The organism is Exiguobacterium sp. s161, assembly GCF_018619045.1.
Lineage (GTDB): Bacteria > Bacillota > Bacilli > Exiguobacteriales > Exiguobacteriaceae > Exiguobacterium_A > Exiguobacterium_A indicum.
On sequence record NZ_JACSNH010000006.1, the window covers coordinates 1 to 57671 of the forward strand.

At 47.0% G+C, this 57671-nt stretch carries 55 protein-coding genes, 1 pseudogene and 5 riboswitches (1 of these 61 running past the window's edge); of the genes and pseudogenes, 20 read left to right on the forward strand and 36 right to left on the reverse strand.

The features are described 5' to 3' along the window. Window positions 1–290: 290 nt before the first annotated feature. The 16 genes and pseudogenes from KNQ14_RS13645 to mtnK form a co-directional block, all read right to left on the reverse strand. Window positions 291–1202, reverse strand: coding sequence for a proline dehydrogenase family protein (locus KNQ14_RS13645; RefSeq protein WP_214861341.1), 912 nt, complete (start codon window positions 1200–1202; stop codon window positions 291–293). Between the two features lie 84 nt (window positions 1203–1286). Beyond that, window positions 1287–2591 carry an NCS2 family permease gene (locus KNQ14_RS13650; protein WP_214861478.1) on the reverse strand — a complete coding sequence of 435 codons (1305 nt, stop codon included), beginning with the start codon at window positions 2589–2591 and terminating at the stop codon, window positions 1287–1289. A gap of 135 nt (window positions 2592–2726) precedes the next feature. Further along, window positions 2727–2828: riboswitch (purine riboswitch) on the reverse strand. A gap of 149 nt (window positions 2829–2977) precedes the next feature. Continuing rightward, the gene (locus KNQ14_RS16815) at window positions 2978–3262 is read right to left on the reverse strand and encodes a hypothetical protein (protein WP_251138410.1); all 285 of its coding nucleotides are present in this window, start codon (window positions 3260–3262) and stop codon (window positions 2978–2980) included. Between the two features lie 558 nt (window positions 3263–3820). After that, window positions 3821–4757, reverse strand: a pseudogene (locus KNQ14_RS13660) (tyrosine-type recombinase/integrase); the annotation flags it as partial. 183 nt (window positions 4758–4940) lie between these two features. Then, complete coding sequence (locus KNQ14_RS13665; RefSeq protein WP_214861343.1) at window positions 4941–6095, reverse strand: GIY-YIG nuclease family protein; 1155 nt, start codon at window positions 6093–6095, stop codon at window positions 4941–4943. Then, the gene (locus KNQ14_RS13670; RefSeq protein ID WP_214861345.1) at window positions 6076–8013 is read right to left on the reverse strand and encodes a DEAD/DEAH box helicase; all 1938 of its coding nucleotides are present in this window, start codon (window positions 8011–8013) and stop codon (window positions 6076–6078) included. The genes KNQ14_RS13665 and KNQ14_RS13670 overlap by 20 nt, the downstream gene beginning before the upstream one ends. Then, complete coding sequence (locus KNQ14_RS13675; RefSeq protein ID WP_214861347.1) at window positions 8010–10769, reverse strand: DNA methyltransferase; 2760 nt, start codon at window positions 10767–10769, stop codon at window positions 8010–8012. Before KNQ14_RS13675 ends, KNQ14_RS13670 begins: the two co-directional genes overlap by 4 nt. A 266-nt stretch (window positions 10770–11035) precedes the next feature. Continuing rightward, window positions 11036–12556: a glutamine-hydrolyzing GMP synthase gene (gene guaA, locus KNQ14_RS13680; protein ID WP_214861480.1), complete on the reverse strand. Its 1521-nt coding sequence runs from the start codon at window positions 12554–12556 to the stop codon at window positions 11036–11038. A 129-nt stretch (window positions 12557–12685) separates the two neighbouring features. Further along, window positions 12686–12787: riboswitch (purine riboswitch) on the reverse strand. Window positions 12788–12827: 40 nt separating this feature from the next. Then, window positions 12828–14900 carry a transglutaminase TgpA family protein gene (locus KNQ14_RS13685; RefSeq protein ID WP_149426791.1) on the reverse strand — a complete coding sequence of 691 codons (2073 nt, stop codon included), beginning with the start codon at window positions 14898–14900 and terminating at the stop codon, window positions 12828–12830. Continuing rightward, complete coding sequence (locus tag KNQ14_RS13690; protein WP_214861349.1) at window positions 14897–15979, reverse strand: DUF58 domain-containing protein; 1083 nt, start codon at window positions 15977–15979, stop codon at window positions 14897–14899. The genes KNQ14_RS13685 and KNQ14_RS13690 overlap by 4 nt, the downstream gene beginning before the upstream one ends. Continuing rightward, a complete protein-coding gene (locus KNQ14_RS13695; RefSeq protein WP_023467045.1) occupies window positions 15976–16932 on the reverse strand; it encodes an AAA family ATPase in 957 nt (318 codons plus the stop codon). Before KNQ14_RS13695 ends, KNQ14_RS13690 begins: the two co-directional genes overlap by 4 nt. Window positions 16933–17297: 365 nt before the next feature. Then, entirely contained in the window at window positions 17298–18302 is a 1005-nt protein-coding gene (locus tag KNQ14_RS13700; protein WP_029340729.1) for an ABC transporter permease, read from the reverse strand. Continuing rightward, window positions 18299–19807 (reverse strand): sugar ABC transporter ATP-binding protein, encoded by a 1509-nt coding sequence (locus KNQ14_RS13705; RefSeq protein WP_214861351.1) that lies wholly within the window; start codon window positions 19805–19807, stop codon window positions 18299–18301. The genes KNQ14_RS13700 and KNQ14_RS13705 overlap by 4 nt, the downstream gene beginning before the upstream one ends. Further along, the gene (locus KNQ14_RS13710) at window positions 19804–20886 is read right to left on the reverse strand and encodes a sugar ABC transporter substrate-binding protein (RefSeq protein WP_214861353.1); all 1083 of its coding nucleotides are present in this window, start codon (window positions 20884–20886) and stop codon (window positions 19804–19806) included. Before KNQ14_RS13710 ends, KNQ14_RS13705 begins: the two co-directional genes overlap by 4 nt. Window positions 20887–20897: 11 nt before the next feature. Then, the gene (mtnA, locus tag KNQ14_RS13715; protein WP_214861355.1) at window positions 20898–21947 is read right to left on the reverse strand and encodes an S-methyl-5-thioribose-1-phosphate isomerase; all 1050 of its coding nucleotides are present in this window, start codon (window positions 21945–21947) and stop codon (window positions 20898–20900) included. After that, window positions 21944–23110 carry an S-methyl-5-thioribose kinase gene (gene mtnK, locus KNQ14_RS13720; RefSeq protein ID WP_214861357.1) on the reverse strand — a complete coding sequence of 389 codons (1167 nt, stop codon included), beginning with the start codon at window positions 23108–23110 and terminating at the stop codon, window positions 21944–21946. The genes mtnA and mtnK overlap by 4 nt, the downstream gene beginning before the upstream one ends. Before the next feature lie 78 nt (window positions 23111–23188). Continuing rightward, a riboswitch (SAM riboswitch) is annotated at window positions 23189–23292 on the reverse strand. A gap of 205 nt (window positions 23293–23497) precedes the next feature. Then, window positions 23498–23599: riboswitch (SAM riboswitch) on the forward strand. Between the two features lie 70 nt (window positions 23600–23669). Here mtnK and KNQ14_RS13725 point away from each other — a divergent pair. The 6 genes from KNQ14_RS13725 (at window position 23670) to KNQ14_RS13750 (ending at window position 28115) form a co-directional block, all read left to right on the forward strand. Next, entirely contained in the window at window positions 23670–24860 is a 1191-nt protein-coding gene (locus tag KNQ14_RS13725; protein WP_029340724.1) for a 2,3-diketo-5-methylthiopentyl-1-phosphate enolase, read from the forward strand. Further along, window positions 24857–25516: a 2-hydroxy-3-keto-5-methylthiopentenyl-1-phosphate phosphatase gene (locus KNQ14_RS13730; RefSeq protein WP_214861359.1), complete on the forward strand. Its 660-nt coding sequence runs from the start codon at window positions 24857–24859 to the stop codon at window positions 25514–25516. Before KNQ14_RS13725 ends, KNQ14_RS13730 begins: the two co-directional genes overlap by 4 nt. Further along, window positions 25513–26133, forward strand: coding sequence for a methylthioribulose 1-phosphate dehydratase (locus tag KNQ14_RS13735; RefSeq protein ID WP_214861361.1), 621 nt, complete (start codon window positions 25513–25515; stop codon window positions 26131–26133). Before KNQ14_RS13730 ends, KNQ14_RS13735 begins: the two co-directional genes overlap by 4 nt. Window positions 26134–26149: 16 nt before the next feature. Next, window positions 26150–26686 carry a 1,2-dihydroxy-3-keto-5-methylthiopentene dioxygenase gene (locus KNQ14_RS13740; protein WP_023467032.1) on the forward strand — a complete coding sequence of 179 codons (537 nt, stop codon included), beginning with the start codon at window positions 26150–26152 and terminating at the stop codon, window positions 26684–26686. A gap of 124 nt (window positions 26687–26810) precedes the next feature. Then, a complete protein-coding gene (locus KNQ14_RS13745; protein ID WP_064300625.1) occupies window positions 26811–27299 on the forward strand; it encodes an arsinothricin resistance N-acetyltransferase ArsN1 family A in 489 nt (162 codons plus the stop codon). Between the two features lie 60 nt (window positions 27300–27359). Then, a complete protein-coding gene (locus KNQ14_RS13750; RefSeq protein WP_058703768.1) occupies window positions 27360–28115 on the forward strand; it encodes an MBL fold metallo-hydrolase in 756 nt (251 codons plus the stop codon). A 67-nt stretch (window positions 28116–28182) separates the two neighbouring features. On the opposite strand, the gene KNQ14_RS13755 is transcribed toward KNQ14_RS13750, so the two are convergent. Further along, a complete protein-coding gene (locus KNQ14_RS13755) occupies window positions 28183–28821 on the reverse strand; it encodes a pentapeptide repeat-containing protein (protein WP_214861364.1) in 639 nt (212 codons plus the stop codon). A gap of 175 nt (window positions 28822–28996) precedes the next feature. Between KNQ14_RS13755 and KNQ14_RS13760 the strand changes: the two genes are divergently transcribed. From KNQ14_RS13760 to KNQ14_RS13770, 3 genes are read left to right on the forward strand one after another with little or no spacing between them, the layout of a single operon-like run. After that, entirely contained in the window at window positions 28997–30319 is a 1323-nt protein-coding gene (locus tag KNQ14_RS13760; protein ID WP_214861366.1) for a Y-family DNA polymerase, read from the forward strand. Beyond that, window positions 30303–30632: a YolD-like family protein gene (locus KNQ14_RS13765; protein ID WP_023467027.1), complete on the forward strand. Its 330-nt coding sequence runs from the start codon at window positions 30303–30305 to the stop codon at window positions 30630–30632. The genes KNQ14_RS13760 and KNQ14_RS13765 overlap by 17 nt, the downstream gene beginning before the upstream one ends. Before the next feature lie 51 nt (window positions 30633–30683). Then, entirely contained in the window at window positions 30684–31496 is an 813-nt protein-coding gene (locus KNQ14_RS13770; RefSeq protein ID WP_023467025.1) for a ZIP family metal transporter, read from the forward strand. A 51-nt stretch (window positions 31497–31547) separates the two neighbouring features. Here the strand turns inward: KNQ14_RS13770 and KNQ14_RS13775 are convergent, their stop codons facing one another. Then, window positions 31548–33629 carry a heavy metal translocating P-type ATPase gene (locus tag KNQ14_RS13775; RefSeq protein WP_214858785.1) on the reverse strand — a complete coding sequence of 694 codons (2082 nt, stop codon included), beginning with the start codon at window positions 33627–33629 and terminating at the stop codon, window positions 31548–31550. A 174-nt stretch (window positions 33630–33803) separates the two neighbouring features. Here KNQ14_RS13775 and KNQ14_RS13780 point away from each other — a divergent pair, with 174 nt between their 5' ends. The 5 genes from KNQ14_RS13780 (at window position 33804) to KNQ14_RS13800 (ending at window position 37499) form a co-directional block, all read left to right on the forward strand. Next, the gene (locus KNQ14_RS13780) at window positions 33804–34640 is read left to right on the forward strand and encodes an undecaprenyl-diphosphate phosphatase (RefSeq protein ID WP_214861367.1); all 837 of its coding nucleotides are present in this window, start codon (window positions 33804–33806) and stop codon (window positions 34638–34640) included. A 107-nt stretch (window positions 34641–34747) separates the two neighbouring features. Then, on the forward strand, window positions 34748–35341 hold the full coding sequence (locus tag KNQ14_RS13785) for a LemA family protein (RefSeq protein WP_214861368.1): 594 nt from the start codon (window positions 34748–34750) through the stop codon (window positions 35339–35341). Further along, window positions 35338–36075, forward strand: coding sequence for a TPM domain-containing protein (locus KNQ14_RS13790; protein ID WP_214861369.1), 738 nt, complete (start codon window positions 35338–35340; stop codon window positions 36073–36075). The genes KNQ14_RS13785 and KNQ14_RS13790 overlap by 4 nt, the downstream gene beginning before the upstream one ends. 18 nt (window positions 36076–36093) lie before the next feature. After that, a complete protein-coding gene (locus KNQ14_RS13795) occupies window positions 36094–36357 on the forward strand; it encodes a DUF1294 domain-containing protein (protein ID WP_055970203.1) in 264 nt (87 codons plus the stop codon). A 179-nt stretch (window positions 36358–36536) separates the two neighbouring features. After that, complete coding sequence (locus KNQ14_RS13800; RefSeq protein WP_214861370.1) at window positions 36537–37499, forward strand: EAL domain-containing protein; 963 nt, start codon at window positions 36537–36539, stop codon at window positions 37497–37499. Between the two features lie 51 nt (window positions 37500–37550). On the opposite strand, the gene KNQ14_RS13805 is transcribed toward KNQ14_RS13800, so the two are convergent. Further along, entirely contained in the window at window positions 37551–38576 is a 1026-nt protein-coding gene (locus tag KNQ14_RS13805) for an iron-containing alcohol dehydrogenase family protein (protein WP_214861371.1), read from the reverse strand. 132 nt (window positions 38577–38708) lie between these two features. Here KNQ14_RS13805 and KNQ14_RS13810 point away from each other — a divergent pair, with 132 nt between their 5' ends. Then, window positions 38709–39524, forward strand: coding sequence for an aldo/keto reductase (locus tag KNQ14_RS13810; RefSeq protein ID WP_214861372.1), 816 nt, complete (start codon window positions 38709–38711; stop codon window positions 39522–39524). A 111-nt stretch (window positions 39525–39635) separates the two neighbouring features. Here the strand turns inward: KNQ14_RS13810 and KNQ14_RS13815 are convergent, their stop codons facing one another. From KNQ14_RS13815 to KNQ14_RS13825, 3 genes are all read right to left on the reverse strand, one after another. Beyond that, on the reverse strand, window positions 39636–40379 hold the full coding sequence (locus KNQ14_RS13815) for a general stress protein (protein WP_214861375.1): 744 nt from the start codon (window positions 40377–40379) through the stop codon (window positions 39636–39638). A 128-nt stretch (window positions 40380–40507) separates the two neighbouring features. Next, window positions 40508–40825: a DMT family transporter gene (locus KNQ14_RS13820; RefSeq protein WP_023467016.1), complete on the reverse strand. Its 318-nt coding sequence runs from the start codon at window positions 40823–40825 to the stop codon at window positions 40508–40510. Continuing rightward, window positions 40822–41151 (reverse strand): DMT family transporter, encoded by a 330-nt coding sequence (locus KNQ14_RS13825; RefSeq protein ID WP_214861376.1) that lies wholly within the window; start codon window positions 41149–41151, stop codon window positions 40822–40824. Before KNQ14_RS13825 ends, KNQ14_RS13820 begins: the two co-directional genes overlap by 4 nt. A gap of 269 nt (window positions 41152–41420) precedes the next feature. On the opposite strand from KNQ14_RS13825, the gene KNQ14_RS13830 reads away from it, so the two are divergent. After that, window positions 41421–41975: a GNAT family N-acetyltransferase gene (locus tag KNQ14_RS13830; protein WP_023467014.1), complete on the forward strand. Its 555-nt coding sequence runs from the start codon at window positions 41421–41423 to the stop codon at window positions 41973–41975. 141 nt (window positions 41976–42116) lie between these two features. Continuing rightward, window positions 42117–44471, forward strand: a complete 2355-nt coding sequence (locus tag KNQ14_RS13835) for an NlpC/P60 family protein (protein WP_251138411.1) — start codon at window positions 42117–42119, stop codon at window positions 44469–44471. 58 nt (window positions 44472–44529) lie between these two features. On the opposite strand, the gene KNQ14_RS13840 is transcribed toward KNQ14_RS13835, so the two are convergent. Then, complete coding sequence (locus KNQ14_RS13840; protein WP_035399006.1) at window positions 44530–44823, reverse strand: putative quinol monooxygenase; 294 nt, start codon at window positions 44821–44823, stop codon at window positions 44530–44532. A 77-nt stretch (window positions 44824–44900) separates the two neighbouring features. Here KNQ14_RS13840 and KNQ14_RS13845 point away from each other — a divergent pair, with 77 nt between their 5' ends. Together KNQ14_RS13845 and msrA are read left to right on the forward strand one after the other, a co-directional pair. Continuing rightward, entirely contained in the window at window positions 44901–46079 is a 1179-nt protein-coding gene (locus tag KNQ14_RS13845) for a M20 metallopeptidase family protein (protein WP_214861378.1), read from the forward strand. A 62-nt stretch (window positions 46080–46141) separates the two neighbouring features. Beyond that, a riboswitch (SAM riboswitch) is annotated at window positions 46142–46245 on the forward strand. Window positions 46246–46340: 95 nt separating this feature from the next. Next, window positions 46341–46871 carry a peptide-methionine (S)-S-oxide reductase MsrA gene (gene msrA, locus KNQ14_RS13850; protein ID WP_023467010.1) on the forward strand — a complete coding sequence of 177 codons (531 nt, stop codon included), beginning with the start codon at window positions 46341–46343 and terminating at the stop codon, window positions 46869–46871. 76 nt (window positions 46872–46947) lie between these two features. Here msrA and KNQ14_RS13855 read toward each other — a convergent pair whose 3' ends face one another. The 4 genes from KNQ14_RS13855 to KNQ14_RS13870 all read right to left on the reverse strand — a co-directional run bounded on the left by KNQ14_RS13855 (window position 46948) and on the right by KNQ14_RS13870 (window position 49631). After that, window positions 46948–47430: a DMT family transporter gene (locus KNQ14_RS13855; RefSeq protein WP_214861379.1), complete on the reverse strand. Its 483-nt coding sequence runs from the start codon at window positions 47428–47430 to the stop codon at window positions 46948–46950. Window positions 47431–47442: 12 nt separating this feature from the next. After that, complete coding sequence (locus tag KNQ14_RS13860) at window positions 47443–48111, reverse strand: Crp/Fnr family transcriptional regulator (protein ID WP_214861381.1); 669 nt, start codon at window positions 48109–48111, stop codon at window positions 47443–47445. A gap of 15 nt (window positions 48112–48126) precedes the next feature. Further along, window positions 48127–48555: a DMT family transporter gene (locus KNQ14_RS13865; RefSeq protein WP_214861383.1), complete on the reverse strand. Its 429-nt coding sequence runs from the start codon at window positions 48553–48555 to the stop codon at window positions 48127–48129. A 137-nt stretch (window positions 48556–48692) separates the two neighbouring features. Then, on the reverse strand, window positions 48693–49631 hold the full coding sequence (locus tag KNQ14_RS13870; RefSeq protein WP_214861385.1) for an NAD(P)H-dependent flavin oxidoreductase: 939 nt from the start codon (window positions 49629–49631) through the stop codon (window positions 48693–48695). 91 nt (window positions 49632–49722) lie between these two features. Between KNQ14_RS13870 and KNQ14_RS13875 the strand changes: the two genes are divergently transcribed. Continuing rightward, window positions 49723–50262 (forward strand): gamma carbonic anhydrase family protein, encoded by a 540-nt coding sequence (locus KNQ14_RS13875; RefSeq protein WP_214861387.1) that lies wholly within the window; start codon window positions 49723–49725, stop codon window positions 50260–50262. A 56-nt stretch (window positions 50263–50318) separates the two neighbouring features. On the opposite strand, the gene paaX is transcribed toward KNQ14_RS13875, so the two are convergent. The 9 genes from paaX to paaC form a co-directional block, all read right to left on the reverse strand. Then, window positions 50319–51203 carry a phenylacetic acid degradation operon negative regulatory protein PaaX gene (gene paaX / locus KNQ14_RS13880; RefSeq protein ID WP_023467002.1) on the reverse strand — a complete coding sequence of 295 codons (885 nt, stop codon included), beginning with the start codon at window positions 51201–51203 and terminating at the stop codon, window positions 50319–50321. A gap of 73 nt (window positions 51204–51276) precedes the next feature. Then, complete coding sequence (locus KNQ14_RS13885; protein ID WP_214861389.1) at window positions 51277–52044, reverse strand: enoyl-CoA hydratase-related protein; 768 nt, start codon at window positions 52042–52044, stop codon at window positions 51277–51279. Continuing rightward, window positions 52041–53249, reverse strand: coding sequence for an acetyl-CoA C-acyltransferase (locus tag KNQ14_RS13890; protein ID WP_214748552.1), 1209 nt, complete (start codon window positions 53247–53249; stop codon window positions 52041–52043). Before KNQ14_RS13890 ends, KNQ14_RS13885 begins: the two co-directional genes overlap by 4 nt. Then, window positions 53246–54112 carry a 3-hydroxyacyl-CoA dehydrogenase gene (locus tag KNQ14_RS13895; protein ID WP_214861390.1) on the reverse strand — a complete coding sequence of 289 codons (867 nt, stop codon included), beginning with the start codon at window positions 54110–54112 and terminating at the stop codon, window positions 53246–53248. Before KNQ14_RS13895 ends, KNQ14_RS13890 begins: the two co-directional genes overlap by 4 nt. Before the next feature lie 74 nt (window positions 54113–54186). After that, entirely contained in the window at window positions 54187–55695 is a 1509-nt protein-coding gene (locus KNQ14_RS13900) for an aldehyde dehydrogenase family protein (protein ID WP_214861391.1), read from the reverse strand. A gap of 5 nt (window positions 55696–55700) precedes the next feature. Beyond that, entirely contained in the window at window positions 55701–56480 is a 780-nt protein-coding gene (locus KNQ14_RS13905; protein ID WP_023466997.1) for an enoyl-CoA hydratase/isomerase family protein, read from the reverse strand. Beyond that, window positions 56458–56781, reverse strand: coding sequence for an EthD family reductase (locus KNQ14_RS13910; RefSeq protein ID WP_023466996.1), 324 nt, complete (start codon window positions 56779–56781; stop codon window positions 56458–56460). Before KNQ14_RS13910 ends, KNQ14_RS13905 begins: the two co-directional genes overlap by 23 nt. A gap of 15 nt (window positions 56782–56796) precedes the next feature. Then, a complete protein-coding gene (paaD, locus tag KNQ14_RS13915) occupies window positions 56797–57291 on the reverse strand; it encodes a 1,2-phenylacetyl-CoA epoxidase subunit PaaD (RefSeq protein WP_214861392.1) in 495 nt (164 codons plus the stop codon). 14 nt (window positions 57292–57305) lie between these two features. Beyond that, window positions 57306–57671, reverse strand: the 3' end of a protein-coding gene (gene paaC / locus KNQ14_RS13920; RefSeq protein WP_214861393.1) for a 1,2-phenylacetyl-CoA epoxidase subunit PaaC. 420 nt of this gene lie beyond the right edge of the window; only the last 366 of its 786 coding nucleotides appear in the window; its start codon lies off the right edge, out of view; its stop codon occupies window positions 57306–57308.

Below are 57671 nucleotides of genomic sequence, written 5' to 3' on the forward strand. Positions count from 1 at the left end.
AGTCACGATTGACGAAGCTTGCGCTTCATTCGTTTTTGTATTCCGTAGAATACGATTTTTGCCTCATCGTTCAGTTTTCAAAGTTCGTCTGCCGCCTTAGCGACTTTAATAGATTAACAGGTTGTTTTGATTATGTCAACCATGCTTTTTAAAAAACTTTTCAGCCCCAACGAACCGTTTATAAAAGGCGTCTCGCTGGAACATTTATTAATATAACAACAAAATTCGACAAACACAAGCATTATTTCAAAAAAACTTTGCAAAGAGTTTAAATCCTCTTCGCAAAGTCTTTACCTTCTTAACATGGCTCCTACTGTAAACGCGATATTCGCTGGGCGTTCTGCTAACCGTCTCATCAAATACGTATACCAGTCCACACCATGCGGAACGTAAATAACGACACGATAACCTTGTCGAACTAACTCTTGTTGTCGTTTCGGTCGCATGCCTTGAAGCATTTGAAATTCAAACCGTGATGGATCAATCTGTTTCATTTGAGTAAAGTCAATGATTTGCTGAATGATCTGTTCATCATGTGTCGCGATTTGCGTGTAGTTCCCATTTAACAAATTGACTTTTACTAATTGAAGGTATGTCTCATCGACTGTCTTCTTCGGTTGAATATAGAGTTCATCGTCTCCATCGTATGCCCCTTTGACGATACGTACTGTTGCCTGAAGACGTTCTAGATCAAAACGACTACGGAATACATTTGCCTGTAGCGCAATTCCGACGTTTGGATAATGTTCATGTACGCGTTCGAAGACTCGGACGATCGACTCGACCATCATCGCTTCTTCCATATTGACTGTTACGCGCATGTTTTGTTGATCTGCAACTTCTGCAATACGTCTCAACTGTTGATAGGCGATATCCGGATCAATTCTTAATCCAACCGATGTCAGCTTTAGCGATACTTGTGCATCTAGATCATGTTCTTTGATTTGCCCGATGACTTTAATACATTCATTTGCGATGTCTATCGCGTCCTGCTCCATCTCGATGAACTCTCCTAGACAATCCACCGTAGCGGCTCGTCCATCTTGATTAAATTGTTTCACGGTATCGAGTGTCTCTTCTGCGCCCTGTCCTCCGACGAATAATGTTCCACCAAGCGGCAATCCGACTTTTCTCGCTAATTGAATCAGTAACCTATTCTCAGCCAAGTACTCAAATACAGGTCCAGTAATCTGCTGTAACATCTGAATCACCCTCTCTCTTCTTCCTTACCCTCTCCCAATAAAAAAAACGTCTTTCTTCTATATAGAAGAAAGACGCAGTTTGGATTAATGCAACCAGATGAAGTAACCGAGGAAACCGAGTGATAATACATACATAATCGGATGCACTTCTTTTGCTCGTCCTTTCGCGATCATCGTGACCGGATAGAAGAGGAAACCGAATGCAATCCCTGTTGCGATTGAATACGTTAACGGCATCATGATGACGGTCAAGAACGCGGGAACCGCATACTCGAATTTTTTCCAATCGATCTGGAGCAATGAAGCTGCCATCAACACACCGACGATGATTAATGCAGGTGCCGTGACCGGCGCTGTGATGATTGCGAGCAATGGCGAGAAGAATAAAGCAAGACCGAAGAACAATGCTGTGACGATTGCCGTCATACCTGAACGACCACCTGCTGCGACCCCTGCACTGGATTCAACGTAAGAAACCGTTGTTGATGTTCCAAGAATCGAACCTGCTACCGTCGCTGTTGAGTCAGCGATTAATGCGCGACCAGCACGCGGTACTTTATTTTCTTTAATCAGACCAGCTTGGTTTGCTACTGCAACCAACGTACCTGCTGTATCGAAAAAATCAACGAAGAAGAAAGTCAGGATGACGATCATCATTTGAACCGTGAAGATTTCATCAAAGTGGAGGAATGCCTGTCCAAATGTTGGCGCGATACTCGGTGGTGCTGAAACAATCTCACCAAGACTTGTTGGGACTGGAATCAAACCGAAGATCATTCCAGCAATCGCCGTCACGATCATCCCGAAGAAGATTGCACCTTTGACACCACGTGTCATCAAGATCGCTGATACGAAAAGACCAAATACCGCGAGAAGTGTTGTTCCTTTACTTAAATCACCGAGTGAAACGAGTGTCGCTTCATTCGCAACGACGAGACCACCTGTTTTTAAACCGATGAATGCAATGAACAATCCGATACCTGCTGCAACAGCCATTTTCAACGGTTCTGGGATTGCGTTGATGATGACCTCACGAATACCTGAAGCCGTCAATACCATGAAGACAAGACCTGAGACGAGAACGCCTGAGAGTGCAGTTTGCCACGGAATACCCATTCCGATGACGACACTATAGGCGAAGAAAGCATTTAGTCCCATACCTGGTGCAAGCGCGATTGGATAGTTCGCCAGTAACCCCATCGTGATGGAACCAACCATTGCGACGAGCGCCGTCGCTCCGAAGACCGCTCCTGCATCCATTCCCGCGTCCGCTAATGTGTTTGGATTGACGAACAGGATGTACGCCATCGCAAAGAATGTCGTCATGCCGGCGATGAACTCTGTACGCATGTTCGTACCAAGCCCATTGAAATCAAAGAAACGCGCAATCGCATTTTCTTTTGCTTTCGGTTGGTGTGGCTGTTTCAATTGTGTGCTCATGATTGCCTTCCTTCCAAATAAGCCGTCTCCTTGAAAACAAAAAACGGCTCTTACCTAAGCGGTAAAAGCCGTTTCAATAAGCGCACGATGCTGCGTGTGCGCCGTAGTAGGAACCTTTACGGTGTTCCTGTAGAGACTTCCGGGCCCTATCCCCAGAATTATACGGCATTATTTATGTTTTTTAGTGGTATGAAAAATAAGAACAGACACATCGTAGCACGGTCAAATTCACGGGTCAACCATAAAAGCGAAATTTAACCACTTAATTTATCCGAACGTTCGGTTTTGAAAACGTTTTTTGAAGGCTATTTTACGATTGTTAGAAATTCGCCCTGTCACTGAGCGTATATATTTTTAAAGTAGTCGGATAATAGTCCCTCTCCTTTAAAGCGATCCTCTAAAACGTTTTGGATCTGCTGTAATTCATTTTCACGTGTTCCGTAAGTATTTGAGAGTGACTCGAGATAAGAATACGCATAAATTGGTTCATCTGGACATAGTTCATGAGCACGTCGTAACATGGATGCGCCTTTTTCTTCCCACTCGTTGTACTCTCCAAAATAATAAGGAGTCATCGAAATCATATAACCAAAACACCATAGAAAGTCCTCATGGTTCATAAAATAACGTAAACCATCGTATGTAACTTCCTTTAGTAAAGATACTAATTCCTCAATATCTATATCATTCTCTGTAATTCCTAATGGTCCGTGTTCAAAGATGACGTACCAACAAAAAAAAGCCCAGTCGAATGACTGTTTTGAGATCTTCGGGATGTTGTCTCCAAGAATTCAAAAGATAGCGTTTAGCTTCATTCCATTTTTCTAGTTTTTCTAATTGATCAACTTCAGTCCATGTCTAGTCTATCATAAGGCAGTATCCTTCTTTTCCATTAGATGATGTATTCCATAATACAGGAAGAGTCCACGCATCTCAGCAAACTAAAGCTAAAGTATCTAAATTCGTTGGTTCAGTGTAAAATCGTCCAACAGTTACATGAATTTGATCACAAAAAAACCCCCTTCCATTCACAAATCATGCGAACAAAAGAGAGCTTCATTTTAAAATCAAGTTGTTGAAGGTGAAACAGACTTCCTTTCACCTGTCCCATTTAAAACATTCGTACGAAAAGCTTCATGAGACGAATTCTATCAGCAAGTCTAGTACTTATTCCCACTCTACTGCCAGTTAGACTGTCTAACCTTTGATATAGCGGCTTTTTTAGAGTCAACATACCATTTTGGCGGGGATTTTGGCGGGGTATCTTTTTTTAATGCTTGATTGCCATTAAAAGATATTTTCGTTTTTTCCGCTGTATTAATTTTGATATTACCAGCCATAAGCTCAGCAACATTTTCATCAGCACCACTCCACAAGTAAGCGTAATGCTTTAGTGTAATTTCGGGGCTAGAGTGTCCCAACCTCCGTGATAGAAGTAAAACTGAAACATTAAATTCATTAATCAGATAAGAAGCATTACTATGCCTTAATCCTTTACCTTGAATTTTCTTTACACCTGCAAGAGTAGAATATTCTACCTATCGTTGATTTAATCATTGGTAGACTATCATAAGTGAAGATGAAATCAGTTTCTTTTCCTAATCCAATAGATTCTTGGCGTTTTCGCCAATCTTTTAAAATTTTTATTGTATCAGCATCTATTGAAATTATTCTTTTTCCATCTGCCGTTTTTGTATAAGCATTCCTAACCCAATCTTTACGACTTTTCAACACAAGCATATGATGAACTCTTATACGCTTATTTTTGAAATCTATATCATTCCACCAAAGAGCTGTCCCCTCATTTACTCGAACACCTGTCATATAGTAAAGCCACAACATGACAAAATTCAAATGTTCATAAAAATCGGAGATACAGATTTGAGAAATGATAGATTCAAATTCATTTTTTGTCCAGTAAGGTATAATCGCTTTTCCTTTTGGTATAGGTTTTGCCTTTTTAAAAATATTAAATTCTAAATAGCCCATTTCAACAGCATAATCTAGACTCTTGCGAAACATACCAAATACCAAACTAGCATAGGACTGTGCATATCCCGATCCATTACTTTTTTTATCAGTAAGTAACCAAATACAAAAATTTTGAATATCTTCCATTGTGAAATTTCTTTAAACATTGATAGTTTATAATAATCTCACCCAAAAGTAATCGTTACAATATTAACATTATACTAGAATTTTCTGATTTTTTTATACTAGAAAAAGCTAAATAAATACATATAAAAAGCATCCTCACCATTATGGCAAAGATGCTTTGACAACTATCATCAACCTTAATTAACTATTCAATTTCACAATAATATCATTTATAATCTCTTCAATTTCATCCAAAGAAACTAAATACCATTCTTTAGGATTCTCATTTTTTCCGTTTGCTGTTGGGACAGCAATTTGTATTTGCTTATCTTCAAATCTATGATGAATGACTGTTTCTAGCTGCCGACCACTGAAATTCTGAACTTCCCATGTTGCAACAATTTTCACTGGAGCATATAGGTAAGTAGATTCATTTTCAGCATTAGCAATCCGCTTTTCAACACTTCCACTAGCAAAACCAATCTTATAAAGATTTTTATACTTTGATATTTCAGGATTTGAACTAAGAGATTTGACTACATAAATATATCCAGTAGTTATATATTCAGCAGCTCTTTCTTCAACAGTAGTTTCTCCCATTACATCACTCATTACTTCAGTTACCATTCGACCATGACGAGTTTTATCAAAGAGATTCGATGCAAATGACCTCAACAAAATAGCTTTATTTTCGGTTCCATTTTCATAAATAAGATGAAGCTTTGCGTTACGATAACCATTTTTATCTGTATAATAATCACCTATTGATAGAACATAAAGTAGAATTCCATTATCAATATAAAATTTACCTGGCATAATATTTTTTTCAGTATCTACAGGTATTATTTTTCGAGTGCCATTTGCAACCTCTTTTTGAACAAGTTTAAATAGCGCCTCATATCGTTCAAAATGGCTAGCTCGTTTCCGAACACTGTATTTATCAGCCGCATTGATTGTTCTTTTATATCTCGACAAATCGAGTAGTGAATCAACTTTATCTTTTTTCTCAAAAAGTGTGTCATCATTAAGAATATCGTCAAGAGATTCAGGTGGTTTTATCGAATTTTCTAAAACTGAATTTTTGCTATCAAGCAAATTTAGTTCATCAATCTCAGCTAGCTTCTTTATCATTTCTGGCTTATCACGATAGCCTTTAAGTCTGGAAAATAATTTTCTTTCGGTCATATCCCGAGATTTTTCTGGTTCTTTTCCATCATGATTTTTTATCCATTCGATAATCTCTTGAAATTTTTCAAATTCCGGGTCAATTCGCTTAACCTGTTTCTTAGGAGTTTCAGCTATTAGTTCATCAAAAATTGGATCCGAAAAGATATCATCAAGATTGAGTTTGTCCATCTTGTCTCTCTCTCCTTAATTGCTCCAAACGTAATAAAGCATATGCTAATCTTTGCTCATATTGGTCTGAGCTAGACTTATCAGGAATTCTTCCATTTTCATTTTTAAATTGAACAATTTGAGGATACAACAAAACTAATTCATCTTCAGAAAAAGTAAATTTTATACCATCCATATAATCTTGAATAAATCGTAACGTTGGTGCATCTATCTCTTTTGAAATCACCTCATAAGCACGTTGGAAAGGATTCACTTCATCAATTAAATCAATGGCAATTTCATCAATATTGATAAATTTATTTGCCATTTTGAGGAATTGTTTTCCGCTAGTTCCTTCTTCACGCTCAGCAGATTGAATAACAGATTGTGCAACCAAGTGCTGACGTACCTCCTCAGTCTCTTCATTTGATAAATCAGGGTAGGTATTCATTATTACACGGGGGATAAGTTGTTTGTTAATTACTTTCGCTTCTACACCAGCAGCAATAGCTTGCTGAATTTGGCCGTCTTGTAAAACAGTCGCTTTCAGATCATTCAAATCGTTTTGAATAATACCTTTTGAACGATTAGTACTTGGCTCCTTTAAACCTTTGATAAAAATATCAGCTCCATTTGATTTTTGATTATCATTATCCTTACGCTTAAATTTAAAGGTAGGAGCCAATACAGATTCCATCAAAAGACTTGCAGTGATTGCCTTCATGACATTATTAACTGCAAACATGACCTCATCATCTTGAGCATCTGGTTGAGCAATTAAATTGATAAATTGGGCATGAGTTTTATTTGAACTATCTCGAGTCACGCGACCAATAATTTGCACAATTTCCATTAATGAATTACGATATCCGATTGTTAAAGCATATTCTGCAAAGGGCCAATCAAATCCCTCTTTTGCCATACCAAGTGCAATAATAATATCCAAGTCATCAATTTTAGACATATTTCGAATATATTCTTGAACCTTTTCACGACCACCCTCATTAACTAAATCTGCAATTTTTAATACTCTTCCAGATTCTTCAGTTACTAGCCAAAGTCCTAAATTTCCATCGAATTTTGCATCACCTAATTCTTCAAGAATACGGTCAACTTCATCATATTTATCTTTGGTAGATTCCCCAGAATTTACATTTGGAATATGAATAATTGTTTTCTTTGAAGTATCTAAAACCTCTGAAAGTGCATCCGTATAGCGTCCTCTATAGAAGCTGTAGCCCATGGCAAAGCTCTTTAGATATTTATAACCTTCAAGTTGTTCATAATAAGTATATGTTACTTTATCAAATTTTTGCTCGTCAGCAGGTTTCAAAATCGGGACAGAATCTCCTCGAAAATAGGAGCCAGTCATCGCAACGATATGAGCAGAAGAATTCCCCATAATATTACGCAACGCATTGCCGAGAACAGAATTATCATCTTGTGATATATGGTGAAACTCATCAATGGCAAGTAATACATTATCAAAGTCCGAATCATTTAATTTTTCAAAAGCAAAACGTAAAGTCGCGTGGGTACAAACTATGATATTATCTTCTAAGTTTGTTGAACGTATAAAATCAATGAACCGTGACACTTTACTTTGACTTGTTCCACGGTCTGTGAGATTATTTTTTGGATTAATAACCCAATCAGAAAAAAATCCTAATTTTTCCAATTCTGTAGATTGAAAGGATTTTCCTATAGAACGTTCTGGAACTGCAATAATTGCTTTTTTTATACCTTGATTTGTAAGCTTATCCAAAGCCACAAACATCAAAGCACGTGATTTCCCTGATGCAGGGGGAGCTTTAACTAATAGATATTGTGAAGCACGTTTCTCATAGACACGTGCCTGCATTTCACGCATCCCTAATGCATTTGTATTTTGGCTTTGCCCCGTACCATTATAATTAATTTCAAAAATATTTGATGTCATTTTTTCTCCTCACTTACCATTTCTTGATAAAGTTTCAACAATACACTCAATCGTTCCTCATCAGATTTGAAAGATTCTTGCTTATAAGCACGCTCCACAATACCGTCAATTTTTTTGTGTGCTTCACGTAATCTTGCGTTCATTGGTTTATTCGCACCTCCATAAAGCTCAGCAAGAGTACCCCCTTCTTCTTCACGGACATCTAGCATATCTAAAACAGCTTCTTCAAGGATATTTTTGCGATTTGTTGACAGCTTAGGAATTGGAAAAGTATTATAAACCATTCCTGCAGAATAGCGATAATCTGTTTTCAACCTTCCACCAACTGCGCGAAGCCAAGTCATATGCATACGAGATTCTAAGATTCCAAGTAACCAGATTGGGGCGTCGTATAACACAAATGTTGCATAAGATGGGATTATTTCTGAATCAATAATTGCAATAGGTAGATACTCCCTAGATTCAGAAGAAACTACAGGGATAATGAATCCCTGGCCCTCTTGATATCTAATCTCACCAAATGCATATGGAGTTTTAGCCTGTAGTTTTGTAACTTCTCTTTTACTACTTAATCGATATTCTTTTACTTTTTCAATTCTGTTATTTATAAATGGGATGTTATGTGCAGCAGGTAAATTTTCTTCTGAAATCCATAGGCAATATTTATAAGTTCCATTAATAATGTCGTCAGCACTAACATACTTTTTGAAAAATATTTTTGTTTCAGGAATTTTAGAAACAATTTCTTCATATTCAGATATTGAAAATGTTAAAAATCCACCATCATAAGCACCATTTCCTTTTTGCATTTTAGAGAAGCCAGAAAATTGAACTGTGCTATTTTCAACAAGAATAATTTCCCCAAAACTTAAATAAGGTGTAATATTAGGCACTTCAATACTCTTTTCCTCTGAAAGTAGGTATTTGCTGGAATTATCATCCTTTGAAGCTATCCCAATTATTGCTACAGTTACGCCAGCATTATTACTGGCATTGTTATTCCATTTAAAAGAATTATATGCAAAACAAATCTCTATATTGTAGGAAAGTAGTTTTTTCCATAAAATTGGAACTTGTTCCCCTTGAGTTATCGAGTTCGTTGTTACAAATGCAAATTTATTTTTTGTATTTTCAACGAATTTCACACCTAGTAAAAACCAGGCACTTATATAATCAAGTTTTTTAAATGATTGAACCCCTTGGAAAATGGCACTCATATCCTTTTTATTTTCCTCAGTCTGATTTCTAGATCCTATATAAGGTGGATTCCCCATAATATAAACTTCTTCATTAGTCTCATGAGGAACAACTAGATTCCAATCCATACGTAAGGCATTACCGTGTACGATATTCCCTGATTCTTGAAGTGGTAGAATTCTAGGTTGATAATCTGCTAAAGATTCCATCATTTCTACATTCATTTGATGTTCAGCAATATACAGAGAAAGCCTAGCTACCTCATGTGCGAAATCGTCAAGTTCAATGCCTGAGAATTGGTTTAGCTTAATTTTAGATTGATTAAGTAATTCTCCTTGATAAGCATCCTTTTCATTTAATGCTTCCTGAACTTCACTAATTTTAAGAAGGATTTGGATTTCAAGTCTGCGAAGTTCTTTGTAAGTAATAATCAAAAAGTTTCCTGAACCACAGGCAGGGTCTAAAAACTTAATTTTACTCATTCGCTCAAGCAAGCTGTTCAGTTGTTTAATAATATCTCGTTGTTGTTCACGTCTTTGTTTTTCAGTAATCTCACGTTCAAGATAATCATCAGCTCGATCTGATAAACGTTGATATTCAGTTTGGAGATTATCCAAAAATAGCGGTTTAATGACTTTCAGGATATTAGGTACGCTCGTATAGTGCATACCTGAAACTTGGCGTTCTTCTTTATTTGCAACAGTTTGAATCATTGCCCCTAAAATATCGGGATTGATTTCATTCCAGTTAAGCAATTCACCTGCTTCGATAAGTAGTTTTCGGGTTAAAGTACTGAAATTTAAGTCATGATGTGGTACTTTAAAAAGTTTACCATTAACATATGGAAATTTTTTCAGCCATTCAGGCGTATCGTGTCTTTGGTTTTCAGGCACATCTAAAATTGAAAATAATTCTTTGATGACTGAATTTAGATTACTTCCGTCGATTTCAGTCCTTGTTTTAAGGATATTAGTAAAAGAGCCTTTAGTAATAATTTCTGTATCTTCAGAGAAGTACAAGAAAAGGGAACGAATTAGAAAAAGGTTAAAGGATTTGCCGTCAACTTCCTCTTTTGCAAGCTCCGGATTAATCTTAACCAATTCATCATAAAGTTTTGTGAAACGCTCAGCTGCTTTAATATCTGCCGGATTTTCTTTTTGGTATTCTACTTTCTCAATCCCATTCCATGCAAGAAAAAACTCTGCAAAAGTTGGCAAATCTTCAAAGTGAATAGCTAGTGAATCATTTGTTTTTGTATCTTTTGCATAAAGCATTTCAAAATCAGTTGTGATAAGGTAGCGAGGCTTTTGATTTTGAGGTAATATTTCCTGCTCGATTTCATCAATAGCTTGCAGTGGGTCGTTTTCAACTTTTCGATAACGAACTTTATTACGTATCAAAAAATCTCCCTCACTTGATCTAGCACGTGTGATACTTGTTTTAGGAATATCAAAAAGTCCTAAAAGTTCTTCAATAAAAGTCTCTTCATTTAAATTTTCAATTATTATTTTAACTCTATCTTCAATTTCTGTGATAGATAATAAATTTTTCTTTGGCATTTGATTTACATTCCTTTACTCAGCTAGTATTAATACTATTATAGCAAATTTATAAGTTATCCTAGTATTGATAGCAGGGCTAGTAAAATTATATTCAGAGATAACAAAAAATGCTTTTATCACTAAATGATAAAAGCATTTTCTTACATACCCAGTTTTGGCGGGGATTCTGGCGGGGAACCAATTTAATTTAACTTTAATTAACCCTCCTATAACTCGTAAACCCCCATGAAATCAGCATAAAAACTTCAATTTTATTTTATTTATTACTCCCACTCAATCGTTGACGGTGGTTTCGACGTCACATCGTACAGGACGCGGTTAACGTTCTGGACTTCGTTGACGATCCGAACCGAGATTTTCTCTAACACGTCCCATGGGATACGTGCCCAGTCTGATGTCATTCCGTCAATTGACGTGACAGCGCGGATTCCGACCGCATAGTCGTATGTCCGCTCATCGCCCATGACACCAACCGATCGGATTGGAGGAAGGACTGTGAAGTATTGCCAGATTTCGCGCTCGAGTCCTGCTTTTTTGATTTCATCGCGAAGAATGAAATCAGATTCGCGAACGATTTCGAGTTTCTCATCTGTGATTTCACCGAGGACACGAATCCCGAGACCTGGTCCTGGGAACGGCTGACGCCACACGATTTCATCGGAAAGACCGAGTTCTTTCCCGAGTTCACGGACTTCATCCTTGAACAACGTGTTGATCGGCTCGATCAATTCAAACTGCATGTCTTCCGGCAGTCCACCGACGTTGTGGTGTGATTTGATCGTTTGTGCCGTATCCGTACCACTCTCGATGATATCCGTATAGAGCGTACCTTGCGCAAGGAAGTCCATGTCCGTCAGCTTCGAAGCTTCTTCGTCGAAGACGTAGACGAACTCGTTGCCGATGATTTTACGTTTCTGCTCTGGATCCGAGACACCGCGGAGTTTGTCGAGGAAACGGTCCTGGGCATCAATCTTGATGACGTTCATGTGGAAGTGATCCGCGAATGTCTTCATGACGCTTTCCGCTTCACCCTTACGCAGTAAACCATGATCAACGAACATACATGTCAATTGATCACCGATTGCTTTGTGGATCAAGGCTGCGACGACAGACGAGTCGACACCACCAGAAAGTGCACAGAGGACTTTTTTATCGCCGACTTGTTCTTGAATCTTCGCTACTTCGATTTCGATGAAGTTCTCCATCGACCAATCGCCTGCACATTTACAGACTTCAAAGAGGAAGTTCTTGAGCAATTCTTTTCCGAAGACCGTATGGTTCACTTCCGGGTGATACTGCACACCGTACATTTTCAATTCTTCGTTCTTGATCGAAGCGATCGGACATGACACGTTCGTTCCATCGACGACGAATCCGTTTGGCACAGATGTGACGAGGTCGCTGTGGCTCATCCAGACCGTTTGTTCAAGCGGTAGGTTCGTATACATCGGTGACGGGTCTTGTAACGTCAATGTGGCTTTTCCATATTCACGATGTCCCGCACGTTCTACTGTTCCGCCGAAATGTTGTGACATGAGCTGCATGCCGTAACAGATCCCGAAGATTGGAATACCGAGGTCGAAGATTTCCGGGTCACACCGGTACGCATCCTCTGCGTAGACGCTACGTGGACCACCTGAGAAGATGATACCAGCAGGTGCGATTTCTTTTACTTCTGCTGCAGTGATTTTATGCGAATGCAACTCACTGTAGACACCAAGGTCCCGAATACGACGTGTGATCAATTGATTGTACTGTCCTCCAAAATCGAGGACGAGAATCATTTCCTGGTCCAAATGTGCTTCCAAATCTGTTCCCGCCTTTCTGATTTCATGCGTACCCTATGAAAAAAGCCCACTCTTCGCCCATGGATAAAATGGAAAAAGAGCAGGCCGCTTCACAAAAAAATGTATACGAAGGGTCTGCTCCTTCATAGTCAGGTCGTTTAAGGTGACCCGGTAGAGACTCTCGCGCCATATTCGCGAGTATATACAAAGGAGATTGCATGTGTGTGATTTACGTTGTTCCCATTGTAACTGTATCGTTTCGTAAATATCAACCCTCTACATGACGAATGATATTTTCGAAATATTCACGTTTTTTCTCAGCCGATAGTGATTCTCCACCATAGACCATCCGTTCGTAAGCATCCGTCAACGGTCGCATCGCATACGTCTCGTAGTACCCATCGACTTCGTGAGCGAGTTCCGCAAGCGTCCGACCATCTTGATAATGGAATCCTTTTTTATCAAGACGTCGTAAGAGGTACCGGTACATCCGGCGGAATCCTTCCGGTCGCTCGATTTGTCTTCGGAAGAAGAGAATCGCGAGTGTTCGAATGATTGGTTTTCGGAACAAGTACAGGAATAAGAGAGCAAGTGCCGTCAGGAAGATTGGCCAAAATGGAATTGACTTCTGCTCCGTCTGTCCAGCGCTAGTCGTCTGTTCTTCATCAAGAAGATTTTCTTGCGGACGATTTGGCGTCGTTGTCTCCGTATTATCTTCTGTCTCACGTTGCGGATTTGCTTGTTCCGTCTCATTATCCGTTTCCCGATCGATCGTGTATTGTCCTGCTCCATCGAAACTGACTGTTGGCTCAAGCGGTACCCAGCCTGGTCCTTCGATATACACTTCGACCCACGAGTGCGCATTTTTATTTCGCACTGTATAACTCGTCACGGCAGCTCCGATGACGTCGGATTCGCCTCCCGTGAACCCTTTCACCCAGCGTGCGGGTAACCCGGCTGCCCGTAGCAAAACAGCAGCCGACGTCGAGAAGTTATCACAGTATCCGAGCTTCGTCTCGAATAGGAATTGATCGACGTAATCTTGATTTTCTCCTGGTACGGCAACTTCCTCCGTATTGTATTCAAAGTTCTCTTCTTCGAAATAATTTTCAATCGCCCGTGCTTTGTCCCACGGTGTCTCCTCACCCTCAACGATTTGTTCCGCTAAATCACGGACACGCTGTGGTAAACCATCCGGCAGTTGGAGATACCGCTCTGTTTCATTCTCCGATAAATTGACGGGTTCATCTGTCTGGAGTTGTTCTTCCGTAAAGAGCGGATACGAGTAGTCAATTTGATAATTGCGTTGACGATCCGCCTCGTCTAGATACGATATTTTTTGATTCTCTGGATCAACCAGTACATTTTGTCGTTGTTGATCGACCGAGACCCGGACGTTATCTCCGTTATATGGCACGAACGGTAATTCACGTGCCATCTCAAAAGTCGCTGTTTCCTCACGTGTCTTGACTTCTCGCCCGAAGTGCGAGAAGAAACCCCGTCCATCGATTTCCGGATTCGATTCCGACAGCACCCAGCCTTTGCCGGTATAAATGTCTTTCGTCTCGACTCGCCAGTATCGGTTCCCTTCACTTTCGACCTGGAAGACTTCCCGATCGTCCATCTGGAACGGTCCTCCGAGTTGCTCGTCATTGTTACCGTAGCCAACCTTTTGAATCGCATTCGTCGGCTCTCCTTCACCTTCAAGCCCGGACGTCAAATCGTACCAACTGTCTTGCCATGTCGCATTGATGACAGGACTTTGGACAGCAGCGACGATGACGGCACCCATGATGAATAAGGCACTCAGCGGACGAACGTAAGAAGCGCGTGGTCGTTCGTTGACTTCCGTCGCATAGAGCAATAGCAAGGATAAGATGATCGGATAGAGAATGAATGTCTCTCCCGAGTAATCCGTCCATGTATCACAATAGGCGATGAACCCGATGACTCCGAAGGCAAGCCCGAAGACGAACCCACGATTCGGGAACGTCCGACGCGCGAGATACGCGATCAAAAAACTAATCAATCCGATCGAGAGCGCGAAAGCGGGTCGTCCTGGTAATTCACCATTGATGACGCTCTGAATATCTGAACTGATTTCCGTAAAGATGCCCCATGGTGCTGCTCCCGGCGTCAAAATCAGATAGAACGACAGCAGTAATCCACCGAGACTTCCGAGTAAAAAGTAACGCCGCGATAGATGCGACAACAGCAACGGCAGAAACAGCATCGGTAAGAAGGACCAGAGATGCTCGAACGTCGTCAGTTCGAGAAGTGGTGGCATGAAACAAGTCAGGACGGCTGCCGCGATGGCGTTCCAAATCAAGCGTCGCATCATCGCACTCCCCTCCGTTCTGGTGTATAGACATGAACGGTGGCTTCTTGATTAATCTTCGAAATCCATAGTTCATTGTTCGATTCAAGATCCGGTGTGATGAAAAGGACGTTCCCACTCAATCGAAGTGCTTTTGACGAGTACTCCCATGACTCGATGAACGTCCGTGTCCGACTCGGCTGCGCCGTCATCAGGTAATGCGTCAGTTTCGCTCCTTCAAGAGGTAACGACAACGATTGAACAGCATGTCCGACGAGGTGAATGCGGTAGCTCAGCCGTCGTTTGTTCAACTGATCCGTCGCTTCTGCCAGCATCGAGATGACGCGTTCGAAGGCTTCACCCGCTTCCGTCCCCTCATCAAAGATGATCGTCGTCTCCCGTTCCTGCTCTCGTTCGAACGTTTTCGTCATTAAGCCTTGACGTTTCGCTGTCGCTTTCCAGTCGATCTGATTCATCCGGTCACCACTGACGTATTCCCGGACCCCGACGACAGTAAAGGACGACTGACGAAGATCAAGCGACACAGGGGAGATTCCTCCATCGCCGCGATCCTCCTCATGCGGAAGTTGAACGGCAAGGCGTGCCGGTTCGATCGCAAGATACGTCTCGACCGGAAACATCCGCTTCCGCTTGAACAGACCGAACGGATCTGTAATTTCAACGATACAGCCAGGAATCTGGTACACTCCTCGACGAATCGATGGAATCGTGTAGTCGATGTGCTCTGTCTTTCGGTAGTGGGCACGGAGCGGACGGCTGATATCGAGTTTTTCTTCGCTGAGTTCGTTTGGAATCGCCTCCGTCACCTCGACGGCTCCGACAAGGAACGGGAAACGTCGGCGAACCCGCAAGGAAACCGGGATATCCGTTCCGGCAACGAGCATCTTATTTGAGACTTCGCGCGTCGCCAGTGCCTGCGTGACAGGCCAAACGAGGAAGAGCGTCCAGTAGACGGTCAAACCAGCCATGACATAAAACAGCAAGGAAGCGACATTTCCGCCATCGACGCGCGCATATGTCCATAAGGCAACCGTCGTCAAAAGGAGTACAGCGTAACGCCAACCAATTTGCCACTTCGTCATAGGGACTCCACGTCTTGTTGGATGGGTACAGCAACCTCTTTTTTGATTTGTTCTAAAATCCGTTCAGACGATTGACCGTGATAACGCGCGTCCGCTGTCAAAATCAAGCGGTGTGACAGGACCGGAATCAAGAGATGTTTGACATCATCCGGTAAGACGAAACTGCGTCCTTCCATGTATGCCCATGCTTGCGCGACTTTCATCAAGGCAATCGAAGAACGGGGACTCGCGCCGAGATAAAGTGAACCGTTCGTCCGGGTTGCTTGGACGAGATGGACGATATATTTTTTGACGGGCTGTGAGACATGGACGTTCTTGACTTCTTCTTTCATCTGGAGCAATTGCTCGCGACCAATCACCGCTTCAAGCGTTTCAATTGGTTCATCCCGTTCGAAACGTGTCAGTAGTTTCATTTCCTGGTGGAAATCAGGATAACCCATTTTGACTTTGACGAGAAAACGATCGAGTTGTGCTTCTGGTAACGGATACGTGCCTTCATGTTCAATCGGGTTTTGTGTCGCCATGACGAAAAAGGGATTCGGAAGCGTATGAATCTCACCATCGACGGTGACGTTCGCTTCCGCCATTCCCTCGAGTAAGGCAGATTGAGTTTTTGGTGATGTTCGGTTGATCTCATCGGCTAAGACGATGTTTCCCATTAAAGGACCCGGTCTATATTCGAATTGGCTAGTTTTCTGATTATACATCGATACACCCGTCAAATCTGACGGAAGTAGGTCTGGCGTGAACTGAACACGTTTGAAGGTCAACCCGATCGATCGGCTGAACGCACGGACGAGCATCGTCTTCCCGACTCCCGGTACGTCTTCTAATAGGACGTGACCGCCCGCTAGTAATGCTGCCAATGATTGTGTGATGACATCTTCCTTACCGATGATGACTTTCTCTACGTTGTCGATAATCGCTTGAATCTCCTTAGTGTATGTTCGCATTGTCAGGCCCCTTGCTCTCGTAGTAGTTGAATTTTCTGACTTTTTATATCATCTCATATTCCGATACGCTTTTAAAGAAATACGAGCAGTTTCTAGCACATGAAAAAGGGGGAACGCCGTAGCGTTTCCCCCTTATTTGTTTCAGGAACGAACACATGCCGTGATCCGTTCTTGAACCGTGCAGTTGCACGTAAAACACGAATACATCCGTGTCAATGGACAACGTTCGTCAAGTCCGGTGATCCTCTTCTTTCAGAAGCGACATGCGATCGTTCCCTCTACATTGGTAATCATTCATGTGCATCACCATCCTTTCATATATTGAATATTACCGAATATGTTATAAATGAAACGTCGAATTTTAATTATTTTTTACGATACCGCGCATAAGTCGTCGCGAGCGCGACCGCAAGGACCAGCCCTTTGATGATATTCAACGAATAGTATGGAACAGACAGCATGACGAGACCATTTTCAAGAATCCCGACGAGACAAGCCCCAACAAGTGTGCCAAGCGCATTCGGCTTCCCTTGTCCTGCGAACGACGAGCCGATGAATGCCGCCGCGACCGCTGGCATCAGATAACCGGAACCGGCGTTGATTTGCGACGATCCGACTTGTGACGCAAGCAAAATCCCACCGACCGCAGCAAGTAACCCAGCAATCAGATACGCGAGTGCCCGGTAGCGGTTGACACGAATTCCTGTCAGTCGTGCGGCTTCCGGATTCCCACCGATAATATAGAGAAAACGACCATGTCGCGTATGGCTTAAAAAGACATGAGTCACAGCGACGACGACGAGCATGATGACGATGATCCAAGGTGCCTGGCTGATTTTCGCGAATGCCTCCGGAATCGTGCCGACTGTTGGTGTACCGTCCAAGCGCGGCATTCCGGCACTGATTGAACCACCACCGGTATACGTCATCGCGACACCTTCGACGATAAACATCGTCGCAAGCGTCGCAAACAAATCCGGAATCTTAAACCAGACGATGAGTAAGATGTTCACCAGAGCAACGCTAAGAGATAAGAGAAGTGCTAAACCAATCGAGACACCGAGCGGTAGACTGTACCAGACGAAGAACGAGACGACGAAAGAACTCGCAAGCGTCGCGGTCGACCCGACCGATAAATCAAATCCATTGACCGTCAAAGAAACGGTCAAGCCGATCGCGATAATCGTCACGATGGAAATACTTCGTAAAATATTAATTAAATTCGTCCCTTGTAGGAATGTTGGAGCCGTCGTCGCAAAAAACAGGACGAGGGCAAGGATCGCGAGGACGATCCCCCAGTCGTTCAAGAATCCGAGGACAGGACGTAAACCCTTCCCTCGGTTCGTTTGTTTTGATACTACCTCATTCATCGTTGCCCTCCTCCTGTCGCATACCACAACAAGGTTTCTTCTGATGTGTCCGCCGTCTTCGTTTCATGGACGATCCGTCCATCGAACATGACGTAGATTCGGTCCGTGACGGTCAAAAGTTCATCCCATTCACTCGTCGCGTAAAGGATCCCTTTTTGTTGTTGCGCGAGTCCGTCAATCAGACGATAGATATCTTGTTTGGCTCCGACGTCGACACCTTTTGTCGGTTCGTCCAAGACGAGTACAGAAACATCGGTCAGTAACCATTTTCCGATGGCGACTTTTTGTTGATTCCCACCGGATAGTTGACCTACTTCCTGTTTCACGTCTGCCACTTTAATGCCCAGCTCCTTGACCCATTGCGATGCCTGATTTGCTTCTTTGCGACGATCCATCAGCCCCCAGCGGTTGACGAAATCATGAGCTGCCGCTGCTGTTAGATTTTCTGCGACAGAATCGGCAACAAGAATTCCTTCTTTTCGTCGTTCTTCTGGAACGAGACCGATTCCCGCTTGAATCGCAGCTTGTGGATTGCGAAGGCGATGGGCTTTTCCACCTATCCGAACCTCGCCTTCCTGAAACGGGCGATCACCGAACAATGCTTTGCATAATTCCGTTTTACCAGCACCGACAAGACCCGCGATACCAACGACTTCACCTGCTTGAACCGTCAAGGAGATATCGTGGACGTCCGCATTCGTAGCACTCTCGACGGTCAATACGTTCGTTGCATTTACCCGTGACGTTTTCACAACAGACGTAAGCTGACGCCCGAGCATCTGCTCAACGACAGCTTCCTTCGTGATGTCTGTCAAAAGATGTCGTGAGATGAGTTGACCGTCGCGCATGACCGAGATGGAGTCGCAAATCTCATATAGTTCCTGTAAACGATGCGAGATGAAGATGATCCCAAGCCCTCGTTCGGCTAAACGACGCACGACTGAAAAGAGATGGCTTGTTTCCGCCTGACTGAGAGGTGCCGTTGGTTCATCTAAAATCAAAAAACGGCGTTCTTGGACGAGGGCGCGAGCAATCAGTACGAGTTGCTTTTCAGCAAGCCGCAACTCCTCGACACGTGTCTTGACGGAAATATCCGCCTGTAATGTCGCTAACGCTTCCTTGGCACGCTGTATGTAACGGCGTTGGGATACGAAGCCAGTCATCGTTCCGTCCGTCAACAGATCGAGACAGATATTCTCAGCGACCGTCAAATACGGGACAAGCGCCACATCGACCTCTTGTTGGACGAGGTCGATTCCAATCTGTTTCGCATCACGTGGTGACGTGATGGACAACTCCTTCCCGTCGAGACAGATCGTTCCTTCGTCCGCCGTTTCCGCTCCGGATAAGACTTTCATCAACGTCGACTTACCGGCACCATTCGCACCGACAAGCGCGTGGATTTCACCGGATTTCACTTCAAACGAGACTTGTTTTAAGGCTTGCACTCCTGGAAACGCCAGTGAAATCCCAGTCATCTTCAAGTGATGATTGGTAGACGTCATTGTTTTTTATGGACGTCACGCAACCGGTCCATCCACGGTTCATTGAATTTGTCCGATGTACTCCATCCTTTGATGATCGTATCGAGATTGTACATCGTCGTATCCTGCTTCAACGCCTTCTGCTCCACGAGTTTCGCGTCGAGATCAAAGCTATCTGGTGTCTTCTCGCCAGCGATTTTCTTAGCCAGTAATCGCATGTCCGTTTGTCCAATCAAGAATGGATCCACCGCACTCGTCGAGACCCAGTTACTGCCTTTTTCACGCATCAGGTTGATATCCTGATTCGAGACATCGATCGAGATTAGCGGGATTTCTTGACGTTTATTATCCTTGAGCGATTTGTAAGCCCCTTTTGCGACTTCGTCCCACGCTCCCCAAACCGCATCAATGCTTCCTTTCGGATATTTCGCGAGAATCGCATTCATCTTCGTTGCGATATCCCCTTGGACATCTTGGAAGTTTGTCGGTCCAACCGTCTCAAGCGTTTTGATCTTACCGTCTGCTTCGTACGTCTTATAGATTTCCTGACGACGATCGAGCGGGGCAAAACCTGGTCCGAACCAAAGTTTGATGACACGGACCGGCTTTTTGTCCGTCACCTTCGTCACTTCATCAAGCGATAGCTTCGCGAGTTGATGATCGTTTTGGAATGTTTCCGTCACACCTTTTAACGCCGTTCCTTTTTTCTTCGTGACCGTATCGAACGTCACGACCTTCAGCCCTTTGTCGACCACTGGTTTAATCATGTCATAGGCGTAGTCTTCCTTACCATGCGAGATGATGAGCCCATCATAATCTTGCTGAATCGCTTGCGCGACCAGCTCCTTGAACTTGACGTCGTTACCTTCCGAAATGAACGTGCTGACTTTAAAGCCAAGCGCTTCGCCTTCACTTCGTGCGCCATCAAGGAATTGTTTCGTATGGTCGTCCGATGCTAGGTTGCGGATGACGGCGATCTTGACGTCCGATTGAACCCCTTTTGGTACATCCTTGACGACCTTCGTCGTCGTGGCTTCTCCATTCGCACAAGCCGCTAGTAACAGTGCCGGTGCTAGGACGGCGTAAGCTAGTTTTTTCATGACATATCTCCTTATCCGAGGGGTTGAAGCCCTGTTAATTGTTCAATCGTTTCTTCATTCGGTTGCGTGATGACACCAAGTTCGGTAATGATGCCCGTGATCAATGTGTGTGGTGTGACATCAAACGCCGGGTTGAAGACAGCGACGCCTTCCGGTGCTGTCGCGACACCTTGGACAGTCGTCACTTCCTGCGGATCACGTTCTTCGATTTCGATCGCGTCTCCGGAAACGAGCGAGAAGTCGAACGTCGAGAGCGGTGCTGCGACGTAAAACGGAATACCAAAAGCTTGCGCGAGCAATGCCAATTGGAACGTCCCGATTTTATTCGCGGTATCTCCGTTTCGTGTAATGCGGTCGGCACCGACGATGATCGCATCGATCTGTTTTTCTTTCAGCGTATGGGCGACCATGTTGTCCGTAATTAACGTGACATCGATGCCGGCACGTTGCAGCTCCCATGTCGTCAATCGTGCTCCCTGCAGTAACGGTCGCGTCTCACTCGCAAAAACGGATAATTCGATGCCGCGTTCTTTTGCGATGTAGAACGGCGCAAGTGCCGTTCCATAAGCAGCGGTCGCAATCGATCCAGCATTACAAATCGTTAGGATCCGGTCGCCTGACTGGAACAATTCCAGTGCATGAATCCCGATTTGACGTGACGTCTGCGCATCCTGGTCGTATAAGGCGACCGTCCGTTTTTCCAACCGTTCGCGAATCTCTTCTACCGACGTCCCGTCTTGAATGATTGGATTCAATTGATCGAGGACATTTCGCAAGTTGACGGCCGTCGGTCGTGTCGCGAGTAACGTCGCCGATGTCTCAAGCAAGGCTTGCTTGTAGACCGGAAGCGCCGCTTCAAACCGGTATGCTTCTTGAACGAGCACGAATCCACCGAATAAGCTGATCGCAGGTGCGCCTCGAACGCGCAGTTGCTTAATCGCCTCAACCGCTTGCGCGAGATCAGCAATGACTTCATAGTGCTCTTCTTGCGGTAGACGTGTCTGATCGAGAATCGTCAAGATACGATCTTCGTAACGGATACTTTGAACGAATGTAGTCATCGGCTGAGTTCCTCCGTTACGTCAAAGTTTCGTAAATCATCGAATGTCCGGCATTCTGTACGGCGTTTGATTAACGCCGCTCCTAGACGAAGAGCGTGACGTTTCCGCTCTAAGCGTTCCGTCGTTGAATCGATTGATTCTAAATCAGCGACCGGTGCAAGACCAATCGTCCGCCGAATCAATTCGCAACCGGCAAAGCCAAGGGCATCCTGCAAGATCGTGCTCAATACATCGTCGACGAGCCCCGATGTCCGGAATGGTTCGACGGCTTCCCGTTCCCATAATGCACGGAACGTTGAAGCGAACGTCAGCCAGAACGTATCGATATCCTTGATTCGGGCGTCACGTCGTGTAGGGTAATCCGGATATGCTGCGAAGAATAGATGCGCAATGAACTGCCCGACATCGAATCCGAATGGACCATAAAAGGCGAATTCTGGATCGATGACTTTCGTTTCCGTCGCCGAGGCGAAGATGCTGCCTGTATGTAGATCGCCGTGCAGCAATGCATCTCCTTTCGTGATGAAGAGCGCTTCGAGTTTTGCGACTTCGCGTTTCAACTCATCGTCTGCCCATAGACGTGCCACCTCTTCTTCGAGTCCGGCTTCAATCTCGTTCGTTTCCGCGTCATGAAACGGATCCGTGAAGATTAATTTTTCCGTGATGTCGCACAAGTCTGGATTGTAGTACGTTCGGGCGACACGTTTCTTTTCAACCGGACCAAGTGCAAAGTCCGATGTATGGAATAACGTCCGAGCGAGATAAGAACCGATATGTTCCGCAAGCAACGGATACTGTTCACCTGCGAGTAAACCGCTTCGAACGATCGTCAGATGTGAAAGATCTTCCATGACCGTATACGCCTCTTCATGACTAGCATGAAAAACACGCGGCACGAACGGTACGGCATGCCGTGCGAATTCACGGAGTGCGGATTGCTCGATCCACGCTCGTTCGAGCGATAACGGCCAGCTCTCCCCGACGACCTTCGCATATGGTAATGCTTGTTTTAAAATCAAGCGATGTTCGCCTTCTCGAATCCGAAAGACGAGGTTGAGGTTCCCGTCGCCAATCTCTTCTGCTTCGACAGTTCCGTCGCCGATCAGTCCTAATGTCCGAACACGATCAATCGCGTCCTGTTCTGTGAATGCTTTATATGTCATCTCAGTTTCCCCCTATGTGATACACGAAAAAGCGCCTCTTTTCGTCATCGAAAAGAGGCGCAGAAAAGTCACTGCGTCCTCTTATCTCTCAGACGAAACGTCTGTTGGATGTAGCACCGTGCCTAGTGGTCGGTTGCTGCGGCGTCATCGGGCCAATTCCCTCTGCCAACTCGCGATAAGAGTCGTATGTAGTTGTCGTGTGTGATATTGATTTGAATCTTACGCAATCGACTTCCTCGCTGTCAAATCGAAATCAAGCAGAAACGGATATCATTTTTATGCCATCTATAGAAAGAGTATTTTCAAAAAAATAAATTTTCTAAAAATAGTTTGACAAGTAGCGATTCTCATGTAAAAATTGCAATTAGATTTCACAATTTCATCCAATTCTTATCAAGAGCAGACGGAGGGACAAGCCCTACGATGTCGCAGCAACCGACCTTTTGGCACGGTGCTAATTCTTGCAGCTACTAAGCTGACAGATAAGAGTCCACGTTCGAATCATTCATGGTCTCTTGTCGCTGACGAGAGACCATTTTTTTGTTGAAGGAGGAAAGACATGGCTTATATCACTGCTACTTATCAATTGACTGCCCGTGATCGACTCGAGCAACGCGCTGAACAACTCGCGCTTGGTCTGACAGTCGGTTCTTGGACGGAACTGAATCATCTCGAACAACAACAACTCGCCTCGTTCAAAGGGGAAGTCGTACATACCGAAGAGCGCGATGGCAAAGGATATATCACGATTCGTTACCCGGAACATAACGTATCGCGCGACTTTTCTGCGATTCTAACGACCGTCTTCGGGAAACTCTCACTCGACGGTGAAATCAAACTAACGGAATTGCTATTACCCGATACATTTACGTCGGACTTTCCAGGTGCGAAATTCGGGATCGAAGGGGTCCGCTCCTTGATTGGTGTCGAAGATCGCCCATTATTAATGAGCATCTTCAAAGGAGTCATCGGACGGGATTTATCGTTCCTTCGTGATCAACTCGAAGGACAACTCGCTGGTGGGATTGACCTCGTCAAAGACGATGAGATCCTATACGACAATCCGTTGACACCGACGATTGACCGGGCACGAATCGGACGTGAGGTCATCGATGCTCACTTCCACCGGACCGGTAAACGTGCGTTATATGCGATCACACTCAGTGGTCCCGTCTTTACGCTCAAGGATCAAGCCAAGCGATTGATTGATGCTGGAGCGACTGCTTTCTTGCTGAATACCTTCACATACGGACTCGACGTCTTACGCGAACTGGCGAGTGATCCGGAAATCAACGTTCCGATCTTCAATCATCCAGCATATAGCGGTGCGTTGATTGCTAGCCCGAATCACGGAGTCGCTGCCCCTGTCTTACTCGGCACATTACCGCGTGCTGCTGGAGCAGACTTGACGCTATTCCCGTCTCCTTACGGCAATGTCGCTTTGCCAAAGGATGTCGCCCGTGGCATCGCGGTCGAAGCGACCCGTCTCGGTCAGACGAAATCGATCTTCCCGGTTCCTTCAGCTGGTATTCATCCTGGACTCGTCGCTCAACTCGTACGGGACTTCGGTATCGATTCCGTCATCAACGCCGGCGGCGGCGTACATGGTCATCCGCAAGGTGCTGCGGCTGGTGTCATTGCTTTCCGTCAGGCACTCGATGCGGCACTCGCAAATGAATCCCTATCGGCGGCAGCATCGCGTCATGAAGAATTACGGATCGCCCTCGACGCTTGGGGGATCAAGTCATGACCGTACGGATTCTTTGTGACTTCGACGGTACGGTGACGACGCAAGATAATATCATCGCACTCATGCAACAATTTGCGCCAGCGAGTGACTTCGAACCGTTGAAACGCGGCGTACTCGACCGGACGCTATCGATTCAGAGTGGTGTCGGGCAAATGTTCGCACTTCTGCCGTCTGACGGAAAAACAGCCTATCTTGACTTTTTGTTGGAGCGTGCAGTCATTCGCGACGGATTTTCGGAGTTACTTCAGTACAGTCGTCGTCAAGGAATCGATTTTTCGATCGTCAGCGGTGGAATGGACTTTTTCGTCGAACCGATCTTAGCGCCATTGCTTGAACAAGAACAGATTTACTGTAACGTCGCCGATTTCAGTGGTCCATTCGTCCATATCGATTGGCCAAACACCTGCGATGCCCATTGCACGAACGGGTGCGGCTGTTGTAAAACGTCCGTTGCCCGGGCATTGCGCAAAGACGATGACGTCATCATCGTCATCGGTGACTCGGTGACGGACTTCGAACTCGCGAAACAAGCGGATCGTGTCTATGCCCGTGATTATCTGATCACGTTGTGTGAAGAGAACGATATCGCCTATACACCGTTTGAGACGTTCCACGATATCGTTCATGATTTAACACGAGCGGAGGTGACAACATGACATTCATGCGACGGTATGAAGAGCTACGCGCCATCAAACAAGAGCTTGCGGCGCGCGATTGGTTCCCTGGTACGAGTGGCAATCTCGCCATTCGGACGTCCGGTGTCCCGGTTGAATTCCTTGTGACGGCAAGCGGAAAAGATAAACGGCAGACGACTCCTGACGACTTCGTTCATGTCGATGCGACCGGTCAATTGATTGGTGAGCAATCCGGGCGTCCTTCCGCTGAGACATTGCTCCATGTCGAAGTGTTCAATCGAACGGACGCCGGTTGTTCTCTGCATGTCCATACGATTGCGAACAATGTGATTTCGGAACTCTATGGCGATCAAGGCAGTATCACCTTTTCCGGTCAAGAAATCATCAAGGCACTCGGACACTGGGAAGAGGATGCGACGGTCACGGTACCGATCATTCCGAATCATGCGGACATCCCGACGCTTGCCGTTGCTTTTGCACCTCATGTCACAGCGGATAGTGGTGCCGTCCTGATCCGCAATCACGGGATCACGGTCTGGGCACCGACCGCCTTTGAAGCAAAGAAACACCTCGAAGCCTTCGAGTTTTTATTCAATTACACGTTGACGTTGCAATCATGCCGTCAATCCATTCATTAAAAGGAGGAATCATCTCATGGCAACAGTCTTATTCCAAGAAACAAACACACGGTATACGGATCAAACGGAAGTCGCTGACTTCCTTGCGTCACGCGGCGTTCTTTACGAACAGTGGGACGTTTCGAAACTTCCAGCGCCTCTCGTTGAGAACTTCACACTGACGGATGCAGACAAACAAACGATTCTCGATACGTTCGCTCCTGAAATCAAAGACGTATCAGAACGTCGTGGGTATCAGACAGCTGATATCATCTCACTTTCGGATACGACACCGAACCTTGATGAGTTGCTCGTCAACTTCCAGAAAGAACATCACCATACGGATGATGAAGTTCGTTTCATCGTCAGCGGTCATGGCGTCTTCGCGATCAAAGACGAAGAGGTCGGCTACTACAATATCGAACTCAATCCTGGTGATTTGATTTCCGTTCCTGTTAACACACGCCACTACTTTACGCTTCAAGACGATCGTAAAGTCGTTGCTGTTCGGATCTTCGTCACGACAGACGGCTGGGTTCCGATTTATGAAAACGAGACGTCAACGGTCTCTTAAGATCGATATAAGCGCTGATTTCCTTCATATGAAGGAAATCAGCGCTTTTCTTATCGCACAAACATATCACTACATTGACACGTAACCGATATAATGAAGGAAAAGCGATGAGGAAGTGAGCGTCATGCATATTCGTCCCGTAACGGAACACGACTTACCAGCGATTCTCGCCATCTATAACGAAGGCATTGAAGATCGGATCGCAACGCTTGAGACCGACCAAAAGGACTTATCCTTCATGACCCAGTGGTATGCGGAACGCACCGATCGATATGCCGGATATGTCGCTGAAGATGACACAGGTGTCCTCGGCTTCATTTCCCTCGATCCGTATAATCCGCGTCCTGTCTACGCATCCGTCGGTGAGATTTCGGTTTATATCACCCGGACACATCGTGGACAAGGGATTGGCACACGTTTGCTCGAAACGATTGAACAACATGCCCGTGATCATCAGATGCATAAGCTGATCCTCTTTACCTTCCCATTCAATAAAATCGGACAAAAACTCTATATCCGCTCCGGGTTCCGGATCGTCGGAACGTTTAAGGAGCAAGGACAGTTGAACGGCGAATATGTCGACGTCATGGCGATGGAGAAACGCTTGCGATAGGATTCATTGAATGCCAGACAGGGAATAGTCAATCCGATTCATTGAGAGAGGATGAACCTAATGGATATTCAACAAATTCGTAATGCAACACTCGTTGTCACGTATGCCAATCAAGTCTTACTGATTGATCCGTTCCTTGGCGAAAAAGGCAGCTTACCTCCCTTCGGTCAAACACCGAATGCCGTCGCCAATCCACTCGTCGACTTACCGGTCGATGTCAAGACACTGCTTGATCCTGACGCAATCTTCGTCACGCACCTGCATGCCGATCATTTCGACGATGCTGCAAAACAACTTCTACCCAAGCATTTGCCACTCTATGCGCAGCAAGAAGAAGACGCGCAACAAATTCGAGAAGCCGGCTTCACGAACGTTTCTTCCTTCGATTCCGGTGTAACGATCGGTGATATCCAAATCCATCGAACAGGTGGACAGCATGGTGTCGGTGAAATCGGCGAACGGATGGGACGTGTGTCTGGGCTCGTCCTCACCCATCCGGACGAACCGACACTTTATATCGCAGGTGATACGATCTGGTGCGACGAGGTCGCGCATGCAATCGAACAACATACACCCGATATCATCGTCGTCAACAGTGGTGCCGCTCAGTTCTTGACCGGAGAGCCGATCACGATGTCACAGCGTGATCTCCTTGCCGTACACGAAGCGGCGGCGGAAGCGACGATCATCGTCTCGCACCTCGAGTCCGTCAACCACTGTCTCTTGCGACGTGATATGATTGCTGACTTTTTAACTGCTTTCCATCTCTCTGCCCATTTCCTGATTCCGGAGGATGGCGAAACGATGTCATTTTAAGAACAGTAACTTTCATTAAAAAGAAGTCCTTGTTTCGAATATCCATCGAAACAAGGACTTCTTTTTGTTATGGGATGACGAGACCTAACAAACGAGCAAAGGCGACTGCTTGCTCTTCCGTAATGACAGCACCTGGTAAAAATCGCGGATCGATCGTAATACCAGAGAGCTCCGTCTGCCGGAGGTCGAGACCTTTTAACGGCGTTTCAATCCATTGACTATCCGTAAGCCGGACCGCTTCGAGTTTCCACTGGGTCGGTTTCACTTCGAAGAACTGTGCTTCTTTCATCGTCGTTTCGCTCCAGTGTTGGTGACGGACCGTACTGCGAATGAACTGTGCGTAATCCGCAAGTCCTTCCTGAATCGTCACATGGTCCAGCGTACAATCTTCGAACTGAACACCCGTCATCCGGCATCCGACGAAGGACACGCGGTGAAAACGAGTTTCTTGGAAGTGACATCCCGTTAAGTCACATTGCTCAAAACGGATATCTTCGAACGAACCACGGTCAAAGGTGAGATTCGCGAACGAGACATTTTGAAAACACACTTGATAGGCATCGATGCGTTCTGTCAGTTCACTCGGCATCGACTCTTTCTCATAACGCGCCCCTTTTAGATACAGGTCATCGATTTCGACTTGATCGAACGTCTCTGGTTGAAGCGTTTTCGGTAATTCTGGTAAACGGATAATGGTCTCTTTCAATGAAGGTTCCCCCTTTTTCTCTCCCTTAGTATATCAAACTCCTTTTATATGAGGGAAAATCGTTCAAATTCCCCTTTTTTCAACAGTTTTTATTTTGAGACACTTTGAGACCATGCTATAGTCAAAGAAAATCAAAATAAGAACATACGTTCTTTTATGTAAAGGAGTGATTCAAATGTTTTCTTCCGTCGTTTTACCACAAGATAAACGTATTTTTTGTGTCGACAGTGTGTCCTTCTACGCCAGTTGTGAATGCCAGTATCGCAATCTCCCTCCCTTGACGACACGCTTAGCGGTCGTCTCCGATTTAAAACGAAGCGGATCCGTCATTCTCGCTGCCACCCCTGCCTTAAAAGCACTAGGAATCAAGACAGCCGGTCGACTATATGAAATCGAGCAATTGCCATACGCTGTTCGTCGCACGATTCAACTTGTCGAACCACGCATGCTCGCTTATATGAAGACGTCAATACGTGTCCTTGATGTCCTGCACCAATTCGCCCCACCTGAAGCGATCCGCGTCTATTCGATTGACGAAAGCTTCATTGACATGACCGGAACCGATCGCCTATTTGGTTCCGACCTGCAAGCTGCCCTCAAAATTAAAGAAGCGATCCTGAAACAGACCGGCATCCACGTCCGGATCGGGATTGGTCCAAATAACGTCATCGCGAAACTGACCCTTGATTTAATCGGGAAAAAAGAAGGCATCGCGCGATGTGGATATGCCGACGTCGCACGACGTCTTCATGATTTTCCGATTCGGAAGATGTGGGGGGTCGGACACCGTATGGAACAACATCTGCAGATGATGGGGATTGAAACAATCGGTGATCTTGCAATGCGCCCTGTCGAAGAGTTGCACGAACGATTCGGTGTCATCGGTGCCGAACTATGGCACCACGCTTGGGGTCTTGACGCGTCACCGACACTTCTTGCGCCTCGTCATCTGTTCGAGAAAGCCCCTCAACGGACGATCGGACACGGTGTGACCTTAATGCAGGACTATTATCAGTTCGAACGCATTCGGAATGTGCTCAATGAACTCGTGCAGGATGTTGCCGCACGTTGTCGCTTTTCGAATCAAGTCGGCTGGACCGTTCACATCGGCGTCCGCTATTCTCGAAACGTCGTCCGAAGTGGTTTCTCCCGTCAAGTGCGGTTGCCTTATCCGACATCCGATGAACGAATCATTCTGCGTCACGTCTTACAATTATTCGAACCGAATTGGCTCGACGGAGAACCTGTTCGTTTTTTATCCGTCGCAGTGGGGCATTTGACTGCCGATCAAGGCACCTTACAGTTGTCTTTGTTCGAGGATAATGCGCGGCTCTGGAAACGACGACGGTTATTAAAAGCAATGGATGTCGTCAACCTCCGCTACGGAAAAGGAACGATTCGCCTCGCTGTCTCGTTTCTTGATACGAGTGTCGCCAAACGTCGTCTTCGTTTCGTCGGCGGTCATCCGGGAGGTGATCTTCATGACAGCGTATCGTGATCGAGGAAATTTAAAATGGATTCCTTTTCTCATGCCGGAACATTTGCAACTGTTGCGGGAATATTATGTCCAGATGCATCAGCTCGACTTGCCTGAAATTGATGAACAGTTGCAAGAATCATGGCACTTTCTGCTTCAAGAAGCTTTAATAGAAGGAAACGAACTTGAAATCACGTATTATAAGGAAAGTAGCTACGTGACGGTCGTCGGTTTCGTCGAACGACTAGAACCCGAACGTTCCGTTCTCTTTCTGCGCGGACGTGAAGTCATTGAAATTCCCTTCACACGAATCGTCCGGATCGAAAACGGGTAAGCTCTCATACAGATGGATGCTTTAAATCGTCCCCGGAAAGAAGGAATAGTCATGTTGGATTGGTTTACTTCCCTCCCCGTCGTCGTGCAAGCATTGCTTGCCGGAATGATGACGTGGGGGTTAACCGCACTTGGTGCGGCACTCGTCTTCGTCTTTACGACGATTGAAAAACGCGTCATGAACATGATGCTCGGTTTTGCCGCCGGCGTCATGATTGCCGCGTCGTTTTGGTCGCTGCTTGCTCCTGCGATCGAGTTCACGGAGCAGGATGGAGGAATCGCTTGGATTCCTGCCGCCATCGGTTTTCTCGCTGGTGGATTTTTCGTCCGTTTGCTTGACTTCGTCACACCGCATTTGCACTTATCTGCACCACTCGAGACGGCTGAAGGTCCTTCGACAGGACTCAAGAAAACGACGTTATTATTTCTTGCGATCACGTTGCATAATATTCCCGAAGGACTTGCGATTGGTGTCGCTTTTGGTGCCGCTGCCTTGAACATGGACGGTGCGACCGTCGCCGGTGCCTTGACGCTCGCACTCGGTATTGGGATACAAAACATGCCGGAGGGGGCTGCCCTATCGATTCCACTACGCGGTGAAGGAATGTCGCGCCGGCGCGCCTTCCATTACGGTCAATTGTCAGCAATCGTCGAACCGATTGCCGCGATGGTCGGAGCAGCCGCGGTCTTCTTCGTTCAACCGCTTCTACCGTATGCGTTATCGTTTGCTGCCGGAGCGATGATTTTCGTCGTCGTCGAAGAATTGATTCCGGAATCACAAGCAGAGAACGGATCCGATTTAGCAACGCTTGGTCTGATGGTCGGGTTTACGGTCATGATGATTCTCGATGTCGCACTCGGGTGATCTAAAAATATGCGATCATCTCCTCAAAAGAGGAAATGATCGCATATTTGTTCATGCACGTATCTTTAATAGACGCATCGCATTCAGGACCGCTAACATTGTCACACCGACATCAGCAAAGACGGCTTCCCACATCGTTGCGATTCCAAAGGCTCCAAGTAACAAAAAGATTGCTTTGATTCCAAGGGCAAAATAGATGTTTTGATAGACGATCTTTCGCGTCGTTCTGGCAACATCCATCGCATCGGCAAGCTGTTTCGGCTCATCGGTCATCAAAACGACATCCGCTGCTTCAATCGCCACATCACTCCCGATTCCGCCCATGGCGATTCCGACATCCGCCCGTGTCAGGACAGGGGCATCGTTGATTCCATCCCCTACGAACGCTGTTTTTCCTTTTGCTGTCTTCATCAGTTCTTCCAGCGCTTCGACTTTTTGATGCGGCAACAAGTTCGCAATGACGTGATCGAGATCCAACTGTTTTCCGATTGCTTCTGCCGTCTGTTTCCGATCGCCTGTCAACATGACGATTCGACGGATGCCTCGCTTTTTCAATTGGATGATCGCTTCCATCGTCGTCGTCTTCAGTTGATCTGCAATTCGAATCCATCCCAGATAGTCTTGGTCCTGAGTAATGTGAACATAGGTACCGATTTCGGTTTCTTTATCAGGTGTAAAGCCCAGTTCCTTTAACCACTCGGCATTTCCTGCACGCAGCAGTCGACCATCGTACTCCCCACTGACGCCTTTCCCTGCTATTTCTGATAAGTGAATGCCACCATCTTTAGATGGTAAGCCATCAACCGCCCGGACGATCGAAGTCGCGATCGGATGATTCGATTGCCGTTCCACCCGAGCTGCTACTTGTAGTAACTCTTGTTTCGTCATCGTATGTGCTTGAATAGCGACGACTTCAAAATTCCCTTTCGTCAACGTACCTGTTTTATCCAAGACGAGGGTATCGATTCGTTGCAACGATTCTAGATGATTTCCGCCTTTGACGAGTATGCCTCGCTTTGAAGCAGCACCGATTCCACTAAAAAAGCCGAGCGGGATGGAGAGCATGAGCGCACAAGGACAACTGATGACGAGAAAGACAAGCGCCCGGTACGTCCACTCGCTAAAGGAAGCATTCAGTAAGAGAGGCGGCAGAACCGCTAAAATTAGCGCAATCACGACAACAGCCGGCGTATAAACTCGCGCAAATCGTGTGATGAACTTTTCCGTCGGTGCTTTATGACGAGAGGCTTGTTCTACCAGTGAAATGATTTTCGCGACCGCCGAGTCCGTATACGACCGATCTACTTCAATCACTAACTGTCCGCCCGTGCTGATCGTACCGGCTAGCACATGATCCGTTTCATGTACACGCCGAGGAACCGATTCTCCTGTCAATGCTGCCGTATCCAGAAAGGCAGTACCTTGCTTGATCGTTCCATCAAGTGGAATCCGTTCCCCAGCACGGACGATGATTCGCTGTCCTGGAATGACATCTTCCGGACGCACACGTCGCCCATCCTCAAGCACGGCTTGCTCTGGTCTAATATCCATCAATGCTGAAATCGAGCGTCGTGATTGATTGACAGCCCTATGCTGAAAATATTCACCGATTTGATAAAACAACATGACTGCCACCGCTTCTGTATACTCCCCAATGACGAATGCCCCGATCGTCGCGAGCATCATCAAAAAATTCTCGTCAAACAACTGTCCGCGTCGTGTCGACCGAAGTGCATTACGTAATACTTCATTCCCGATGAATACATACGCCGTAAGATACAACCATATTTGTATGGACTCGGGAACAAGAAATGCTATTCCGAAAGAAGTCAGACCTATGAGTGTTTGAAGTTTCTTTGACCTTGTCCAAAATACCATTTCAGTCGTGTCTCGTGTATCCTGCTCGCGTTGCAGGAGAGCATCTGGTTCTAGTTCGTGAACACGCTGAACAACGTGACGATACGTCTGTTCTTGGATATCTGGGGATGCGTATGTGATATAGAGACGTTGCCCTGCGAAATCCAACGTCGCTTCCTTGACTCCTGTTACGTTTGCCACGCCACGCTCTACTTTCGCTGCACAGTTCGCACAATCAATTCCTGAAATCCGGATCGGTTCAGTCGCTTCACGCATTCTCTCACCTCATTCAAATATTTGTTTGATTATACAGTCATCGTACGCCTTTTTCCTTCCGTTATCAATCCATACTTTCCTCGGTCTTGCGCCCGATATTCTGATTGGTTCTATCTCACAAGAATAAAACATGATATGTTTTTACATAGCACATCATTATAGAAGGAGATTACCATGCACATCATTGAACTCTTGAAAGCTCTTTTACTCGGTTTCGTCGAAGGGATGACGGAATTCGCACCTGTCTCCTCGACTGGTCATATGATCATCGTGGATGACATGTGGTTACAAACAACAGAATTTCTTGGTAAGTATTCGGCGAACACCTTTAAGGTCGTCATTCAGCTCGGATCAATCCTCGCGGTCATCGTCGTCTTTTGGAAACGCCTCTTCAGCTTGATCGGTTTGTATAAGATTGAAGGCGAACATGACGCATCAGGGACACACAAGTTAAAACTACGTCACGTCTTGATCGGTCTTCTACCAGCAGCTGTTCTCGGGTTGTTATTCGAAGATTTCATCGATGAGAACCTCTTCTCGATTGAAACGGTCATCATCGGTCTTGCTGTCGGTGCCCTCTTGATGATCGCAGCCGATAAATTCGGACCAAAGGAACCAAAAACCACATCGCTTGATCAGATTACATATCGCCAAGCAGCACTCGTCGGTCTGTTCCAATGTATTTCCCTTTGGCCTGGCTTCTCCCGTTCTGGTTCAACGATTTCCGGAGGGGTCTTCCTCGGGATGAATCACCGGACGGCAGCTGACTTTACGTTCATCATGGCTGTACCGATCATGTTCGGTGCTAGTTTCCTTTCGCTCGTTAAGAACTGGGAGAACATTCAACCGAACCACTTCGCATTCTATGCTGTCGGTTTCGTTGCGTCGTTCGTGTTTGCCCTCTTATCGATTCGCTTCTTCTTGAAGCTGATCAACAAGATCAAACTCGTTCCATTCGCAATCTACCGTCTTGTCTTAGCAGCTGTCTTAGCTGTCATCGTCTACATGTAAGTTCAAACCGTTAGCTATTTTAGCTGACGGTTTTTCATTTTTTTGAAACTAATTCACTTCGTTAAGGGTATATAGGGATGAGACATAACTAAAGGAGTGAATGCCACATGGCACGCAGAAGTCGGAGTACATCAAAACTCCCATTAATCATCGGAGTCGTTGTTGTCGCCATGATTGCCTTTTTAGCAATCGGACAATACAACAGCCTCGTCAATGTAGAAGAAGATGTATCGAATAAATGGTCGCAAGTCGACAACCAAATCAAGCGTCGTGCGGATTTGATTCCGAACCTCGTTGAAACTGTTAAAGGTGTCGCGGGTCAAGAAGAAAAAGTATATGGAAAAGTCGCAGAAGCCCAAGCGGGTCTTGCGCGTGCTGCGTCAACCGAGCAACGAATTGAAGCTGACCAACAAGTCACGTCTTCGCTTCGCGGATTGATTGCCTTGCAGACGACGTATCCGGAACTAAAATCAAGCGAACGATTCCAATCCTTGATGGACACGCTGGAAGGAACAGAAAATCGTCTTGGGATCGCCCGCAAGGATTACAATGATGCTGTAACCCTCTACAACAAAAAACGTCGGAGCTTCCCAACGACACTCTACGCATCCGCCTTCGGATTCGAGAAAAAGCCGTATTACGAGATTTCAGACAGCGACCGGGAAAATCCGACCGTCGACTTTAACAGTGATTCGAAATGATTCGGCGGTGGACGCGACTTCTGTTGAGCGCGTTCCTCGTCTTCTTCCTCTTCGTTCCAACAGCTAGTGCCGTTTCAGAACGGACGGGAGCAGCCTTCTTCATTCAGGATGATGCTCAGCTGCTCACCCCTTCGGAAGAAGCCGAACTCGCGCAACTCGGTCAGGAACTCGAACGATATACGACGGCACAAGTCGTCCTCAAGACGGTTCCCGATCTAAAGGGACAGGATTTAAGCTCTTACGCCAATGAAACGTTCCGGCGCCAAGGCATCGGTCAAGAAGGAAAAGACAATGGTGTTCTTGTCGTCGTCGCTCCAAACGAAAAAAATCGACAATTCCGGATTGAAGTTGGTTATAAGCTTGAAGGGATCTTGACGGACATCACGGCTGGGCGCATCCTCGATCAATACGCGGTTCCTTATAAAGAGAACAGTGAGTATGGAAAAGCAGCCTCCGAAACATATAAAGCGGTCGTCAGTGTCATCTCAAAGGATCAATCGCTTGAGTCACAGGATCCTCCGAAAACACAAAATGACGACGGACTTCCGCTTTGGACGAAGATTCTGATCGGTGCTGGATTATTGATCTTATTGTTCCTCGATATGAAGTTCACCGGTGGTATGTTCTTCTTTGCGATTTTGAACATCTTCTCCGCGATCATGCGCGGTGGTGGTGGAAATGGTGGCAGTCGTGGTGGTGGCGGAAGTTCCGGCGGTGGTGGTGCCGAACGGTAGAAAAGGAGTCGTTTTTTCATGAGGATCATCTTAGGGTATTACCTCCTCCTGACACTCATCGGATTTGTCTCGATGTGGCAGGATAAACGTCGAGCGCAACAACATGCTTACCGGACATCCGAAGCGACACTATTGACGATTGCTTTCCTCGGTGGTGCACTTGGTTCTTGGATTGGTATGTACACAGTCCGGCACAAGACACGGAAAGCGAAGTTCCAATGGCTCGTTCCAATAGCTGCTATCTTGCATCTCGCTTTCTGGTTTATTTACACTTCACAATAAAAGAATGTGACCGATAGAGAAAAGAACGTACGGAAATGTGTCCGTCGTTCCTTTTCTTTTTTTGTATGAGGTCAATGATTATGAATAACAGGTTTAATTTCTTTTTTGTTCAGGGTAAAGAATTTAACCAATTTAATAAATACATCTTTTTTGATGTACTGAGAGGTGGACATCCCTTTATGTGGCATCCTTGCGCCGAATGTACGACATCAATCCGTTTCGTTGAAGCGGGAGCACTCCATATTCAATCACCAACGCCAGAAATCTATTCCTATCAATCGTTCGAGCAGCTTGAACAGCTACTGACATCGCTCTTACGTGTAGCGGATTATCCTGTATCGTGTCGTGCCACACAATCGCGTTACGTGACAGCACCTATCCTAGCTTCAGCGCTTCTAGAACAACTGAAGCATCGATCTGCGATTGATTTCATCCAGCATGGGGTCATGACGAGCCACCTACAACCGATTTATGATATCCAGCGCAACGTGCTCGTCGCGAACGAAGCATTGCTACGAGCAGCAGATGATAACACGCCTATCTCGCCTGGTGTCCTGTTTTCAACGGCCTCGAAGATGGGACTTCATTCCCGTCTCGATCAACGAGCGCGTGAAGAAGCCATCCGTGCGACGCACCATATCGGTGGCACAGAAAAAACGTTCATCAACTTCCTTCCTTCGACGATCTATAATCCGGAGTATTGCCTGCGCCATACGTTTGAAATCGTCGAGCGTTATCAAGTCGATCCGAGTCGGCTCGTCTTCGAAGTCGTCGAAACGGAAAAAATTGAAGACGTCAACCATTTGAAACACGTCTTCGAACAGTATAAAAAGCAAGGCATTCAAGTAGCACTGGACGATGTCGGCGCTGGTTTTTCGACACTCGATATGTTGTCTTTGCTTCAACCGGATTATATTAAGATTGATCGTTCCTTCATCGATCACTGCGATATGAACTCAGAAAACGAAGCCTTTTTACGAAAAGCCCGTCATCTGACACGAGAAATGGGGATTCAAATCTTAGCGGAAGGTATCGAACGGCAAGAAGAACTCGATCTTTGCCGCGAACTCGGCTTCGATCTTGGTCAAGGATACTTACTCGGTCGCCCTGCTCCTTATGCTCGCTTTGCGAAAGCACAATAAAAATACGCACATGGACCGTCTGATGATTCGGTCCATGTGCGTATCTTTATGTTAAGTCGTCGAAACGGAAACCGTCTCGTTCCGTGTGATAGCATCGACTAATTGTTCTGTTGATACAATCGGACGCAACAGACGACACAGTTCCTCTTTTGATGTCCGTAAAGCAAGTGCTTCGACGACATCGAGCGATAATGCGAAGTCTGCGAGTGTCGTCGGCTGTTCTTGTACAAGAAGATAGTCACGCAACTCTGCATAATCGTCATCATGTCCGAGTAACTTCTCCTGAACGAGTAGTCCGTAACCGACCTTACTCCCGTGTAAAAACGCATGCGTTTCTGGATAAGGCGATAACGCGTTATGCACTGCGTGTCCGATTGCACCACGCGTCGCCGCGTCACCAAAACCACCAATGCTTCCGGCTAACGGAATGACGGTTTCGACGAGATGTTGGATTTCAACGGGATACTCACGAAAACGCGTTTCCGTTATATTCGTCGACAAGATAAGATCCTTACAACGTTCAGCTGTCCGAAGCGCCATCTCAATGATGGGATCTTCAGCCGATGATCCGCTTAAGGCACGTGCTTCATACCACTTCGCTAGCGTATCGACGAGTCCCGCTACAAAATAAGCATACGGACTTGCTGCGATGATCCGATGATCGAGTAAAAGGGCTTCAATCACGACGGGGAACGTATCAAATCGGATGTACTGTCCCTCTTCGTTATACATGACACTGAGCGGAGTCCACGGAGCACAGTTCGAGACGATCGTCGGAATGACGATGATCGGGCGTTGTAATTGAAACGCAACTTGTTTTGCCGTATCGATGACACTCCCACCTCCGAGCGCGAGAATCACATCGTATGGAGCACATACCTGTTTGAAAGCTTCCACCTGTTGATCCGTACAATGCCCTTCAAATGAAAAACGTGGTAATTCTGGTAAAGCAAAAGCGGCTGCTTCATAGGCTTGACGTCCATGAATCAGGACTGCTGAACGATCACCTATCACTTCTTTAAGTTGATCGAGTGCGTGTTGCTCATGTATGTATTGTAAAACAGCTTGTCGAATCACAGGATCGCCTCCTAATATTTGTTATCGCTCAGTATACGCAAAAGAACTCACTTCGGCAATCATTCGATTTTTACAGGAGGAGCGCGTACACTAGAAAAGAGAAGAATTTACTACAAAGGAGTCGATGAATCGATGCAACAGATTACGTTAAATAACGGCATCAGCATGCCCCAACTCGGATATGGTGTCTTTAAAGTACCGGAAGAAGAAGTATATGAAGCGGTCAGCGAAGCACTCCGCGCCGGGTATCGTTCAATCGATACGGCGATGATTTACGAGAACGAAGAAGGTGTCGGTCGCGCGCTGCGTGACTCGGGCATTCCCCGAGAAGAGATCTTTCTGACGACGAAAGTCTGGAATTCCGATCACGGCTATGAAGAGACACTTGCCGCTTTCGAGACGAGTCTGCAAAAGCTTGGTGTCGATTATGTTGACTTGTATCTGATTCATTGGCCGATGCCAAAAGAAGATCGTTATGTCGAGACATGGCGGGCGCTCGAACATCTCTATGCAGAAGGAAAGACGCGTGCCATCGGTGTTTCGAACTTCCATATTCCTCACTTGGAACGAATTTTAGCCGAAGGATCGATCGTTCCTGCCGTCAATCAGATTGAACTCCATCCGTTCCTTAGCCAAGAAGCGATCCGAGACTTTTGCCGCAAGCACGGTATCGTCGTTGAAGCTTGGAGTCCGTTGATGAAAGGACGCGACGCGTTGACGCATCCGGTCATCGTAGATATCGCCGATCGCCATCAGAAAACGCCGGCTCAAGTCGTCCTCCGTTGGCACTTGCAACACGACATCGTCGCGATTCCGAAATCCGTCACGCCAAGCCGCATTCACGAAAATCTTGATGTCTTCGACTTCAGCTTGTCAGACGCTGATATGCAAGCCATCGATCAATTGAACGCCGACGTGCGTACAGGATCAAATCCGGATCATAAATAAGACGAGACGATTCTCGTCTAATCTCCATACAAAAAGAAGGTACTTTTCGGATTTGATCCGGAAAGTACCTTCTTTGATGATGACCCTAACGCGTGATTCCAATCGATTATTTTAGCGGTCTAAATTATTTCCATGATCTTGCTTGGCGATGTCATCCGATTGATGTTTCGATTGACGACGTTCTTCGCCGTCTTGCGTTGCATCATGTTCTTTTTCCTCGCGTTCTGTTTCCGGACGTCGGAAATCGTCATCCCGACGCATTGCGATATCCGGTTCTCGGTTCCCGTCGAGCTTTTTTGAATGATCGATTGCCTGCTCGTCTTGCGGCATCTTATCAGTACCGGCGCGATGCAAATCAATTTCTGCATGCTCTTCCTTCGAATCTTTATCAACATCAAGCGGATTACCGGAGCCGAGCTGTGCATTGGAATTCGCATCTGATGACGTATGCGTCTCTTCGCCACTACCATAACGGACTTTTACATCAGGATGCGTGTTGTCTGTATTTAGATGTGGATCGAACTGGATGTCTTGGACTTCAAGTAACAGAACGAAACCCCCACCTTCGACTTCCGTTTTGCGTTGTTCGATTTCATTGTTTGATAGATCAAGTGACCCAAACAAATCATCGACTTCTTGATCGCGTCCTTTGTTCCCGCGAATTCGATCAATCCAAGACGGTTTCGTCGTCGCGATTTCGGCATCCATTTGGCTACGAACGAGTGCGATGTTCGACTTCTCTTTGACGATGACGTAGAAGTCTTCCTCCCGATGCCCTTGAATGTGCAATTCGTCCATTTTTGAGATCAATTCTTCTTCTGAATAGAATGTTCCAATATATTGTTTCGTTTTCATGGATGTTCTCCCCTTATCGACACGATTTGTCATGCGTGACTTCTATAAGGAGTATTTCCTCTTTTGCGTTAAAATATGCCAAAAAACATGCGTTCCATTAAAACGTCATCTGTTTGACATGTAAACGATCATTCGCCGACAAGTTTCAGACCAATCGTCGCACTTAAGACAAGACCGATACAAACCAGTCGCTTCCAGTCTTTTGATTCGTTATAGAGCACCATGCTGAGGATCGCACCGCCCGCTGCTCCGATTCCCGTCCATACCGCATACGCCGTTCCCATCGGTAAACCATTCATCGCAAGTGTCAAAAATAAGAAACTGAGTCCGAATCCTGTTCCCATCAACAGTAAATTCTTCGCATTCTTATTTTGATTGAACGTATTGATCAAGACGACACCAAACATCTCAAAGATTCCGGCAATGATTAAATAAATCCAACTCATGCTGATTTCTCCTCTCCACTGACTAACTTCAGACCGATGACGCCGACGAGTAAGACAGCGATCAATACTAATTTCATCACGGAAGCGGCTTGGTCGAATAACACGATGTCCGTCACGACCGTTCCTGCTGTTCCAAGACCGACGAAGATAGCATAGACCGTTCCAACTGGTAAATGGTTACTCGCTTTAATTAGCACGGTAAAGCTAACGATGATACAGACGATCGTTGCAGCCCACTCAAGTGGTGTTGCCGCATGTTTTAATCCGATGACCCAGCCCACTTCAAAACACGCTGCGACGATGATCCCAATCCAATACTTTGCCATAATAATTGCCTCCTAATAGGTAAATTCAAATGAAAAAGCCCGGGAGCAAGCGAGACGATTCGCTTTACTCCCGGGCTTTTATCCCTCCGTTGCATGGACAAACGTCCATGTTCCTCCCTCGGTCCAGCCGTACGGAACCCTAGAGGATACTCCCTATTCCATTCGATACAACCACCCTAGCACGCCCTTTTTCCCATGTCAAACAGGAATCTGTTCCCCATCTGTCAAATAGAATCAAAGTGACTTCATCTGAATGAGGAGGATGCTGCATGCGTTATAAAATCAATGATCAACTTCGGATTCGTCGTTTTACACCAGAAGATGTAGAAGCGGTTCACGCCTATGCCTCACAACCCATCGTCAGTCAATTCCAGTCATGGGGACCGAATACCGAAACGGATACGAAACAATTCCTACACGATGCGCTTGAAAGTGAACTCGAGACACCAAGACGTCGTTATGTCTTTGCCGTGACGTTTCCAAGTGACGTCGTCATCGGTGCCGGTGAACTCGTCATCACAGACGTTGAGAATAAAATCGCCGAAATCGGATACGTCCTCTCGCCTGATGAATGGGGGAACGGATACGCGACGTCAATCGCCTCTTTCCTTCTCCAATTCGGTTTCGAAAAACTAGAACTACACCGAATCACGGCAACGTGTGACCCACGAAACGTCGCTTCCGAACGTGTCTTGCAAAAGGTCGGCATGACGAAGGAAGGACAGCTTCGCGAGACGGTCTATCTCGAAGACCACTGGCGCGATTCCTTGATTTACGGCATGCTCGACTGGGAATGGCAAGTGGATCACGAAGAAGATAACTAACATATGACTTCAAACGGTGTGCCGAGGCATACCGTTTTTTCATGAACAACCTCCTATTTTTTTGATTTTTATCAATTTTTAAACAAGCGCATGCTACACTATTCATAATGACAAATTTTAAGAATTGGAGTGAACCTCTTGATGAAAAAATGGACTGCTCATGTTGCTGGACTTGCCGCAACGTTAATGTTGAGCTCGGTTTTACCCGCACCCGCTTTTGCTGAATCGCCACCTGTTCAACCGACAGCAGAAACACAAACAGTCACCGAGACAACCGGGACGGCTTATTTGAAAGAGGATGCTGCGTTGCTACAAACGGCTGATTCCACAACGGTCATCCAACAACTACCAGCAGGAACGACATTCAAGACACTCGGTACGGACGGTGACTTCACTCGTGTCAGTTGGCAAGAAGGTACTGCTTATGTCGCAACAAACGCGTTAACGCAAACAGCACCTGTTTTTCAAAAACAAGCAACGCTGATGTCGAAAAGTTCACTCTCATTAGTTGCTTCACCATTTGATCCCACCGTCGTGACGACACTTCCCGCTTATCAGAGAATCGATACATACGGCACCTTCGACACGTTCACGCGTCTGAAATGGAACGAGCAATACGTCTATGTATCGACGACACAACTCGAGCAACTTCCGAAATTGGTTGGGACGCGTTATGCCAAACGAGCGACTTCTCTTTTCGTTGAGCCGAAGACGACAAGCGCGAAGACTGCCGTCACTCAAAATCAATCATTCGAAACGTTCGGAACGACGGGTACTTTTACACGTGTGGCGACTAAGACCGGTTACGCCTTCGTATTGACGACTGATTTAGCTGATACGCAGGTCGTGAGCCATCCAGAAACAGGAGTGCGTTACGTCCAACAGCAGACGACGGTCTATGCCACTGCGACTACGAAAGGAGAAGTCGTACAATCGCTTCCTGTGAATACTTCTCTTCAGACGTACGGCGTCGAGGGTTCATTTACACGAATCAAACGAAACGACGAGTATGCCTATGTATTGACGGCACATCTCGGTACGTTGAAATACTATCCAAAGACCGCACGCCTCTATGTTCAGCGCGCTACACCGATCTATAGTGCACCGAATGCTTCCGGCTCCATAATCGATCAACAAAAAACAAATACTTTATTAACGATCTATGGTAAAAGTGGCGTCTACAGTCGAATTATTTTCCGCGGAGTCCATGCCTACGTTAAAACAGCTGATCTTGGTAGTGAAAAAGTATACGCCGCAACCGGAACACGGTACGCAAAACGCAACTTGTCCGTCTATACGTCTGCTTCAACGAAAAGTAAAATGATGTATTCTGTCAAACGAGCTGATAAACTAACGATTTATGGTACGAGCGGTAGTTACACACGATTAAAAAAAGGGACAGTCTATGGTTACGTCAAGACGAGTGATCTCGTCACGAAAAAGCCGGATCTGTATGACGTTACCGGTCAACGTTACGTGACAGAGGACGACGTCGTCATTTGGTCACAGGCAAAACTGTCGGGTAAAAAAATCGGTACGTTGAAAAAAGGAAAATCGATCACCATCTATGGAAAAAGCGGTTATTTTACACGTGTCAAATATAACAATATCTTTGGTTTCGTCGATTCGAGTCGGATCGGACTAAATAAACCAAAAGCAAAAGCGAAAAAAGGGACAACGTTTTATGTCCATCTGGACCAAACGCCACTCTTCTCTGCTGACGTCGCTTACAGTCGGCCAGCTGCCTATTTGAAAAAAGGGACAAAATTGATTGGTCTGAAATCAATTGATGATGATTTTTGGCAAGTTCGCTTAGTCAGCGGTCAAACGGGTTACGTCCTCAACCCTTATATCAGCACGAGCAAACCCGATATGAAACTGACACAAAAAGCAATCAATCGAACGAAAATCTATACCGTCAAACAGACGACATCCTTCTTTTCGAGTCCAACCAGTCCAAAAGGCAGCGGACTCGTTGAGCAAGGCAAACGTGTTTATCCGCGTCACCGGGTCGGAAACTTCTATGTCATCCAGTCAGGCTGGACACCCGTCTATCTTCCGGTCTCAGCTGTGACGATTACGTCCGATAAACGGGTCATTAAAAAGAATAACACGCGCGGTGAAAAGCTGATTCAAGCAGCCGTCCAACATATCGGTACACCTTACACATGGGGATCGCAAGATGCCGTGAACGGTGGCTTCGATTGTTCCGGTTTGATTCACTACGCGACAAATAAGGCTGGAAAATACGGTGGTCGGACGAACGTTCGCGGCTACTGGTACGGTGCTTTCTTTACGAATCGCCGGACGAGTATCTCGAGTGGTAAACGCTCGGATATCGTCTTCTTCCAGAACACCTACACGGATGGTCCATCGCATATCGGAATCATGCTCGATAGCGAACACTTCATCCATGCGGGCGGTTCACAGCTCCAAATCAATTCGATTTATGAACCGCGTTGGCAAGAGCATTTCCTCGGATTTAAATCGATGTAAGACAAAAAAAGACGAAGCCGTCGAATTCGACGGCTTCGTCTCTTCTTATCGCAACACGTCAGAATGTCATCTCGACGTATTTCGTTACTTGTCGATCCATCAAGTATAACTCGATCTGTTCACGGTATGCTTTATAGTGATCGGATGCGATATGCGCTTCAAGTGCCTCTTCGTCCTGATACACTTCATACAGCATGAATTGATGCTCGTCTTCGATCGATTGGTGCAAGGAATAGCGTAAGCATCCTTCCTCTTTTTGTGCGGCATGATAGACCGTTTCTAAAATCGGAAAGACTTGATCCGCGAGTCCTGCTTTGATTGTAAGTACAGCGTTGACGACGATTTCTCCCATGTTTCATTATCCCCTTTCGTGATTACCTGTATCTGTACCCATTTTCACGAAAAAACACACGTCAAAGGAGCTTGAAGATGCAAACTCAACTTTTTGAAGCACTCGAACAATTCGAACCGACGATGATCGCGTTACGGCGTGATTTCCATCGACATCCGGAACTCTCTTTTCAGGAAGTCCGCACACCAGAACGAATTGCAAACTTTTACGCGGAACGGGGCATCCCTCACGAAACAGCCGTCGGAGGTCGTGGTGTCGTCGCGACGATCGAAGGCAAATACCCTGGCCCAACGATTGCGGTCCGTGCAGATTTTGATGCTTTACCACTTCAAGAAGAGACAACACTTGCTTTCCGGTCAATCCATCCCGGTGTCATGCATGCTTGCGGACACGATGGGCATACGGCGATGGTGATGGCTCTTGCTGCTACGCTCTATCCGTTACGGGATCAATTGCAAGGAACGATTCGAATCATTCATCAGCATGGAGAAGAGGTCTTTCCTGGCGGAGCCATCCAAATGATCGAAGCCGGCGTTCTCGAAGGCGTCGATGCGATTTTCGCGACACATCTCGAAAATGATTTACCGGTTGGTACGATTGGGTTTCGGGAAGGACATACATTATGTGCGATCGACGAATTCGAAATCATCGTTCATGGTCAAGGTGGGCATGCCCAGGCACCGCACAAAACAAAAGATGCGCTCGTCGCTGGGGCACAACTCGTCTGCAACTTACAACACCTTGTCAGTCGACGGGTCGATCCGTTCGAACCCGCTGTTCTTGCAATCGGATCCTTCCACGCAGGAACGGCGCCGAACATCGTCACGGGTGAAGCACGCATCGTCGGGGAGATCCGGACGTTCAATGAAACCCTGCGGCATCAGCTCCGACAAGAAGTCGACCTTGTCGCCAAAACGACGTGTGCCGGCATCGGTGCTACTTATTCGATTGACTTCACGACGGGTTACCCGGCGCTTTGGAATCATCCGGACGAGACAAAACTCGTTCAGGAAGCTGCTTCTTTCTTACCGGAAGCATCTGTCCGGTCACTCACACCGATGATGGCGGCGGACGACTTCGCACATTATCTAACACACGTCCCGGGAAGTTACTTCTTTACCGGCTCCGGATATACGGACGGTCGCATCAATCATCCACAGCATCATCCGCAGTACGAGATCAACGAACAAGCGTTATTGGTTGGTGCGAAAACACTCGGAGCGACGGTTTTACGTGCCTTGAAACCTAAGGATTGACTTTATTTCTATGTGAATGGTATCATCACAACAATGATAACGAATGACATCAACTTCATATACCCTTATCAAGAGTGGACCGAGAGATCTGGATCGATGACGTCCCAGCAACCTGCGTATAGCAAGGTGCTACGACCAGCAAAGCGAAAGCTTTGGTTGATAAAAAGCGGCGACTCCTTTTGCAACCAAGCGAAGGAGTCGTTTTCGTTTTTCTCGCTGTCAGACATACAATGGGAATTTCCCACGGAGAGGAAGAGACGGATGGAAAAAGCAACATTTGCAGGTGGATGTTTTTGGTGCATGGTGACACCATTTGAAGAATTACCAGGAATCGAGGGAATCGTATCAGGTTACATGGGCGGTCACGTCGACAATCCGACGTATGAGCAAGTCAAAACAGGAACGACGGGACATCTCGAAGTCGTCCAAATCACGTTTGATCCGAGCCTATTCCCGTACGAGCGTCTGCTCGAACTCTACTGGCCACAAACGGATCCGACGGATGCAGAAGGTCAATTCCAAGATCGTGGCACGCAGTACGCACCAGCGATTTTCTATCATACGGATGCGCAGCATGAAGCAGCAATCGCTTCTCGTGACGCTCTTGCTGCAAGCAATCGTTTCAAACAACCGATCGTAACGCGGATCGATGCCGCTTCTGAATTTTATCCGGCGGAAGAGTACCATCAAGACTTCCATAAGAAAAATCCAGAACACTATAAAAAAGATCGTGCTGCCTCTGGTCGCGATGCCTTCATCGAGCAGGAATGGAAAGATACGACGACGGTTTAATTCAAAAAAATGCATATAAAAACAGGTCAGTAAACATTTGTTTGCTGACCTGTTTCATTGTTATGAAAAAAATAAGTCATGAAACACGTTCTACTTGATCCGCCGCCTTCTCTTCCGGCGCCACGACTTGATACCGCTTCAAAACGAAGATCCCACATACCATGACAGCGAGACCGACGAGCTGACCGAATGATAAATCAATTTGTGGTAAACCGAACCAACCGAACGTATCGACAGCGAGAGCAAAGCTTAACTGCGAAATCAGAACGACAGAGATCGCGACGGACGGACCAAGCAATTGAATTCCACGCATGACACAAAAAACGACGCCAACACCTACAAGTCCACCAAACCAATAGAGTGGCGATACGTTTTGAATCTGTCCGATTGTTCCACCACGAAACAGAACATACGTGACACTTGCTCCGACGAAACCGACAAAGAAGACTAGCGTCGTCGTCGCCCAAGCGCCAAACGCGTCACTCATCCGAGCATTCAATACCGTCTGTAAACTGATCAACATCCCTGCCAATACGGCACACACGATGCCTATTACCATGTTCGTTCCTCCTTACTCATAGCTGTTGCCGTTCGCCTTCTCGCGAATCCGCTCCAGATCGACAATGATGATTTTCCCGCGTCGTCGAACGAGAATCTCTTCTTCACATAATTTCGTGATGATCCGATTGAGATGGCGATAACTTGTTCCAAGCCAGTCGGCGACGTCATGCAGGTTCGACGTCCGCATCTCCTGAGAAAACAAACTGTCACTGGCTTCAGAAGCGATCGACAACAAATATCCTGCAAATCGCTCTTCAACTGTATACAATACATGGTGCGACGCTGATTTCGAGTCGGCATACCACTTCGCTGTGATCGTTCGTAATAAGAATTGCAGAAAGACGTTCGTCGTATTGTGCTCGCGTAAAATCGCATACGGTACGCTCAACACCTCGACGTCGGTCACCGCTTCGACCGTATTCAATACTTCCCGTTCGTTGATGAACTCAGCGTCACCGATCACTGTCAGTGGTGTCTTGAATCGTAGAATCCGTTGTTTCCCTTCTGACGAGGCAGCAGATATCTTAACTTTGCCTGCGACGATGAAGTACATCCGGTCGATCGCTGCCCCTGTCGTACAGAGGAGTTCCCCTTTTTGGAAGGTTTCTTGACGCAACCAAGCGCGCGTCTCTTCCGTCAAAATCGTATCCAGTCCATACTGTTGAATGACGCTTTCCATGTTCATTTCCCCCCTTTAGGCAAGTGAGAAAATCGCAACTCCTGCAAGCATGAGACCCACACCAACCCATTGACCACGATTTCCTTGTTTTTTTAAGACACCGAACCATCCCTTTAAATCAATCACAAACGCACATAAAATCTGTGCGACGAGTAATAAACACATCGCCCATGTCATCCCGAGTTTTTGGATTGCTGTCAGTTCCGTTACGACGACTAGCACGCCAATCAAACCGCCGCTCGCATAAATCCATGGAAACTGACGGAAGCCACCGATTTTCCGATCTCGTACGAAACTGTAAATGACTAAACAACCCATCAGACCCACAAAGTGGACGATCAATACGGACAACCACGGTCCGACGCCTGTCGCAAGGCGCGCATTGAATATGCCTTGCAGGGCGATGAACAGACCGCTCATCAAAGCAAACACGACTCCTTGCACGTCATCTCCTCCTTTAATCTCTACACTAGAGTAGACCTTACTCGTGCCCTACTTGAAAAGGACAAATGTCCCATTTTCAAAAAAACATGAAAAAACCCGCTGTCCACAAGTGGCATCACGGGTCCCTCACTATATGCTCATGTCGTAAAACGAGTCGTCGTTTGTTTCAGCTGTTCCTCTGCTTCCGTCATCATGCGCGTAAACAACTCCGCAACAGTCGGCACATCATGAATCAATCCCGCAACTAGTCCAGCGTTGACATATCCTTTCTCCTCATCGCCCTCAAGAGCGCCTGTAATATGATACGACTCATTCGTCTGATCGAGAAAAGCAGCAGGTGTCTCTACTGTGAGTCGTTCGACGTAAGGACCATCAAGGACACGTCGGACGAATCCGACGGAACGTCCGATGATGCGTGTATCGGTATCGGTCGCATCCATTAAGTGCGCCTTGTATGCCGAATGAACCTTCGCCTCTTCCGTCGCGATCAACCGTGTTCCGAGCTGGACGCCGGCAGCACCAAGCAACAGAACAGCTGCTAGCCCACGTCCGTCGCCAATCCCACCCGCTGCAAGGACCGGTATGTTGACCCGATCGACGAGTTGCGGAATCAAGGTCAACGTCGTCAACTCGAGCGGTGAATTGATGCCTGCTGCTTCAACTCCCTCCGCTACGAGTACATCAGCGCCTGCCTGTTCTGCCTTTAACGCCTGTTTGACTGAAGCGACAACAGCAATCGTTTTGATACCGGCAGCTTGAAGTCGCTCTATGTACGGTGTCGGGTTTCCTGCCGACAAGGAGACGACCGGAATCTTTTCTGCAATCGCGAGATCAATCAGTGCTTCCGTATAAGGAGACACCCGAATCGCGATGTTCAAGGCAAATGGTTGATCCGTCAGCATTCGTGTCTCGTGAATCCGCGACGACACTTCATCGACCGACAATGTCCCGCACCCGAGCGTTCCGAGTCCTCCGGCATTCGACACCGCTGCCGTGAGCGCCGCATGACTAATGTTACCCATTCCTCCTTGGATTAAAGGATATCGAATTTTAAAGAGCTCACAAATCGGAAACATGTCTTTCCTCCGTTCTCGACTTCACTCACATGCTATACTGACATGGAATGAATAGTAGTTCATCTTATTATAGAAACGAGGTCATTCTGTTATGAAGATTCCGTATCAATCGATTCATCCGAACGTAGCATCCGACGTATTCATCGCTCCTGGCGCTTATCTGATCGGAGACGTCACGATCGGTTCCGAGTCTACCATCTGGTTCAACGCTGTATTACGCGGTGACGAAGGACCGATTACAATCGGCAAACGCTGCAGTATCCAGGACAACGCGACGATTCATCTCTATGAAGGGGCACCCGTCGTCATTGAAGATGAAGTAACGGTCGGACATAACGCGATTTTACACGGTTGCAAAATCGGACGTCGTTCGATCGTCGGAATGGGTGCGACCGTTCTTGATCATGCAGAGATCGGTGAAGAATGCATCATCGGGGCGAATACGCTAATTCCATCGGGAAAAGTTTTCCCACCCCGTTCGCTGATCATCGGCTCACCCGGTAAAGTCGTGCGTGAACTAACAGAAGCGGATCTCGCGATGATTCAGGAGTCGATTGATTCTTATGTCGATAAAGGATATGCCTTCCGAAATATTCTCGCAGAATCTGCTGAACAGAACACATCTGAATGACACGAATGCGGGGCGGATCAACTGATCCGTCCCGCTCTTTTCATTCGAATATATGCTCACCGCTCTGCAAACAGCGGGTGTTCCGCCGCGTCGTACGAGGCACTGCGTTGGGACACATCGTGCGTCTCTTCAAAGATCGATTCGAAGAACCGACTCGCTGGTTGTGCGAGCAATCGGTAATATTGTTCGAACAAGAGCGCCGCGTGATGTCCGCTCCAAGCATCCGGTAACAGTTCTTGCGGTAATCCGGGATCCGTGAACAGAAACTTCCGGTACTCATGTACGAGCATCGTCCGTTCGACGAAACACTGTTCATCCGTCATTTCTCCAAGTTGCAGCTGACTTTGATGGACGATGTATTGCCGGCTGTAATCCGTGATGAACGTCTCGTAACGCTCCTGCAATTCCTCCAGCGGAAACGCACGCTCGACGAGGGATTGATCCTGCTTCGGACCGTGGTATTCACCGACGAAGAAATCGACATACTCTTCGATCTCATACGACGCGATCAATCGTTCCGCCTCTTTTTCAAGCGGGTTCGGTGAAATCCAAACCCCGTTCGATAAGTTGCCAAACCCACTCCACGTCAGTTCTTTGCGGAGCTCATCACGAATCTGGCGTTTATCCTCCGGAATCGTGTACATCAGCGTTCGCCACTTCCCGTCCCAGTCGTGCGGTGTTGATCTGTAGATCCGGCGTGCGGCCTCCTCCATCCGTTCCACCCCACGTGGTGTTAATGAATAGAAGCTTTTATTTCCTTGTTTCTCGGAGACGAGCCAGCCTTGTTTAACCATCCGGGACACAGCAACCCGAACGGCTTGTTCGTTATGTCCGAACTCTTTGACGAGTCGAATTAAACTCCCGACCCAGATTTGATTGCCGTAATGGCGGATATAATCGCCGTAAATCGTAAAGATCATCGATTGGGTGTTCGCACTCATGGTATTCACTCTCTCTTCAGTCGTTCATAGTGTGTATCGTTAGTATACGGGTTATTTCAAACGTCGACCATCCTCATCTTCCTTCAAAGCGTGGTGGTCGTTTTTCAGCGAAGGCTTGTAGCGCTTCCTGACGATCAGCCGTCGGAATGACGACTTCATAAGCCTCTGTTTCGAGCTGTAGTCCTTGTTCGAGTGAGACATCCCGCCCTTGATCAATCGCTCGCTTCGCTTGGCGCAAGGCAATCGGACCATTCTGTAACATCTGATTAGCAAACTCAAAGCACGTCGTCATCAACGCTTCCCGGGCAACAACGGCTGTCGCGAGTCCGTACCGTTCTGCTGTCATCGCATCGATTTTTTTCGCCGTGAAGATCAATTCCTTTGCCCGCGTCTCCCCAATCAGTCGTGGCAAGCGTTGTGTTCCACCGGCTCCTGGAATGATCCCGAAGCTGGTCTCCGTCAAGCCGACGAGTGCATCCTCAACGAGAAAGCGGAAATCACAGGCAAGGATCCACTCGAACCCACCGCCGAGCGCGTGACCGTTGACGGCTGCGATTGTTGGTTGCGGCAATTGTGCGATCGAAGTGAAGACATTGCGGATCGCAAGGACATTGCGCCGGACTTCTTCTTCGTTTAAATGCACGCGTTCTTTTAAATCGGCACCGGCACTAAATGCTTTCCCCGTTCCCGTAAACAGGACGACCCGCGCTTCCGGGTCGACCGATAACGCATCGACCTGTTCTTGCAAAGCGACAAGCGTCGGATAATCGAGACAGTTCAAACGTTCTGGACGATCAATCCGGACGATTGCGATATAGCCTTCTCGTTCTAAGTGAATCATACGAGTCCCTCCCGATCGACGACAAGTGCGATCCCTTGTCCGACTCCGACACACATCGTCGCGAGACCATACGTCCGGTTCGTTCGGCGCATCTCATGCAATAATGTCGTCAAAATCCGCGCTCCACTCGCACCGAGTGGATGACCGAAAGCGATCGCACCACCGTTGACGTTGACTTTTTCGCTTGGTAAACCAAGTGCTTCAATGCAGGCAAGACTTTGAGCCGCAAAGGCTTCGTTCAACTCGATTTGATCGAGCTGTTCGACCGTCAACCCTGCCCGCCGGAGAACTTTTTCCGTCGCGTCGATTGGTCCGATTCCCATGATGGCAGGTTCGACCCCTGCTGTCGCACTCGCCCGGTAATACCCGAGTGGCGTCAAACCGAGTTCGTTCGCTTTTTCTTCACTCATCAATAACAGTGCCGACGCACCGTCGTTGACACCAGATGCATTCCCCGCCGTCACGGTACCACTTGGGAATAACGGACGAAGTGTCGCCAGTTTCTCACGTGTCGTCTCGGGACGAGGATGTTCATCACGATTGAAGACGCTGACGTTGCCTTTCCGGTCCATTTGTGTGACCGCAACCAGTTCGTCCGTGAAGCGCTCTGTCTCGATTGCTCGTTTCGCGCGTTGTTGGCTTTCAAACGCAAAGTCGTCCTGCGCTTCGCGTGAGATCCCGTACTGACGGGCGACGTTCTCGGCTGTCTCCGGCATCGAATCCGTTCCGTATTGATCTGCTAAACGATCATTGACGAAGCGCCAACCGATCGTCGTATCGTACATCGTCTGATTGCCACGTGGGTTGGCCTGATCCGGCTTCGCGAGAACGAACGGTGCACGCGTCATGCTTTCCGTCCCACCAGCGATATAGATATCGCCTTCACCTAAGGCAATCCCTCGTGCCGCCGCGATGACAGCGTCGAGCCCTGACCCACATAAGCGATTAATCGTCGTACCAGCGACTTCGACCGGTAGACCAGCTAGTAGTCCCGACATCCGGGCGACGTTACGATTGTCTTCTCCCGCCTGATTCGCATTACCGAAAATGACTTCCTCGATCGTCTTCGGATCGACTTGTGGATTACGCTCAAGCAACGCTTCGATGACGCGTGCTCCTAAATCATCCGGACGAACCTGACGCAAGGCGCCGTTATAGCGACCAATCGGTGTCCGAACGGCATCGATGATGGCGACCCGTTTCATGATGTCACCTCGCGATTCGTATAGTCATAGACGCCACGACCGGTTTTACGACCGAGTCTGCCCGCTTTGACATACTGTTCGAGCAGTGGTGCCGGACGGTATTTTTCGCCGAGCTTCTCATGCAGATACTTTAAGTTGTGGAGCCGAGTATCAAGTCCGACCAAGTCCCCGAGTTCGAATGGTCCCATCGGATAGTTTAAGCCGAGTTTGATCGCTTTATCGATCTCTTCTGGTGTCCCGAGTCCTTCTTGTAACATGTAGAACGCTTCGTTTCCGACGAGCGCACTGATCCGCGAAGTCACGAACCCAGGAAACTCACGGATGACGACCGTTTCCTTCTGCATCTGACGCGCTACCTGTTCAAGAGCTGCAACCGTCTCATCCGATGTCTCAAGACCACGAACGAGCTCGATCAGTGGCATCAGATGGACCGGATTGAAGAAATGCATCGCCATGACCCGGTCCGCCCGGTTCGTAAAGGACGCAATTTCCGTTGGACTCATCGTCGACGTGTTCGTCGCGAAATAACAGTCCGGACGTGCATTCGCTTCTAGCGTTTCAAAGACTTGCTGTTTGATGCTGAGTTGTTCCGGTACTGCTTCAATGACGAGATCCGCTTGTTGTGCCGCCTCAGCTAGGTCGGTCGACAGATGCAGTCGATCGAACAGTCCCTCGACCTCACTTGTCGTCATCTTGCCACGGATGATGCCTTTTTCCGCGATTCGTTCTAATTCTTGCAGTGCTCCTTTGACGTATTCCTCTTTGATATCAACGAGTGTCACCTGAAATCCGCGTTGTGCGGCCACATAAGCGATACCACGCCCCATGACGCCGGATCCGACGACGACGAGTTGTTCTACCATCTGAATTCCCCCTTATCCCCTGTGCTGTTAAAAAAGGCTGGACTTCCCGACGGAACTCCAGCCTTCCCTCTTGCTTATAGTCCGAACGGATTGAGTGGACGACTGCCGTAATACGACAAGATACTTTTTGTTTCCGTGTACAGATCAAGCGTCTCGATACAGAGTTCTCGACCGAAGCCCGATTGTTTGTAGCCACCAAACGGTGTGCCCGGGAAGGCAGAGAACGGACAGTTGACCATGACGATGCCGGCTTTGATTTGATTCGCGACACGTGTCGCTTTCGCGCCGTCTTTCGTCCAAACGGCTGATCCGAGTCCAAATGATGTATCGTTCGCTAGGCGAATCGCTTCTTTTTCATCTTTGAACGGCATGACGACGACGACCGGTCCGAAGATTTCTTCATTGACCGCTTTCATCTCGTGCGTGACGTCCGTGATGATCGTCGGTGCGTACCAGAAGCCTTTTTCGTATCCTTCTGGCGCTGTCGCGTGACCACCTGTGACGATTGTTGCCCCGTCCGCTTTCGCTGACTGGACGTATCCATCGATGACATCGACTTGTTGTTGGTCGATGATCGCTCCGACGTGTGTTCCTTTATCGAATGGATTACCAAGGACGAGTTGTTTTGTCTTCGCGACGAATTGCTCCATGAACGCTTCGTAGATCTCCTCGTGGACATACAGGCGCGAGCGCGCTTCACACGATTGACCGCTGTTATAGAAGATGCCGAACAACGAACCATCAACGGCTGCTGTCACGTCCGCATCTTCAAAGACGATGTTCGGTGATTTCCCACCGAGTTCGAGTGTGACTCGTTTTAGCGTCTCGGACGCACGTCCCATGATGTCTTTACCGACTGGCGTCGAGCCCGTGAAGGCGACTTTATCGACGTGAGGATGCTCAACGAGATGGTTGCCGATTTCGCGACCGGATCCCGGGATGACGTTGACGACACCTGCTGGTACGCCAGCTTCTAGACAAATCTCACCGAGAATGATTGCTGTCAACGGTGTCAATGTCGCTGGTTTGACGACGACCGAACAACCGACTGCGATTGCTGGTGCGACCTTCCAAGCTGCCATCATCAACGGATAGTTCCACGGAATGATTTGTGCACAGACACCGACCGCTTCTTTTTCCGTGTAGTTATGGAATTGTCCCGGTACGTTATTGACGACACCACGATGACCGACGATCGCACCCGCATAGAACTCAAAGTCTTCAATCGCTTGTGTGACTTGTCCTTGCGCCGCTGCCAGTGATTTCCCCGTATCAAGAATCTCCAGTTCGACGATTTCGTTGAAGCGGGAACGCATGATGCTCGCAATCTTATTCAAGATTTGTGCCCGGCGTCCGACCGGCCACATCTTCCACTTCCCGTGATCAAACGCATCACGTGCTGCTTGAACGGCACGATCCGCGTCTTCCTTCGACGCTTTTGCGACTTCCGCGATCACTTCACCTGTCGCCGGATTATATGTTTTGAACGTCTCGCCTGTTGCGCCCTCGACCTGTTCGCCGTTGATGAGCAAGTGATAGACGGACCGTTTCATTTCAAGTGTTTTTTCATGTACTGTCGACATTGTATTCACTCCTGTTCCTGTTGATTGAAAATCGGTGATCGTTTTTCAAGAAATGCTTGCATGCCTTCTGTTTGATCGGCTGTCGCGAACAAGAGATAGAAGTTACGGCGTTCGTGCTCCATCCCATCCTGTAACGATAAATCGACGGCTTTGTTTGCCGCGTCCTTGATCAACCGCAACGCCATGCTCGGTTGGTTCGATAACCGCTCTGCCATTGCCAGCACCGTCGCTTCGACATCAGCCGTCACCCGGTTGATGATACCAAGTCGTTCCGCTTCCTCTGCCTTCATCCGGTCGCCGGTGAAGAGCCACTCGAGCGCCCGCGTTCGACCGATGCATTTCGTCAAGCGCTGCGTCCCGCCTGCTCCCGGCATGACGCCGAGTCCGACTTCCGGGAATCCAAACTGTGTCTCAGGATCGGCGTAGATTAAATCACAAGCGAGTGCCAGTTCAAAACCGCCGCCAAGGACGAAACCATGGACACCTGCGATGATCGGCTTTTTGATTCGGCTGATTCGGTCCCAGTCCGCGAACGGATCGAGGAGTTCCATCGAGATCGGTGTCGCCTCGAGCATCTCCTCGATATCGGCGCCCGCTGAGAACGATTTTCCGTTTCCAGTCAAGACGATGACCGTCACCCGTTCGTCTCGGTCGAACGTCTCCATCGCCTCGACGATTTCCCGGACCATCGTCCGGTTCAGCGCATTGTATCGTGCCGTTCGGTCGAGTCGAATCCGACCGATCCGATCGACCATTTCCGTCTTAACGTACTGTTGTGTCGGCATGGACATCTTCACCAATCATCAATGTGACGAGATCCCCCGCAAAGCTCATCAAGTCTTTCCCGGATGCTTTTCCTTCGAGCGAACGCATGCCTGCTTGCATCGCTTCCTGACTTTCATAGACCATCTCGCACATCAAGTAATACTTTCCGTCTCCGCCCATTGGTGAGCCGACGATTTTCGTGACATTCATTTCTTGCAGTCCTGGAATTTTTGCTGTCAATGGACCATGGACCTCAAAATAGTGCTGATCGAATGCTTCCTTGTTTTCTGGGTGTTTGTACAGTGCGATTAATTTTGCCATCTTGATTACCTTCCTTCACATGAGAGTAGAGACGGGTTTCATCGCCTCGAATGGATTTTTACACGATTTACAGTAGAGAATACTTCGACATGCTGTCGGTCCGAATAAGTTTTCCATCGTCACATACGTCGATCCACAATACGGACAGTCAATCTCCCACTTCCCTTGCTCAAACCGAGGAGGAGCGATACCGAATGCCTTCAATCCTTGCATGCCTTGTTCCGTGATCCGGTCCGATGTCCACGGTGGATCAAACCGGAACTGGACGTCGACCTGTTCGACATTTGGAATCACCTGCAAGGCGGATTCGGTGTTTTTTTTAATGATTTCAAGCGCCGGACAACCGAGGAACGTCGGGAGAAGCGTGACGCGCACCACGTAACCATGCTCCGTCGCTTCCGCGTCCATCGTCTCGACCATGCCAAGATCTAAAATACTGACGCTATCAATTTCCGGATCCTTCACCCCGTTCAGGGCTTCCCGGATTGCATCCTGGAGTGTCGTCGTCATGCTCCCCTCTCCTTTCACCACGTCGCCGTCTGATCGATCAAGTAGACTTCTCCGAGTGTCGCAAGCGCGTCGTTCAAATCTTCCGTGTGATCGCCGTCCCGCCCGTTACGCGTCATCTGCATTTCCGGAAGTGTCACGTTCAATTCGACGAGTAACGGTGTGATCGTCTGATACCAACGATCGAGTAAAATCCCTTGCCCTTCGATCAACCGCATCTCTTCGATCAATTGACCGTGTTCGCCATAATCGAACATGTCACCGAAGTCATAGAGGACTTTTTCTAGGGCTGCATCCATCTTCTGCCGCGCCGTCTCCGTCGATTGATAAAGCTGGGTAAACCACGTTTGCCAGTGCAGCAAATGATAGTACAACTCCATGTT

What these genes read in the sequence shown, in the direction of transcription:
- KNQ14_RS13860 (WP_214861381.1), bottom strand. Translation starts at nt 48,111, where the DNA reads ATGGAAAGCGTCATTCAACAGTATGGACTGGATACGATTTTGACGGAA.
- KNQ14_RS13670 (WP_214861345.1), bottom strand. Translation starts at nt 8,013, where the DNA reads ATGACATCAAATATTTTTGAAATTAATTATAATGGTACGGGGCAAAGC.
- KNQ14_RS13810 (WP_214861372.1), top strand. Translation starts at nt 38,709, where the DNA reads ATGCAACAGATTACGTTAAATAACGGCATCAGCATGCCCCAACTCGGA.
- KNQ14_RS13845 (WP_214861378.1), top strand. Translation starts at nt 44,901, where the DNA reads ATGCAAACTCAACTTTTTGAAGCACTCGAACAATTCGAACCGACGATG.
- KNQ14_RS13645 (WP_214861341.1), bottom strand. Translation starts at nt 1,202, where the DNA reads ATGTTACAGCAGATTACTGGACCTGTATTTGAGTACTTGGCTGAGAAT.
- mtnK (WP_214861357.1), bottom strand. Translation starts at nt 23,110, where the DNA reads ATGACATATAAAGCATTCACAGAACAGGACGCGATTGATCGTGTTCGG.
- KNQ14_RS13685 (WP_149426791.1), bottom strand. Translation starts at nt 14,900, where the DNA reads ATGATGCGACGCTTGATTTGGAACGCCATCGCGGCAGCCGTCCTGACT.
- KNQ14_RS13695 (WP_023467045.1), bottom strand. Translation starts at nt 16,932, where the DNA reads ATGCGAACATACACTAAGGAGATTCAAGCGATTATCGACAACGTAGAG.
- KNQ14_RS13795 (WP_055970203.1), top strand. Translation starts at nt 36,094, where the DNA reads ATGAGGATCATCTTAGGGTATTACCTCCTCCTGACACTCATCGGATTT.
- KNQ14_RS13785 (WP_214861368.1), top strand. Translation starts at nt 34,748, where the DNA reads ATGGCACGCAGAAGTCGGAGTACATCAAAACTCCCATTAATCATCGGA.
- KNQ14_RS13895 (WP_214861390.1), bottom strand. Translation starts at nt 54,112, where the DNA reads ATGGTAGAACAACTCGTCGTCGTCGGATCCGGCGTCATGGGGCGTGGT.
- KNQ14_RS13765 (WP_023467027.1), top strand. Translation starts at nt 30,303, where the DNA reads ATGACAGCGTATCGTGATCGAGGAAATTTAAAATGGATTCCTTTTCTC.
- KNQ14_RS13890 (WP_214748552.1), bottom strand. Translation starts at nt 53,249, where the DNA reads ATGAAACGGGTCGCCATCATCGATGCCGTTCGGACACCGATTGGTCGC.
- KNQ14_RS13760 (WP_214861366.1), top strand. Translation starts at nt 28,997, where the DNA reads ATGTTTTCTTCCGTCGTTTTACCACAAGATAAACGTATTTTTTGTGTC.
- KNQ14_RS13770 (WP_023467025.1), top strand. Translation starts at nt 30,684, where the DNA reads ATGTTGGATTGGTTTACTTCCCTCCCCGTCGTCGTGCAAGCATTGCTT.
- KNQ14_RS13790 (WP_214861369.1), top strand. Translation starts at nt 35,338, where the DNA reads ATGATTCGGCGGTGGACGCGACTTCTGTTGAGCGCGTTCCTCGTCTTC.
- KNQ14_RS13870 (WP_214861385.1), bottom strand. Translation starts at nt 49,631, where the DNA reads ATGTTTCCGATTTGTGAGCTCTTTAAAATTCGATATCCTTTAATCCAA.
- paaX (WP_023467002.1), bottom strand. Translation starts at nt 51,203, where the DNA reads ATGAGTGCGAACACCCAATCGATGATCTTTACGATTTACGGCGATTAT.
- KNQ14_RS13710 (WP_214861353.1), bottom strand. Translation starts at nt 20,886, where the DNA reads ATGAAAAAACTAGCTTACGCCGTCCTAGCACCGGCACTGTTACTAGCG.
- KNQ14_RS13825 (WP_214861376.1), bottom strand. Translation starts at nt 41,151, where the DNA reads ATGGCAAAGTATTGGATTGGGATCATCGTCGCAGCGTGTTTTGAAGTG.
- KNQ14_RS13690 (WP_214861349.1), bottom strand. Translation starts at nt 15,979, where the DNA reads ATGACGAAGTGGCAAATTGGTTGGCGTTACGCTGTACTCCTTTTGACG.
- KNQ14_RS13905 (WP_023466997.1), bottom strand. Translation starts at nt 56,480, where the DNA reads ATGCCGACACAACAGTACGTTAAGACGGAAATGGTCGATCGGATCGGT.
- KNQ14_RS13885 (WP_214861389.1), bottom strand. Translation starts at nt 52,044, where the DNA reads ATGATTCACTTAGAACGAGAAGGCTATATCGCAATCGTCCGGATTGAT.
- KNQ14_RS13900 (WP_214861391.1), bottom strand. Translation starts at nt 55,695, where the DNA reads ATGTCGACAGTACATGAAAAAACACTTGAAATGAAACGGTCCGTCTAT.
- KNQ14_RS16815 (WP_251138410.1), bottom strand. Translation starts at nt 3,262, where the DNA reads ATGAACCATGAGGACTTTCTATGGTGTTTTGGTTATATGATTTCGATG.
- KNQ14_RS13875 (WP_214861387.1), top strand. Translation starts at nt 49,723, where the DNA reads ATGAAGATTCCGTATCAATCGATTCATCCGAACGTAGCATCCGACGTA.
- KNQ14_RS13820 (WP_023467016.1), bottom strand. Translation starts at nt 40,825, where the DNA reads ATGAGTTGGATTTATTTAATCATTGCCGGAATCTTTGAGATGTTTGGT.
- KNQ14_RS13750 (WP_058703768.1), top strand. Translation starts at nt 27,360, where the DNA reads ATGGATATTCAACAAATTCGTAATGCAACACTCGTTGTCACGTATGCC.
- KNQ14_RS13725 (WP_029340724.1), top strand. Translation starts at nt 23,670, where the DNA reads ATGGCTTATATCACTGCTACTTATCAATTGACTGCCCGTGATCGACTC.
- KNQ14_RS13815 (WP_214861375.1), bottom strand. Translation starts at nt 40,379, where the DNA reads ATGAAAACGAAACAATATATTGGAACATTCTATTCAGAAGAAGAATTG.
- KNQ14_RS13910 (WP_023466996.1), bottom strand. Translation starts at nt 56,781, where the DNA reads ATGGCAAAATTAATCGCACTGTACAAACACCCAGAAAACAAGGAAGCA.
- KNQ14_RS13730 (WP_214861359.1), top strand. Translation starts at nt 24,857, where the DNA reads ATGACCGTACGGATTCTTTGTGACTTCGACGGTACGGTGACGACGCAA.
- KNQ14_RS13705 (WP_214861351.1), bottom strand. Translation starts at nt 19,807, where the DNA reads ATGACGTCTACCAATCATCACTTGAAGATGACTGGGATTTCACTGGCG.
- KNQ14_RS13775 (WP_214858785.1), bottom strand. Translation starts at nt 33,629, where the DNA reads ATGCGTGAAGCGACTGAACCGATCCGGATTTCAGGAATTGATTGTGCG.
- msrA (WP_023467010.1), top strand. Translation starts at nt 46,341, where the DNA reads ATGGAAAAAGCAACATTTGCAGGTGGATGTTTTTGGTGCATGGTGACA.
- KNQ14_RS13740 (WP_023467032.1), top strand. Translation starts at nt 26,150, where the DNA reads ATGGCAACAGTCTTATTCCAAGAAACAAACACACGGTATACGGATCAA.
- KNQ14_RS13780 (WP_214861367.1), top strand. Translation starts at nt 33,804, where the DNA reads ATGCACATCATTGAACTCTTGAAAGCTCTTTTACTCGGTTTCGTCGAA.
- KNQ14_RS13800 (WP_214861370.1), top strand. Translation starts at nt 36,537, where the DNA reads ATGTGGCATCCTTGCGCCGAATGTACGACATCAATCCGTTTCGTTGAA.
- KNQ14_RS13835 (WP_251138411.1), top strand. Translation starts at nt 42,117, where the DNA reads ATGAAAAAATGGACTGCTCATGTTGCTGGACTTGCCGCAACGTTAATG.
- KNQ14_RS13665 (WP_214861343.1), bottom strand. Translation starts at nt 6,095, where the DNA reads ATGGACAAACTCAATCTTGATGATATCTTTTCGGATCCAATTTTTGAT.
- KNQ14_RS13855 (WP_214861379.1), bottom strand. Translation starts at nt 47,430, where the DNA reads ATGGTAATAGGCATCGTGTGTGCCGTATTGGCAGGGATGTTGATCAGT.
- KNQ14_RS13700 (WP_029340729.1), bottom strand. Translation starts at nt 18,302, where the DNA reads ATGAATGAGGTAGTATCAAAACAAACGAACCGAGGGAAGGGTTTACGT.
- KNQ14_RS13675 (WP_214861347.1), bottom strand. Translation starts at nt 10,769, where the DNA reads ATGCCAAAGAAAAATTTATTATCTATCACAGAAATTGAAGATAGAGTT.
- guaA (WP_214861480.1), bottom strand. Translation starts at nt 12,556, where the DNA reads ATGATTCTCGTCCTCGATTTTGGAGGACAGTACAATCAATTGATCACA.
- paaD (WP_214861392.1), bottom strand. Translation starts at nt 57,291, where the DNA reads ATGACGACGACACTCCAGGATGCAATCCGGGAAGCCCTGAACGGGGTG.
- KNQ14_RS13735 (WP_214861361.1), top strand. Translation starts at nt 25,513, where the DNA reads ATGACATTCATGCGACGGTATGAAGAGCTACGCGCCATCAAACAAGAG.
- mtnA (WP_214861355.1), bottom strand. Translation starts at nt 21,947, where the DNA reads ATGACTACATTCGTTCAAAGTATCCGTTACGAAGATCGTATCTTGACG.
- KNQ14_RS13830 (WP_023467014.1), top strand. Translation starts at nt 41,421, where the DNA reads ATGCGTTATAAAATCAATGATCAACTTCGGATTCGTCGTTTTACACCA.
- KNQ14_RS13840 (WP_035399006.1), bottom strand. Translation starts at nt 44,823, where the DNA reads ATGGGAGAAATCGTCGTCAACGCTGTACTTACAATCAAAGCAGGACTC.
- KNQ14_RS13745 (WP_064300625.1), top strand. Translation starts at nt 26,811, where the DNA reads ATGCATATTCGTCCCGTAACGGAACACGACTTACCAGCGATTCTCGCC.